Below are 57,671 nucleotides of genomic sequence, written 5' to 3'. Positions count from 1 at the left end.
ACCTATCCGACTCAAGATAGGGCGTTAATTGGGTTTCAATAGCCTCAATTTGAGTTTCGGCGTAGGCAAGTTCGGATTCGGTTAAACATGATTTTGCGGTGTTTTGATGGAGTCGTTGAGCGCTATTCATCCCGTATTTACCAAAATGACGTAGCAATAAACTAGACCAAATAAACATTTGTATAGGTTTATTTAATTGTTCTGCGCCGTAAATATTGACCAGCTCCCGCATAGCAATTTCATGACCTAGCTCTGCCGATTTGACGTACCAAGCTTCTGCCGCTTGTAGAGCCTCTTGAGTGGTTTTTTCACCACTTAAAAATGATTCAGCCTTATAGAAATAAAAATATTGTTGTTGCTCAGCGGGGATTGGATGCTGATGCAAGAAACTGTCACGTAGACGCTCAGCCTCTCTTATCTCTAAGGTACCTAGTTGCTGACTGAATCTGGCTAATTCTTTTAGATGATCGGCTCTATTGCTCATGGCCGCGAGCTGGTAATACATTAACGCTTTAATCGGTTGGCGACTCACGCCTAAACCTTGCTCATAAATCTTGCCTAAGCCTAGCAGTGCGTCTTCATTCCACTTAAGTGCGAATTCTTCAAAGTCAATTTTAGCCTGTTGGTAATCACTCTCATTTTGTGGCGCTTTCAGTAAAAGATGAGCAAATTCAATCTTAGCGAAGTCATTACCTCTAGCGACAGATTGGCTTAACCAATGGCGCGCCTTGTCATAGTCGACAGCAAAATCTTCACCGTAGAGGAAACGTTTACCAAGATAATACTGGCGGAAATCATCGTCTGCGGCGCGCTCGCTAAGTAATGCCTCTGCACGCGCTAAATCTTTAGGTCCACCTTGGCCTGCAGCAAGCATATGCCCTAGATCATCTTTTGCTAATTCATAATCAGCGGCTGCGGATTTCTCAAAGTATTCACGTGCTTTGATATAGTCCGAAGTGACGCGCTCATCATGCCAGTAGAGTGTGGCTAAATGGTAATAGGCTCTTTGGTTTTCTTGTGCGGCGGCTTTTTCGAACCAGTAAATTGCTTGGCTAGCATCGGGATCGAGAAAGGGCTGGCTTAGATACAAGTAAGCAAGCTCATATTGAAACTCGGCTTGCCCCGCTTCGGCATTAGGTTTGAGCTGTTCTGCCTGTGCGATTAACTCATCGAGTGTTTGCGACTCAGAAGAGAGCAAATTAGGTAGTGTGAGCATGGGTAAATATTGAGGCTCTATTTCGGCGGCTTTTTTATACCAATCGTTAGATGCCTTGGGATCGGCGGGAACTTGTGGGAATCGACCGGAATAAAGTTCGGCCATAGCAATGGCGGCAACGGCTAAGCCTTTATCGACTGCCTGCTGAATATAATCTAGGCCAGAGTTGACTTCGCCTTGATTAATCAGTGTTAAGCCATGATTGAGTAGCGCAGTAGGATCACCTGTGGCAAGTGCTTTAGCTTGCACTTGTTTTTTTTGATATTTAGCGAAAAAAATAAACAGTACAATAAAAGCAATAATTATGAGTATCAACAACATAGTAGTCCATCACTATCGATATTTGGGAGTATAGTAAACGTAAATTTTTACAAGAATGCAAGTTTACAATTTGGGCTAGGCTGATCGACTAAGCCGATCAATCCCATGGGCATTAGCGTTATTTATCTTGCAGATGGATCTCCCTAATGGGGCAGGCAATCTCGATTCCCGCCTGCTTAAGGGTGTTATAAAGAGCGAGGTTCACCTTATATTTATGCTGAAAATAGCTTTGTGTGGGCACCCAGTAACGAACCCCCATTTCAATTCCATTAGCATTAAAACCATTGATGCCAATATTAGGTGTGGTCTCTTGATAAACATAGGGATTATTGCTCAATAACTCAGTAATCACACTAATGGCTCGTTCGGGATCTGTGTTGTAACTGAGATTGAACTGGGTTTCGACTAGCTTATTGCTGAAGGAGTTGTGCAAGATTTCGCCGACGATATGCTTATTAGGAATGCTGATTTGCTCACCTTCCTCATTGGTCAGTATGGTCATGCCTAAGTGGATACGTTTAACAACGCCGCTTTCCCCTTTAATTTCAATAGTATTGCCTACCACAAAAGGGCGGGTGACGATAATAGTCACGCCTGCGGCATAGTTCGCTAGCATACCTTGTAAGGCTAAACCTGCGCCGAGGGAGGCGGCACCAATTGCCGCAACCATAGGGGTAATACTGATGCCGATCTTGCCGAGGGCGATAATCCCGACCATGACGATGATCAGAATGCGGATAAGATTGCTGACAAAATTGCTTAGGGTGATATCGATATTGTGTTTGTCGAATTGCTTAGCGACTAAGCGTGATACTTTACTGGCTACCCATAAACCTAACAAAAAGATCAGCAAAGCACCTACGAGTTGAAAGCTGTAGGTGACTAAAAACTCGGTGATGAGTTGATAAACGCCTTGTAGTTGCTGCAATTCTTGATCGAGTCCAGGTGTTATCATTATGATATCCTTGTAATAAAATTAACTGTGCGATTATAGCGTAGAAATTTCACCAAATACTTTTCGCCCTTCATGTGTGAAGCGTATCATGTAATCGTGGTTGGTTTAATGAGTCGATAGGGGGAGTCAGGTATGCTGTTCGCCTATCCAATAATGGAGTCGAGTGTTTATGAAAACGCTGTTGTTATGTTTGTCTTGTCTGTTAACCCCAATCTGGGCGTATGCTGCGAGTTATGTTGCCGGAGATGCGATTAATCCCATTTCACTTCTCGACCAAAATGATAAAACCATTAATGTGACTGATGAGACTCAAGTGCTGCTCTTTAGTCGCAGCATGAAAGGCGGTGATGTGATAAAGGATGCACTTACTCCCTTGAGCGCGACTCAAATGCCAACGGGTTTAGTTTATGTTGCCGATATCAGTGGTATGCCTTCTTTGATCGCTAAATTTGTGGCTGTGCCACAGATGCAAGATTTACCTTTTGCGATTGGGTTAGATAGGGATGGTGAGATCAGTCGTTTATTACCTGATAACAAAGATATGGCCACTATGATATTGCTCAAGCAGCGTAACATTTTGGACATTGCCTATTTTGATTCCAGTGAAGCCTTGAACCAAGCTCTCGCAAAACTCAATCAGCCGCAGTAACGACTCGATTTAACGGACGTATTTTAAGGCATCCATTAGTCTTCTTTTCGCTGTGTGATTGTTACTTCAAGATAACTGTTTTTAGATGGATATTTTGGCCCCAGCCAGTCTATCCATCTCCCTTCCGATAACGTCGTAAAAAATTCACTTTTTATTCTGATAATGAGCACAAATTTACCTTAGGGTTTGTGTGCATAATTATTTGTTTTATAGCGCCTTTTTTTGATGGTTCAGTTCCTTAAAGAGTTGTGGAATAAAAAGTTATTAATTCAGCATAAAAATGCGTTGCGTAAAGCGAAAAAATATCGTTTACTGCGCACGTTTTTAATACATCACACTTACTGTTATCTATCTGACCCAAAGGAGACTCTGGCCCAATGAGCCAATTTCAATCTATTGATGTTGCTGACTATTATGATATGGACACATTCAAGCGTATTGAAGCGTTTGCCAAAGACAAAGCAACCCCGTTCGTCGTGATCGATACCAGTATCATAGCGAAACAATACGATGACATGGTTAATAGTTTTCCTTACGCCAACGTTTATTATGCAGTTAAGGCAAACCCCGCGGCCGAGATCTTATCTTTACTAAAAGATAAAGGGTCAAACTTTGATATTGCCTCGATTTATGAGCTAGATATGGTCATGAATGTCGGTGTGACAACCGATCGAGTCAGCTATGGTAATACCATTAAAAAGCGCCAAGATGTGCGTGCATTTTATGAGCGTGGCGTGCGTATGTATGCATCTGACTCAGAAGCTGATTTGCGAATGATCGCTGAAGAAGCACCGGGTTCACGTATTTATGTGCGCATTCTGACCGAAGGTACAGATACCGCTGATTGGCCGTTATCCCGTAAATTCGGCTGCCAAAACGAAATGGCCTATGAGCTATTAGTATTGGCACAGGAATTAGGCTTAGAGCCTTTTGGTATTTCTTTCCATGTGGGTTCTCAGCAACGTGACATAGGTGCTTGGGATTCCGCTATTGGTAAAGTGAAAAGTATTTTTGACCGTTTGCGTGATGAGCACAATATCACCTTGAAGATGATCAACATGGGTGGCGGTTTCCCTGCTAACTATATTGATAAAACCAATCAATTGGGTGTGTATGCCGAGCAAATCACCCACTTCTTGAAGGAAGATTTTGGTGATGATTTACCACAAATTATTTTGGAACCAGGTCGTTCGTTGATCTCTAACGCGGGGATTTTAGTGTCTGAAGTGGTACTGATCAGCAAAAAATCTTACACAGCGTTAGAGCGTTGGGTGTTTACCGATGTGGGTAAATTCTCTGGCTTGATTGAAACGATGGACGAGGCGATTAAGTTCCCGATTTATACTGAGCGTCAAGGCGAGCTGGATAAATGCGTGATTGCCGGCCCAACCTGTGACAGTGCAGATATCATGTATGAGCACTATAGCTATGGCTTACCAAATGACTTAGCCATTGGCGACCGTATGTATTGGTTAACCGCAGGGGCTTATACGACGACGTATTCAGCAGTATGCTTTAACGGTTTCCCACCGCTGAAGGATTACTATCTGTAAGCGATTGTGGTGACATTAATAAGGGCGCTTAGGCGCCCTTATTTGTCTTTAGAGTAATAGCGGGATTACTCGTGGGATTTGAGGATCTGATAAATTTCCTCTTTTAAGTGTAACTTTCTGCTTTTGAGTTCTTTCACAGTGGGGTTGAAATCACTGGCGACACGTTTTTCCAGTTGTTTGATTTCCTCGTCTAACTGATTATGCTCATTAAACTTACGTTGAAAATGAGCATCTTGGGTTTTCAGGGTGGAAATTAATTCTCTGTACTCTGGAAACATCGGCATTCTCCTTGTCGTCATTTACTACACTTCAGGTTACGCCTTAACCCTAACCTTATACCAAGTCGTTAAACGTGACTTAGATCACTTTTAGCGGTCACTTAGATTAATACTAATGGATGATTTATTTTAATCTATTTTAAATCAGTATCTTAGGTATTTGTTGCCACAGCCTCTGGCATGAGTTCTGGATCTGGTTCACACTTTGTTTGGTATAAATCAGACTGACATTCGAAATATGGGCAAATTTGCTATCTTGTGAGCAGATGCTGGTGTAGTTGGTAATTTCATTACGACTAAACAATTACTTCTTGCCGATAATTCTGTGATCAAGTTAACCTTCACCGCTTCGATACTAGGTTAAAGTCGATTTTATAAGAATTTAATTATCAAAAATGAAAGGGGTTTTCACAATGGCTGATGTATTTCATTTAGGTTTGACCAAAGCGATGCTCGATGGTGCAACCTTAGCAATCGTTCCTGGTGATCCAGAGCGTGTAAAACGTATTGCCGAACTAATGGACAATGCGACGTTTCTTGCTAGCCACCGCGAGTATACAAGCTATTTAGCGTATGCCGATGGCAAGCCAGTAGTAGTGTGTTCAACCGGTATCGGTGGTCCATCTACTTCTATTGCAGTAGAAGAACTTGCACAATTAGGTGTGAATACCTTCCTGCGTGTAGGGACTACAGGCGCAATCCAACCTCATGTAAATGTGGGCGATGTGATTGTGACTCAAGCTTCAGTGCGTTTAGATGGCGCAAGCTTACATTTTGCACCTATGGAATATCCAGCGGTTGCAAACTTTGAATGTACCACTGCTATGGTTGCGGCGTGTCGCGATGCTGGCGTTGAGCCACACATTGGCGTAACAGCTTCTTCTGATACTTTCTACCCAGGCCAAGAGCGTTATGACACTGTCACAGGCCGTGTAACGCGTCGTTTCGCGGGTTCAATGAAAGAATGGCAAGATATGGGCGTACTGAACTATGAGATGGAGTCTTCCACTTTGTTCACTATGTGTGCTACTCAAGGTTGGCGTGCAGCCTGCGTTGCTGGTGTGATTGTAAACCGCACCCAACAAGAAATTCCTAATGAAGCCACAATGAAGAAAACTGAAGTGAGTGCGGTTTCTATCGTGGTTGCAGCAGCGAAAAAATTGTTAGCTTAATTTTTAGTAAGCTAAGCAACACTCCCCTGCAAAGTGAGTGCTCAGAATAGAAAGGTGCCAATGGCACCTTTTTTGTTGCTTTAAAACTATGCCGATACCGATTAGAAATGGTATTGAGCAATCACAGAGTAAGTGTCTTGATCGACGCCTTTCACACCGTATTTATTGGTCCACAGATCGTATTCGATACCCACCAATAATTTATTGGCTTGATGATCACCGAACAGGCTCTTACCGAGATCGTATTTTAGCTGTGGGTTGAAATGGAAGTTTTCCTCGTAGCCGTTATCGTCGGTGGCAAATACCCAGTCGATAAAGCCATCGAGTACTATGTTGGCAGATCCAACAGGGATATCGATACGAAATACAGGAGTGAACTGCCAGCCGTCACTATTGTTACCAGTGCTCATACCATCGCGGCGATAGGTGTTAAAGTTAAGATAAGTGAAGTATGGTACTGCTACGTCAACCCCTAAACCGTAAAGTAAGCTGTGGACTGGGCCTTCACCTTCTTCATAGGTTAACGCCAGAGACAAGTCTGTTACTGGGCCAAAGGCGATTTTCTCACCAAGAATTTTACTGGCACTGAAACGCGGTGAAATTTCACCATAGGTAGTGCTTTGCATGCCCGTGTCGTTACCTTTGAAATAGATAAAATCTTGGAAGGCAAACCAATCACCGTATTTCCAGCCGCCAGCCGTTTCTAGGGTGATAGTGGCTTGTTTATCTGATGGCGCTAAATCGTAGTCTTCGCCATAGAGGGCTGTTGCACTGAAATCCCACCACTGTACTAAGTCACCCGCAAATGCTTGAGGAGAAAGCATTAGTGCTAGGCATAGGCATGTTTTTTTCATTGTTATTTCCTGTTGTATAGGTCGAAGTTAATTCGTGTCTTACTCAATCCGCTCTCTGACCTATGGCATGGTTTGATGGGTAAGTTCAAACCTAGCGCGAGTGTACGTCAAAGGACTTGCTCAAAAGTGGGGGCAATATATGCAAAAATTTACATTTATTCAAAGTTTTTATCGAATGTTGTTGTCAAAATCACATAATCATTAGTGAGGAATTTTATTTTTAGATAATTGATTTTTAATGTTTTTTATTGTCATTGCGCCGCTTGTGGATTGGGGGCTTGCTATCTTTTTGAATTGATTATGCTTAATTTTAAAACAACCTGACGGCTTTCGTGGGCGGATATGGGAGAATGAGGATTAAGTCATAGGTGATTGAGTGTGCGTTTTGATAGGGTAAATTTTGACATATTATGTCGATTATCCGAAACTCTGCTGTTATAGTGCAGTAAAGGACACTCTCATTTCAGGGGGAAATATGGAGTTTTCAAATCCGATTTTAGTGTGGGCAGTGGTTGGTTTAGTGTTAATGCTCGCCGAAATAGTGGTTCCAGGTGGCATAATAGTGTTGCTGGGTGCGGCTTGTTTAGTCGTGGCAGGTGCGTTAGGCATAGGACTGGTCGAAGGTGTCGTGCAGAGCATGACTCTATGGTTTATCTCTGCCATTGTGTTGTTATTGGCTTTCAGACAAGTCACTCAGAGGCTCGTTGGTGGTGATTCCCATGTGGATAACACGGATGAAGCAATCGAACTATACAATCAAATTGTTCGCGTAAAGCAGACCATAGGTCCTGGGCAAACACCTGGGCGGGTGGAGTTTCAAGGTAGTGAATGGCCAGCGCTTGGCGATGGCAGCATTATTGAGGCGGGTACCGAAGTCAGAATTATTTGTCGTGAAAATATCGCTCTAGTCGTTGAGCCTATTTCAATAGAAGCTTCCAAAAACTAAAGGATGGAATCTATGTTTGTATTTACCTTAGTCATTTTATTTATCTTTTTTATTCTTTATAAGTTGATGTTAATTGTGCCGATGCGTGAAGTGCATGTCATTGAGCGTCTTGGCAAATTCCGCGCAGTATTAAGCCCTGGATTTCATTTTTTGATCCCTTTCTTCGACCGCGTCTCCTACCGTCACGATACCCGTGAGCAAGTATTAGATGTACCGCCACAGAGTTGTATCTCCAAAGATAACACTCAGCTTGAAGTGGACGGCTTGGTCTACCTAAAAGTGATGGATGGCAAATTGGCGAGTTATGGCATTGAAAACTACCGTAAAGCAGCGGTGAATTTAGCCCAGACCACTATGCGATCTGAAATCGGTAAGCTGAGTTTGAGTGAGACTTTCTCTGAACGTGATAGCTTAAATGAATCAATCGTGCGGGAAATAGATAAGGCTTCCGAGCCATGGGGAATCAAGGTATTGCGCTATGAAATTCGTAATATCACGCCTTCACGCCATGTGATCCACACTCTTGAGAAGCAGATGGAAGCTGAACGCCGTAAACGTGCCGAAATCACCTTAGCGAATGCCGAAAAAGCGGCGATGATCAATATGTCTGAAGGTGAGCGCCAAGAGGCCATTAACCTGTCAGAAGGTCAAAAACAGAAACGGATTAATGAAGCTAAAGGTACAGGTCAGGAGATCGCTATCATAGCCAAAGCCAAATCCGAAGGTATGGCAATGATCTCGCAAGCATTAGCCGTCAATGGCGGTACAGATGCGATGAATATGCTATTAAAAGAACAGTTTATTGCTCAAGTTGGCAAGATCCTCAATGATGCACAAGTCTCTGTTGTTCCCGCTGAAATGGCAAAACTTGAAGGTTTCTTCGAAGGTATGGAGCAAGTCACTCAGACTATGAGTGGCCAGAATAATCTTGGCAAAGGAGCGCGATAATGAATATTCCAGTAGATACAGATTTGATTGTGATGGCGATTTGGGGACTGATATTTGCCATTTTTGTGATTAAACTATTTCAATCGATCCGCCTAGTACCCACTAAATCGGCTTTTATTGTTGAGCGTTTAGGTAAGTATCACAGTACGTTAGATGCAGGGTTCCATACTTTGATCCCCTTTGTGGATAAAGTGGCTTTTATTCATGATTTGAAAGAAGAAACCATTGACGTACCACCGCAGGAATGTTTCTCGAGCGACGAAGTAAACGTTGAAGTGGATGGGGTGATTTATATCTCTGTGACTGACCCAGTGAAGGCCAGCTATGGTATTACTGATTATCGTTATGCAGCAATTCAGTTGGCGCAAACGACGACGCGCTCTGTCATAGGGACACTTGATCTTGATCGTACGTTTGAAGAGCGTGATGTGATTTCAGCTAAGGTAGTGCAAGTCTTAGATCAAGCGGGTGCCCTGTGGGGAATACGCGTGCATCGTTATGAAATTAAAAATATTACACCACCTGAAACCGTTAAAAATGCCATGGAAATGCAAGTAAATGCCGAGCGTGAGCGCCGTGCATTATTGGCTAAGAGTGAAGGCGACAAACAGAGTAAAATTAACCGTTCTGAAGGGGTTAAAGCTGAAACGGTAAACCGTTCTGAAGGTGAGATGCAGCGCCGGATTAACGAAGCCGAAGGTAAGGCTGAGGAAATTTTAACCATTTCCCGCGCAACGGCAGAATCGATTGAACGTCTCGCTTCTGTTATTGCCGCGCCGGGTGGTCACAATGCCCTGCGGATGCAACTCGGTGAGCAATACTTTAAACAGCTCGATGGCTTAAGCCAGAAGAATAGTCGAGTGGTGTTACCGGGTAATATGGTGGATTTCGATTATTGGATGAATAGCATAGGCTTAACGGAAGAAAAACCGAGCTAAGGCTCTGGTTAAAATCTGAAACTAGCTAGTTCATTAAGGTCAAATACCCAGGTGTTTGGCCTTATTTTTTGGCTCTAATTGGATGATATAACAGTTTGTGTTGCGAATTGCGGGGAGATCATACAGCTTCTGTTGAATGAACCGCCAGAAGCTGCAGTTGGCATAGATAAATTTTTCATTGAATGGAAGGCTAATAAGCTAGGCGTTCATGAATTTGGGAATGGGCGTGGGTTTCAATGAGCTTGGCAATTTGGTTTTGTTCTAATTGCTGAAGCGCAGAAATTTCGTCATAAATCTTGTCTTGAACATCCAGCGGCATGCGCACATGTTCCATAAACATCCTAATTCCCAGCATGTCGCCACTCTTGAACAGTTGGCTGAATTCGGTGGCCTCTATCTCGATTAATGCATTCATAATACTTCACCCTGAGGTTGGATTTGACACAGATACAGCGGTCTTGCTGTTAATTAAGAGATACGCCTAAGTTTGATCTAGGTCAATTAAACTGCATATTAATCTTTCTTAATAAAGGATTTTGTTGTTTACAAATAATGGGTTATAAATTTAGTAGATCAGCAAATTTGAAATGAGTTGTTGTTTAAAACTGACTTTTTATGGGCGGGCAGAGTCAATGAGTGAGTCATGTTATACGGACAAAAAAATAGCGACGAGCGATAAAACGCTGGCCGCTATTTATTCTTAATAGTCTATCAGGAGTAGGCTAAAGCCTTATTTAGGAATCGCTAGAATCTGGCAACCATTAATCCCCGCTTTTTGCAGTGTATGACGTTTACGCTCTGCATCACGTTTACGCTCGAAGGGGCCTAAAGCAACCTTGTACCATACGCCGGTTGTACCTTCGACTTGTCTCACTTGCGCCTCTAAACCTTGGAAAGCGATGACAGCTTTCATCTCGTTCGCCTGTGATTCTTGGCGGAAAGAAGCACACTGCAACTGATATTGCATCGGTGTTCTGCTCGCAACAATATCGGGAATATCGACCTCAACATGCTTATTTTCAAGCTCGTTGAGATAGGTCCATTCTTCCTTTGGTTGTGGTGGCAGAGCATTTGGATCTTTCTTTGGCGGAACAATAAGCTCAGCAGTTTCAGTTGTCTCTACTGGGATAACGACCGCTTGGCGTTCAGGTTCTTTGACCTTAGGAGTAAGCACTGCTGTCTCTTGAGGCTTAACTTGTACTTCCGTTTTCTTGGCTGGAGCGGGTATCGGCTTCACTTCTTGCTTAGCATTATCTTTAATGCTTGACAGGAAATAGACGAAACAACCCACAGCGAGTATGACAAAGCCTATCAAGGTCAGCGGCAGCTTCTTACGCGGCGCCGATTTAGATTGTGAAGGCTTTGCTCGAGTTGGGCGAGTCGCGCGGATTGGGCGCGGTTTAGCGCCCGACTGCGGCCTTCTATTGGCATAATCGCGATTACTCATGGCTTACATCCGCTCTAAGGTTTCAATACCGAGTAGATTTAGGCCTTTTTGTAACGTACGAGCCGTCAGTTGCGCGAGTAATAAACGGCTGTTCTTTTGCGCGTCATTATCGGCGGCAAGCACTGGACAAGCTTCGTAAAAGCTAGAGAAAGCACCCGCTAATTCATATAAATAAGCACACAGTACGTGCGGCTGACCTTTATCGACAACACGATTGAGGATCTCACCGAACTGTGCCAACTTATTACCCAGATCTTTCTCTTTTTCATGCTCAAGCACGATTTTCGCTTGGCTGAGATCCAGATCGGTTACTCGCTTGAATATGCCCGCAACACGGGTGTAAGCGTACAGCAGGTAAGGTGCGGTATTGCCTTCGAAGCTGAGCATTTGTTCAAAGCTGAAAATGTAATCGCTGGTGCGGTTTTTCGACAAGTCAGCATATTTAACGGCGCTGATCCCAACGACACGGGCAATTTCAGTCAGCGTGGCCTCATCCATATCAGGATTTTTGCTACGAACGAGTTCTAGCGCGCGCACATTGGCTTCTTCTAACAGGTCAACTAACTTAACGACACCGCCGCTACGGGTTTTGAATGGACGGCCATCTTCGCCGTTCATAGTGCCAAAACCTAAGTGTTCTAACGACATATCTTCACGGACAAACTTAGCCAGTTTCGCTAGGCTAAAGACTTGTTGGAAATGCAGTGCCTGACGTAGGTCAACAAAATACAGGACGCGATCGGCCTTTAACACGTTCGAGCGGTAGCGCATTGCCGCAAGATCTGAGGTGGCATACAAATAGCCGCCATCGGCTTTTTGGATGATAACAGGCAATGGCTCACCTTCTTTGTTGCGGAAGGCTTCTTGGAATACGACTTTAGCGCCGTTACTTTCGGTTAATAAACCTTGGGCATCTAAATCTTTAACCACTTGCTCGAGATCGGCGTTATAAGCACTTTCACCGTGTACATCGGCGCGGGTCAGGCTCACACCTAAACGGGCGTAGACTTCATGGCAGTGGCTTAACGAAATATCGTTAAATTCGCGCCACAGTTTGTTGCAATACTCGTCACCAGATTGCAGTTCGACCACTAACTGACGAGCGCGGGTTGCGAATTCTGCTGATTCGTCGAAACGCAGTTTAGCGGCACGATAAAAGTTTTCTAAATCAGACAGTTCAAGTTGAGCTTCTTCACCATTTTTGGCGCGCAGCTCTTCCATATAGGCCAGCAACATACCAAATTGTGTGCCCCAGTCGCCCACATGGTTTTGACGAATAACCTTGTGGCCTAAAAATTCTAACGCACGCACAACACTGTCACCAATGATGGTTGAACGTAAATGGCCTACATGCATTTCTTTGGCGAGGTTGGGTGAAGAGTAATCGACAACAACGGTTTGTGGTGTCGGTAACTTAATGCCTAAATGCTCATCGTTGACGGCATTTTGCAGTTGATCTGCTAAGGCGCTGTCGTTGATGAAAAAGTTGATAAAGCCAGGACCTGCGATCTCAACCTTAGCCACAAAAGCCGAAGCCGGTAAAGTATCTATGATCAGTTGGGCTAATTCGCGTGGATTCTTGCCTGCGACCTTGGTCAGCATCATGGCTAAGTTGGTTGCCAAGTCGCCATGACTCTTATCCTTGGTTCGATCTACCTGAATGCGTGCTTCAAAGTCAGCAGGCACAATACCTTGTTGTTTAAAGGATTCTAGAGTTTGTTCAAGTAATGATTGGATATGTGATTTCATGGGTTCTAATCGGCACTAACTTTAAGAGTGAATACAGGGAATAACCGCATATTTTAGCCGTTTGTGGTTAACAATTGCTATCTTCCCGATGATTTTTTATCAAATGGCGCTTAAATACTTATCAAATACTCGACTCAGAGGAGATCCTGCGGATCTCTGTCTAAGCTCCATCGGCAGCGTTTAGCTTCGATAAGTTGTTCTACAAGCGGATGAATACGTTCAAACTCTTGTTGCAAGCGATTGCGGTTTTTAGCTTGGAATAAGAGTTGGCGGCGGAACTTGCCGGCTTTTTTATCTAAGGGCGCTGGCATAGGACCAATCACCTCAAATTCTTTATCTTGGGGCAAAAGCGCGGCGAAGGCGTTGAGAAAGTTATCGGCATCACTGGCTAAATGTGCTTCGGCGCGCACCAACACCATGTGCCATGCTGGCGGCAGCAGTGCTTGTTGACGCTCTTTGAGCTGGCTGCGAGCAAACTCGCCATAACCGCGGTGCAGCAAATCCCGCAAAATGGGATTGTCGCTCTGGTGAGTTTGCAATAATACCGTGCCGGGTTTACTGGCGCGCCCTGCGCGCCCTGCAACTTGGGTATAGAGTTGCCCAAAGCGCTCAGGTGCGCGGAAGTCGGCACTAAATAAGGCGCCATCGACATCGAGTAACCCAACAAGCGTGACATCAGGGAAGTGGTGGCCCTTAGCCAGCATTTGCGTGCCGACGAGGATTTTATATTCTCCCTTATGAATCGCATTTAAGTGGGTTTCTAATGAGCCTTTTAGGCGGGTCGTATCACGGTCGATGCGCACCACGGGATGTTTCGGAAACTCCTGTTGCAGCGCTTCGGCGAGCTGTTCTGTGCCTATGCCTTGGCCCATCAACATAGTGCTGCCACATTTGTGGCACTGCTTAGGGATAGCGTATTGATTGCCACAATGGTGACAGCAAATTTCGCCAAGGGATTGATGTACAGTGAAAAACGCGTCGCAGCGGTCGCATTCGTGTAAGTGCCCACACTCGTGGCAAAGCAGGGCTGGTGCGAAGCCGCGGCGATTGAGAAACAACAAGACTTGGTTGCCTGCGTCTAAATGCAGGCGGATTTCGTTCAGTAGCGGCACTGACATACCGGCTTTCAGCGGCATATTTTTAATGTCGATAATGCCTTGGCGCACTTTTTTAGCCGCACCTGCGCGTTCACCCAATTGTAAATGATGGTAACGGCCGCTTAAGGCATTTTGTAGACTTTCGAGTGAGGGCGTCGCTGTGCCCAAAATCACCGGAATCGCTTCTAAATGGCCACGCATGACTGCCAAGTCGCGGGCATGATAACCAACACCTTCCTGTTGCTTGAAGCTACTGTCGTGTTCTTCATCGAGTATGATGATGCCGGGATACGCCATAGGTGTGAACAAGGCTGAGCGGGTGCCGATAATGATTGCAGCCTGACCACAGCGGGCTTGGCGCCATGCTTCGAGTCTCTGATTGTCGGTTAACCCTGAATGCAAAATGGCAACATTGACTTTGAAGCGGCGCTTAAAGCGATTGATTGTCTGGGGTGTTAAGCCGATTTCAGGCACTAAAATTAACGCTTGTTTGCCTTGCTTGAGGATTTCTTCGAGTACAGCAAGATAGACTTCCGTTTTACCCGAACCGGTAATGCCTTCTAATAAAGTACAGTGATATCCTTGTTGCAGATTTAAAGTGGCAACGGCGACGGCTTGTTCTTTATTGAGTTTATGTGGCGTTTCGTCCATTTCGAGTGTGGTGCGCCAGTCGAGGTTAAGCTCGGCAATTTTTTCATGGCGTGCCACCCAGCCTTTATCTTCTAGGGCTTTAAGCGCCACTTTACTGATGTCTAAGCTGATAACCTCTTCTTGGGTTAAGCTGGCGGTTTTGAGTAACTCGAGTAGTTTTTTCTGTGCGGGTGCGCGTTTAACCGCTTCGGGCGCAATATTTTGGCCTATTTCAGTTAATTGCCAGAATTGGATCTTTTGTGGCGCGGCATCGAGCCCTTTACGCAGGGCCACAGGTAAGGCTTGGGTTAGCATCTGCCCTTGGCTGCAAAAATAGTATCTCGCAGCCCAAAGAGTTAATTTATAAAGTGATTCAGGCAGTAAAGGTTTATCGTCGATAAACTCGAGCACAGACTTAATTTGCTTTGGGGCTAAGCTGCAAGACTCAGTGATACCTGTGACTAACCCGATCAATTGTTGACGACCGAAGGGAACTTTAACGCGCACACCTATTTGCGGTGTACTAGGATAGGATTCGGGTACGCGGTAGCTAAAGGTTTGCCGCATAGGCACAGGTAACGCAACTTCGACAAACAATGACATATGCAGGCAAGTCTTAGACAAGAATGTGGTTTAGTGTACTCAGCGCGGCTGGCTAGGGCTAGCCCTAATGATGGTTTACCAAGGATAGTTGAGAGTAAATAAATGGCTAATATAGTGAAATCATTAGGTCTACTTGCTTTGGTGTGCAGCGCACCTAGCATGGCACAAGTCTCCCATGTGAGCATTAATAGCCGGATGTTTGAATTAGGCGCTTACCCTAAACTCAGGGTGAATGTGATCGCAGACAATCAAGATATGTCGCGCTTAGAGTTTGTCGTGCAGCAAGCTAGCGGCGAAGAAAGGTTAATGGTTGAGGAGATTAATCGCTTTTTAGTTTTACTCACTGGCGTTGAAGATGTGAAGGATAGCAGCGCTAAACTCTTAGTGAGAGAGTATCGCCTTGACCGATGGTATGACGTCAAAAGTATCAATTTATTCGGTGCGGCTAAACCGGCCTCTGCCGCGTTAACGACAAAAGCGGTTTCGGACACTAAAAATACCACCACAGCGGGCGCCCCCAAAAGTGCGGATAAAGTGGGCATTAAGCCTGTAAAAGTGGTGGCAGAATCAAAGCCACTTGAAGAGGTAATGCCCGCAGTGACTGTTGCTACTGCTGCAAATTCCCAATCCAAAGTGCCAACGGTAGAAGTGGTGACTGGCTTTAGATTTCCTGAAGCAGCGGATAAACAAAATACGTCGGCTACTGAGATAAACGCCTTCGCTAAAACCTCTGAGACGATTGCTGTTGAAAAAGGGGCTGTTGAAAACGCTGCAACTGAAACTGTGGTTCCCGAAATAGTGAAAACGGCAAATAATGAGCAAAAACAGAATATTGCTGAAACGGCCTCACAGACGCCCGAACATTGCCATTTAACGTATCTTGCTGGCGAGACGTTGTGGCGTATCGCTAATCGATATGCCAAGGATTGGGATGTGAGTGTATATGGCGCTATGTTGGCGATTTATGAGGCAAATCCTGTGGCTTTCTCGAAGAATAGAATCAATGCACTCAAGAGCAATGCGGTGCTATCTTGTCCTTCGAAAATGATTTTGGATCAGCATTCTGATGCTAAAGAGGCGCGGGCGGTATTTGAGGCTAAAGAAGCGGAAAAATAAGCCGCTTAACTAAAGTCAAAATAGACACGGATTAACCGGCAAACGCTCAGATAATCTACTTGTATCCCTTGTAGGTATGCTGTACCATTCTGCGCCCTAAACATATTGTTATTAACATGCATGTGGTGTCCGACTACGGGTTGGAAGAGCGACATGGCCTTACACTTTTGAGGTAACCCCAATGAAACCAGGTATCCACCCAACATACGCTATCATCACTGCAAACTGTACTTGTGGTAACGTTATCAAAGTAAACTCTACTGCTGGTAAAGATCTGCATTTAGACGTATGTGGTGCTTGTCACCCATTCTACACTGGTACACAAAAAGTTGTTGATACCGGCGGTCGTATCGACAAATTCAACAAGCGCTTCGCAGTGCTTGCAAAGAAATAATTGCGATTGCAATGTTTCTAGAAAAGGCGCCTATGGCGCCTTTTTGCTTTGTGTTATTCGTCGATTTTCTTTATTCCGCTTATTCTACATATCTAGCTGGTACGACTTCACTCAATAAATCGTCAACTTATTCAGTATTGAGAGTTCAAGTGTATAATTCGACTTATTTATAGCAATTAACTATAAGATAAATATGCTAGTCGCCATATATTGTAATTTAACCAACATTTTTGAGATTAAGTCGCTACAACTAGCGCAGTAACTACAAAATATATGTTTGTTTCCTACAAAACATATTAAGAAATGCAGCTTTATTATAGGAGATAAGTTTATAAAACTAAGCTTAGAGGGTCTATTTGGCGGCTAAAGTGAAATTTATGAATCTCTTATTTATAAATTCCCCTTATTGGCGTATCTTACCCCGACCAGCCAGACTATTAACATCACCCTTTGGTGAGACTAGATGTGTGTTGGTAGGTCTTACTCTCATAAATTATAAATGTCGCATTTCAGGATTTTAAAATGTCAGATATTCGTCAACAAGCACTCGATTATCATGAATTTCCCATACCAGGCAAAACCGCAGTTTGCCTTACCAAACCCGCCGAAACGAGTCACGATCTCGCCCTAGCTTATAGCCCTGGTGTGGCTGAGCCAGTACGCGAAATCGCTGCAGATCCTGACAATGCGTATCGTTATACCAATAAAGGTAATACGGTTGCCGTGATTACCAATGGTACGGCTATCTTAGGTTTAGGGAATTTGGGCCCTTTGGCTTCTAAACCTGTAATGGAAGGTAAAGCATTATTGTTCAAGCATTTTGCGAATATCGATTCGACAGATATTGAGATTACGCATAATACGCCTGAGGAATTTATCAATACTGTTGCTGCGATTGCTGACACTTTTGGTGGTATCAATCTTGAAGATATTAAAGCGCCCGAATGCTTTGTTATCGAACGTGAATTGATTGCTCGTTGTAAAGTGCCTGTATTCCATGATGATCAACACGGCACCGCAATCGTGACTGCGGCGGGTATGATCAATGCGCTGGAAATTCAAGGCAAGTTGATAAGCGACGCGACTTTTGTGTGTATGGGCGCGGGTGCTGCTGCCATCGCTTGTATGACTATGCTGGTAAAATGCGGTGCGAATCGCGCCAATATTTACATGCTAGACACTAAAGGTGTTATTCATTCTGGCCGTACAGATCTTAATGAATATAAAGCACTATTTGCGAATGATACTGACAAACGCACGCTTCTTGATGTTATTAAAGGCGCAGACGTATTTTTAGGTCTATCAGGTCCTGACGTCATTGGTGCAGAAGAAGTCGCGCTGATGGCCGATAAGCCAGTGATTTTTGCGTGTTCTAACCCAGATCCTGAAATCAAACCTGCACTTGCTCATGCAACGCGTAGTGATTTGATCATGGGTACGGGTCGTAGCGACTATCCAAACCAAGTGAATAACGTATTGTGTTTCCCATTTATTTTCCGTGGTGCATTGGATGTGCGTGCGTCTTGCATTAATGATGAGATGAAAATTGCGGCAGTTCATGCAATTGCATCACTGGCAAAAGGGTCAGTGCCTGCGAGTGTATTGAAGGCTTACCCTAATGTGACGTCGCTGAGTTTTGGCCCAGAATACGTGCTGCCAAAACCTATGGATCCACGTTTATTGCCAAATGTTGCCCGTGCTGTTGCACAAGCGGCTATCGACTCTGGTGTGGCTGCGATCACCACTTTACCTAAATACGCCGACTAGGCTAAAAGTGGTAAAAACATTAAAAAGAGGCTAATTAGCCTCTTTTTTGTTTTTAAGTGGACATTAAAGTCACAGCGTCTTAGTTGCCTTTTAGGTTATGCTACTGAATAATCAACGGACAACTTTGTTGTACTCCTGTTAAAATCGCACAAATAATTATAATAATCCTGCAGGATAGCGGATAGATGAAATTCACCCGAATGTTAACTACAAAATTAACCAGCTTTTGGTTAATGTCATTAGCCGCTATCGCCTTCGTATTTTTGCTGAGCGCTATGATGAGTTTCGTGCAGCTGACCTATAAATTTCAACAGCAAAAAGTAGCTGAACTCGAAACTATGTTAGTGGATCAGTTCCAACACCAACCTGATTGGGAGCTAGAGGCTTGGCTACCGCCCATGCTGCTTGCTTACAATGCCGTTAATTTTCGGTTGACCTTGAAAGATGAAGTATTATTTGCCTATGAAGGCAACCTTTCTACGCAAAATGCGATGGTGTATGACCATGTGCTAGAGCCGACATCAGGCTTGCGTATGCAGTTAACCTTGACTCAGCCCTTTGAACATTACACTTTCAGTTGGTATGAAATTCTGATTTTGTTGGTCGGTATCTTAGCCGTGGCTGCCTTAGTGCGTTTTGGTTATTTATGGTTTTCACAGCAGCTCGATGGCATTGAAGAATTAGCCTTACGCAGTCGATTGATTCTGCAAGGTAAGCATGAACAAGCACTCGCTACCCCCGGAAATGGTAAACCAAGGCTGATTAACCGTGCTTTGACTAAGTTGTTAGAAGAGTTACAAGACGCTCAAAAGGAGCGGGGGCGTTTCGACAAATTCATCCGTTCTAATACCTTTCTCGATGCGGAAACTCGCATTGGTAACCGACTCTTTTTGAATAATCGTCTCGACGCCCTTAGTCATAATCAGGCTATGCTTGCCCACGGGGTAATCTATTTATTAGAAATGGATGATCTGGATTTATTGCAGCAATCCCAAGGTGAAGCCGTGACGAAAGAGCTATTAAACTCGACAGTTAATGCGATAAGTCAATTGCTGCAAACTCAAGCTAATAGTATTTTTGCCCGTCGCTCCCATAATCAATTTGCCATAGTCGTGCCGCAAATCTCCTTAATTGAAGCGGATCAATTTGCCAGCAAACTACTCAAGATATGTCTAAGCCAGCCTTTGCCTGATGTTGAGAATAGCGATAACTTTTTCCACCTCGGATGCGCTTATTTTACCGCAGGCGATAATGCGGCTCAGTTAATTGAAGAAGCCGATATGGCCTTAAGGGCGGCACAATTACAGGGTAATAGTAATTGGTTTATGTACGACAAAGGCGCGATTGATGAAGAGTTTGCCAAAGGCTCAGTGCGTTGGCGAAGCTTTTTAGAAAACGCGTTAGTGCAAAGGCGATTCTTCCCCTTTAGCCAGCCGATAATTGATTCAGATGGTAATGAACACCATAAAGAGATATTTACGCGGGCTCGGGATAATCAGGGGGCGTTAATCCGTGCCACACTCTTTATTCCTATGGCGAATAAATGTGGCTTAATGCCACAGGTCGAACGGCAAATTATTGAGAGGGTATTGTTATTATTGTCGAATGAATTAGCAGACGGCGTATCGAATGCTCAAACAATTAAGACATCAGCGCCGCAGATATACAGTATTAATCTGAGTTTGGATTCGCTAATGAGCCGAGCCTTCACTCAATGGCTAAAAACGACGCTATTAGAATATCGCCATCTAACCACGAGACTGATTTTCGAAGTGTCTGAAGATATCGTTATTCAACATCAAGAAAAGTTGCAGCCTAAATTAGATATGATCCGTAAAATGGGCGCGAGATTATGTGTCGACCATGTGGGTCAGCAGGTTGTCGGTACTTATTACATTCGCGAATGCCATTTTGATTTAATTAAGTTACACAGATCCATCGTGCGTCATATTCATTTACGACCAGAAAACCAATTATTTATTCGCAGTTTGATTGGTGGTTTATATCGAACGGAAGTACAAGTCTGCGCCGAAGGGGTAGAAGTCTTTGAAGAGTGGCAGACACTGCAAATCCTCGGTGTTGGCGCAGCGCAAGGAATGTATTTCAGTGAACCCATAGAGGCTAAGTAGGGGAAGTTCAGTGTTTGGGTGATTAATGTCGTCTTAGAGACAGATAGATCCTATTATTCACGTATTTATCTATAAAATACGAGCGTTTGCGGCTAAACTAGCCAGTGCCAAAAATATGACGTTTGCGGTTTTTATTCTGTATCGAGCAGGTCATAGGTCAAGGAGCACTGGAGAGTGGAGTGACAGGAAGTTTGTGCGAAAGAGACTACTCAAGCTTTTAAATTCAGTTGGTTATAGGCATCTTTATGGAAAAAAGTCTTATAGGTCGATTAGCCTTTTGGCAGAAGAGAACAGAACCGACTAGCCTTGGTGTCTATGTCTGCGCCGATAAATTATGGGTGTACGCACCTGCCCAAAAAGAGAATGCTGAGCAGTGGTTACCCTTTGAGCTGAAAGATGAGCACTGGTCATTGGCGTTTGCTGCTGTGGCTAAATCCTTTCCCAATGCACAGTTACAGCTGATTTTGGCTTCCGGCCTTTATCAATTACTGCTGACCGATAAACCGAATGTCGATACTGTCGAGTTATCCCAAGCTTTGCTGTGGTCAATTAAAGACATGGTCACGCTACCTGTACCGCAAATCCATTTGGATTACTTTGAGTCACCCATTCCGAGTAATAAAATCAATGTTGTGGTGGTGGATAAAGCTAAGTTAGTGAGCATGGTGCAGGCCATTCATGAACAAGATTTACAACTTTTCGGTATTAGTATCGAAGAGTTAGCTGTGACTAACCTATTTAATGATGACAACCAAGCGCGTCTGGTGGTGAGCCATAATCCCGGTCAAGAATTGCTACTGACTGTGGTTAAGCAAGGTCAGCTGTATATGCAGCGTCGCGTGCGCGGATTTACTCAATTGGATAAGACTCAAGCGGATGAGTTAAGTTATGGCATGGCAGACAATTTAAGCTTAGAAATTCAGCGTTCTATGGATTATTTTGAAAGTCAATTGAGACAGGCTCCGGTATCTTCTATCGAACTCCTCGCCGATGGTGCCGTGGATGCTTTAGCTAAGTTAGTCTCGGCAAACTTCAATCAAGCTGTGAATGTCATTGATAAAAGCTGTGTTGGCGCGCGAATGGCGGGATTAGCCTTTGCTGAATTTTATCGAGGTACTGAGTGATTAAATACCGAGTCAATCTTTACACTCCTTCATTATTGCCCCCGAAGCAAGGATTAACCTTTGCGCGTTTAAGTGCTTACGCCTTGGTTTTTGCGATCTTATTTGCGGTTTTAGGAGGTTATAGCTACTGGCAAGTCAGTGAGTTACAACAGGCCCAGCAGTTGGCTGCCCAACAAAAGCAGCAATTCGATACCCAAAAACAGGCATTAGAAGCACAAATTGCTGCGCGTAAACCCGATGCCGACCTTGTTGCGCGAGTCGATTTAGCGGCACAACAGTTAGAGCTGAAGCAATTACTCATGGGAGAATTGAGTCTTAGGACTTCTTTAACTAGCCGTGGTTTTGCGCCAGTTCTTAAAGATTTAGCCGTCGTGTCGGATGTGAGTGTTTGGCTTAGTCATATCGTCATTAATGAGCAAGATTTTATGTTCGAAGGTTTTGCCGACCATCCTCAAAGCATTCCGCAGTGGATTGGCAAACTTAAAACTACGCAGACTTTAAAGGGGCAAGCTTTCTCGTCGATGAGCATGGATCGCGGTGAAGATAAACCTTTGGCCTTTACCTTGAAAAGCGATAACAAGGAGGAAGCCGCGCAATGAAGCAAAAGTTAGCCCAATTAGGACAACAGTTTGATGCGCTAAGTCGCCGTGAGCGAGTGTTGATCTCAGTCGCCATTCTGGCCGTGGTCGGCATGCTGAGTTATTTACCTTTAGAGTCCCTGTGGAAAACCCATGTGGCTGTTTCACAACAGCTAAAAGCCTTAGAGCAGGAAAACGCGATTTCGGCTCAGCAGATTGACTTGTATCAGCAACGTTTAGCGTTAGATCCCAATCAAGATTACCAACAGCGTTTAGTGCTGTTGCAGCAACAGAATCAAGCCCTAGATGCCCAACTCGATGAGCAGATGGTGGATATGGTGCCGGCAGACTATATGCCGCAGTTGCTGGGTAATTTACTGGGACAAGTGCAAGGGATTAAATTAATTAAGTTTATGTCGATAGCGCCCATCCCTTTATTACCTGTGGGTGAAGAGAAAAAACTCAATCTATATAACCATGGTATTCGCTTGAGTCTAGAGGGCGATTATTTTTCTGTGTTGCGCTTTGTGGAAGCCGTTGAGGCCATGCCAGATAAACTTTATTGGAAGCGTCTCGACTATAAAGTCGCAGAATATCCAAAAGCGACCATTGAGATTGAACTTTATACCTTGAGTATTAATAAGGACTTTATCAGTGTTTCTAAATAAGTCTTATATTATCAGTGTGTTGTTGTTGGTTAGTAGCCCTATGGTGTATGCGGAATCGCTGCGCGACCCGACTTTGCCCGGTAAAGGCTTTGCTGTGCAGGGTCATGCGAGTCAAACGCAGGATCAGGCGCTTGTACTTAACAGCATAGTAAGCTCAGGAAACACGGCTTATGCTGTGATAAATAACAAGATATTGTCAGTTGGTGACAGCGTTCAGGGGCTGAGTATCGTTAAAATTACCCCCACTTATGTATCGCTGTCCGATGGACGGAAATTGACATTGTTTCAAGCAATAACAGAGAGATAGGGAATACACCTCAGATGAAAGCGATTAAATACTTTACACCTCTGCTCTCACTTTGCCTTGTGGCGTGTCAGACCACAAATAGGCCACAGCCGGAGGCGAGTAAGGCGGAATTAGCGGCCTCAATGGCGACGGCAACGGCATCAACGACGCCACCGCCTGCGACTATGCCGGATGCGGTTCAGCGGGAATTGAATTCAGGCGCATTGCTATCAGGTTTGACCCCCACGTTGGAAACTGAGCGTCGTTTCGATGTATCAGCCCACGATGTTGATGCTAAAGTATTTTTTCCAAGCTTAGTCCAAGGTACACCACTGAGTGTCGCCGTACATCCTGACGTGCAAGGTACGATTTCATTATCCCTTAAAGGTGTGACGTTAACTGAAGCAATTCAAGTGGTTGAAGATATCTACGGTTACGAAGTGAGCCGTGAAGGGCGCATTCTAAGAGTGTTCCCAGCTGGAATGCGTACTGAGACGTTTCCGCTGAATTATCTTTATATGGAGCGTGACGGCTTATCTGTGACGTCAGTGAGTTCTGGACGCATTTCCGATAGCAATAATTCCAATAGTAATTCGAACAATAGCAACTCAAATAACAATGGTTCGAGTAATAATAATTCCAACAGCAGTAACGGCAACAACTCCAGCAGTAATGGCAGCAGCGATAGCAGTAACGGAACATTTATTCGCTCGCGCACTAAGACTGATTTTTGGGGCGAGCTGAAAGAAACGCTGACAGCGATTATTGGTGACACAGGAAATGGGCGGCAAGTGGTGGTTACGCCACAGGCGGGTTTAGTGACCATTCGTGCTTTTCCTAGTGAATTACGCCAAGTGCGTACTTTCTTAAATTCCGCAGAAAGTCATTTGCAGCGCCAAGTGATTTTAGAAGCGAAGATCCTCGAAGTCACCTTATCCGATGGTTATCAGCAAGGTATCCAATGGGATAATGTGCTGGGACATGTTGGCAATACGAATGTGAATTTTGGAACATCAGCGGGCCCTGGTTTAAACGATAAAATCACCTCGGCGATTGGTGGTGTGACCTCGCTGAGTATTAAAGGTTCTGACTTTACGACCATGATCAACCTATTAGATACCCAAGGTGATGTGGATGTATTGTCTAGCCCAAGGGTGACTGCATCGAATAACCAAAAAGCGGTGATCAAAGTCGGTACTGATGAGTACTTTGTCACTGATGTTTCATCGACCACAGTAGCGGGTACAACGCCTGTGACCACTCCACAAGTCGAGCTTACGCCATTTTTCTCGGGCATTGCCTTAGACGTTACGCCGCAAATTGATAGTGACGGCAATGTGTTATTGCACGTGCATCCATCCGTTATCGATGTGAAAGAGCAGACTAAAGACATCAAAGTGAGTGACGCTTCGTTGGAGCTACCTTTAGCGCAGAGTGAAATTCGTGAGTCTGATACTGTCATCCGCGCCGCCTCCGGTGACGTAGTCATCATCGGTGGCTTGATGAAGAGTGAAAATATTGAAGTGGTATCGCAAGTGCCTTTGTTGGGTGATATTCCTTTCCTCGGTGAATTGTTTAAAAACCGTAGTAAGCAGAAGAAGAAAACCGAGCTTATTATTCTGTTAAAACCTACGGTAGTTGGCGTTGATACCTGGAAAACTGAGTTACAACGTTCTAAGACCTTATTAGATCGTTGGTATCCGGAGACAAAGTAAGCTTCTATGTATCAGAAGCATTTTGGCCTAAGCCAACCTCCATTTTCACTGACACCCAATACCGGATTTTTTTTCGGCCTGTCGCCACATGTGGAAGCCTTGCAAGTGTTGCAAACCGCGCTGCAAACGGGCGAAGGCTTTATCAAGGTGACAGGGGAGGTGGGGACTGGTAAAACGTTGATTTGCCGCAAGCTTATCAACGAATTGCCGAGTCAGTTTCATTGCGCATATTTGCCTAATCCTTATCTCACTCCTACTGAATTACGTTGGGCGGTAGCGAGTGAGCTGGGCCTTAAATACACCAGCAATATCGACCAGCAGCAACTCACTGGACTTATTCAACAGCAGCTTTTAGCCTTGAGCGCCCACGGGCACGCCATCGTATTGGTACTCGATGAAGCGCAGGCATTGCCTGACGACAGTCTTGAGGCGCTGCGGTTATTCACTAATCTGGAAACCGAGACACGCAAATTATTACAGGTAGTGTTATTTGGGCAACCCGAACTCGATGACAGGCTTAAACGCCAAGAATTTAGGCAATTAAGACAGCGTATTACTTTTAGCTACAACCTTCGCCCACTGACATGGGATGAAACCGACGCTTATATTCGCCACCGATTAGCTATCGCTGGGCGTGCGGGCGAATCACTCTTTACATCACGGGAAACACGTCAGATAGCTTATGCGTCCCGAGGGATCCCCAGATTGATCAATATTCTTGCCCATAAAGCCTTGTTATTGAGTTTCGGCGAAGGCGCTACTCGTGTGCAAACCTTCCACGTTAAAGCCGCAATTCAAGACACCGAAGATGCAAGTGTTCGCCGATTATTATCGTGGAAATGGTTGCCTTTTTTCACTTTGATGACAGTGGCTTTCGGTTTGGGATTACAACACTTTTTCAGGGGTGTTGTATGAGCGTGATCAACAAGATGCTGCAGGATCTCGACAAGCGTCAGCAGGGGCATGAGCTCAGCAACGTGGCTCAGCCACAGGTGCAATATTTAGCTCGCAGGCGGACTCCGTTTAACGGGCTGCTGCTCTGTGGTGTGTCATTGCTATTCGGTGGCGCTCTGGTTTATGGCTGGCAATTATTCACAGCAAAGCCTGCAGAAGCGACTATTTTGGCTCAAACAAATGGGCAAAATGAATCTACTCAGACTCAAATCGAGCCTGTGCAGTCTCCAGTAAGCGTCGTTGTCGTCGAAGAACCGCTTAACGTTGCGACTACGCAGGAGTTTACGACTAAGAGTGAAGAGCTTGAACCCAGTGTCGACGACGTTGTACTTAATCAGCCGCAAGAATTTGAATCAGAACATGATGTTGAACAAGAGTCACAACGGCAACAAGATGAGAGCTCAGCACTCGCAGATGACCTAGTCGATACGTCAAGCGAGCCAAGCCATTCACAGTCAAATCGTGTGACATCGAGTGTGCGAAGCGCCGAGGTCACTGCTGCCGCACCCTCTGCATTAATGATGTCAGAACGTGCCAGTGTTGCCGCCGATAATGAACTTAACGCGAGCAATGAGCTTAAAGTACAGGAAGTTAAAGCAGATGCTGGCACTAATCGACTCACGCCCCAACAGCAAGGGCAAATGGCGATTACTGAGGTGAAGTTGACCCCAAAGCAGCTGGCGCAGAAGCGGTTCACCTTAGCGAATGAGGCTGAAAGGGATGGCAAACTCAAAGATGCCATTAGTTATTATGAGCAAACATTAGGCTTTGATCCCAGTATGCATGAAGCGCGCAAGCAGTTAGCTGCGCTGCATTATGGGCAAGGTCAATTAGCCAAAGCCAGTGAAGTGTTACAGCAAGGCATGCTGTTATTCCAACAGCAGTTAGACTTTGCCTTATTGCTTGCTCGGGTTCAGCAAGCCTCTGGTCAGGCTGATCTCGCATTAGTGACGTTAGCCAACATACCTGACACGCATCCGCTGGCGAGACAAAAGTGGATGGCACAATCGGATTTAGCGCAAAAGTTAGGACAGTTTTCGTTGTCAGAACAAGCCTATAGACAATTATTACAACAAGAACCTCAACAGGCTAAATGGTGGATGGGGCTGGCCTATGCGCTCGATTCGCAGCAGCAATTTCCCCAAGCACGCCAAGCCTATCGGACGGCTTTAGGCCATAGAGGCTTATCGGCGCAGGCGAGTGCCTTTATCGAACAACGTTTGACTCAGCTAGGAGATAGCCAATGAAACCCAGATTAAAAATGCGTTTAGGCGATCTGTTAGTTCAAGAAGCCATTATTACCGAAGCCCAGCTACAACAGGCGTTAGGCGAGCAGCGTAATACGGGCAAAAAACTGGGCCGTACCCTCATTGATCTGCAATCGATTACAGAGCATCAGTTGCTGCAGTTCTTGTCGCAACAATTGAATGTGCCTTTGCTTGATATCAGTAAAATGCCGATCCCAGCGGAAGTCGTGCATCTTATTCCTGAGGTGCAAGCCCGACGTTTCCGCGCTTTAGCGGTTGAAGACAGGGGCGATAGCGTACTGGTAGCTATGAGTGATCCTGCCGATTTGCAGGCGCTCGATCATCTCGAAATGCTTATCGCACCTAAGCGTTTGAAGCTAGCGGTAGCGCCTGAGCAGCAACTGCTGCAAGCGTTTGATAACTTATATCGCCGTACAGACCAAATTGCTCAGATCGCCGGTAAGCTCGAAGAAGAATACGCCGCCGATGAGATGTTCGATTTAGCCAGTCTGACTTCGGGCGATAGTGACAATGAAACCACAGTGGTTAAGTTGCTGCAGTCGATTTTTGAAGATGCGGTGCAAATGCGCGCCTCGGATATTCATATCGAACCCGGTGATAAAGCCTTGCGTATTCGCCAGCGTATCGATGGCCAGCTACACGAAACGATTCTGAATGAAGTTAATATTGCCGCGGCTTTAGTATTGCGACTTAAGTTAATGGCTGGACTCGATATTTCTGAAAAACGTTTGCCGCAGGATGGTCGTTTCCACATGGAGATCAAAGGTCATCATATCGATGTGCGTATGTCGACCATGCCGATTTACCATGGCGAATCTGTAGTAATGCGGTTACTCGATCAATCGGCGGGTTTATTGACTCTAAACGAAACCGGTATGCCACCCGCTATTTTGGCGCGTATTCGTAAACAAATTAAACGCCCTCACGGCATGCTACTGGTCACAGGTCCCACGGGTAGCGGTAAAACCACCACCTTGTACGGTATTTTGAGCGAGCTCAATACCGCCGACCGTAAGATCATTACGGTGGAAGATCCGGTTGAATATCAATTGCCGCGGATCAACCAAGTTCAAGTTAACCATAAGATTGGCTTAGACTTTTCCAACGTATTGCGCACCACCTTGCGTCAAGACCCCGATATCATCATGGTGGGGGAAATGCGTGACCAAGAAACCGTGGAGATTGGTCTTAGGGGGGCATTAACGGGTCACTTTGTGCTATCGACCCTGCATACTAACGATGCGGTCACCAGTGCGCTGCGTTTACTCGATATGGGCGCTGCGAGTTATTTAGTTGCTAGTGCCTTAAGGGTGATTATTGCCCAGCGTTTAGTGCGCCGTGTCTGCCATAACTGTGGGGTAGAGTATCAACCGACACCGCAGGAAAAAGCCTGGCTGAGTAGTGTGAGCCGCAAAGATTTTACCCATGCAAACTTTAGAATCGGTACAGGTTGCCAGAGTTGTAATGGCAGTGGTTATCGCGGTCGGATCGGTATTTTTGAAATCCTCGAGTTGGATGAGAAGATGATCGATGCGATGCGTACCGGTAATCCGCAGGATTTTGCCAGAGCCGCGTTGCAGAGCCCGAATTTTACTCCGCTCGCCGAGTCAGCGTTGCAATATTTGAGCGAAGGCATGACGACCATTGAAGAGGTGGCTAAGCTGGTAGAGGATGTGAGTGAATCACAAATACCTTTGTCGAAGGATATTATTAGCCAACAAGGCGTTGAGGCGTAATTATGCCGATTTATCAATACCGTGGTCGCAGTGGTCAAGGCCAAGCTGTTACGGGGCAGCTCGATGCAGCCTCGGAAAGTGCTGCGGCGGATATGCTCTTAGCCCGCGGGATTATTCCCCTCGAAGTTAAAGTGGCTAAAGTCGTTAAATCCTTTTCTGTGACTCAGTTATTTGGCGGTAAAGTCGGTTTAGACGAGTTACAAATTTTCACTCGCCAAATGTACTCTTTGACTCGTTCAGGCATTCCTATTTTACGGGCGATTGCAGGATTATCTGAAACCGCCCATTCTCAGCGGATGAAAGATGCCCTCAATGATATTTCTGAGCAACTTACCGCTGGGCGACCCTTGTCCTCTGCGATGAATCAACACCCTGAAGTGTTTGATTCTTTGTTTGTTTCTATGGTGCATGTGGGTGAAAACACCGGTAAGTTAGAGGATGCATTTATCCAGCTTTCAGGCTATATCGAGCGCGAGCAAGAGACGCGACGTCGAATAAAAGCGGCTATGCGTTACCCCATATTTGTATTAATCGCCATCACCATTGCCATGGTGATCTTGAATATTATGGTGATCCCCAAATTTGCTGAAATGTTTAGTCGCTTTGGGGCCGATTTACCTTGGGCGACCAAAGTGTTAATTGGTACATCAAACCTTTTTGTTAATTATTGGCCCTTAATGCTAGTGGCACTTATCGGAGCCATTGTTGGGATACGTTATTGGCATCATACGGAAAAAGGTGAAAAGCAGTGGGATAAGTGGAAGCTGCATATTCCAGCCGTTGGCTCTATTATTGAGCGTTCAACCCTTTCACGTTATTGCCGCAGTTTTTCGATGATGCTCAGTGCGGGAGTCCCTATGACTCAAGCATTAAGTCTGGTGGCTGATGCGGTGGATAATGCCTATATGCACGATAGGATTGTGGGCATGCGCCGAGGGATTGAATCCGGTGACTCAGTGCTTAGGGTATCGAATCAGAGCCAGTTATTTACGCCCTTAGTACTACAAATGGTCGCAGTGGGTGAAGAAACAGGGCAAATCGATCAGTTATTGAATGATGCTGCCGATTTTTATGAGGGTGAAGTGGATTACGATCTTAAAAATCTCACGGCAAAATTAGAGCCTATTCTTATTGGCATAGTGGCCGTTATCGTATTAGTGCTTGCGCTCGGTATCTATCTCCCTATGTGGGATATGCTCAATGTGGTTAAGGGGGGGAATTAACAGCATGCGCTGCACACCCGCTTATTGCAAAGGATGTGACTAGATGCGAAGTCAGCAGAAGGCTGAAAGCAATCTATTGAACCTCTATGGTCGGATGATCGCGTTAATTGTGGTGTTAACTATGATGGCTATTATCGGTATCAAATATTTTTCAACGATGCCGCAGTTGGCCGCTAGAGGGCTTGAATTAGAGCATACGCGTTTTTTAAATATAGTGGCTATGGTGCGCTCCCAATGGTTATCCCTTGGTAAACCGTCACAGATGAATTTAGACTGGGAAATATTTGATAATCAAAATCAGCAGCTTAAGCCTAGCGTGGTTAAGATGAATACCCTTGGTTGGCCACAACCTCAGCAACGGAATAACCAAGGTTGCCAAGCGTTATGGCAACAGTTAATGGGAACAGAATTAAAAAAAAGCACTCTAATCGGCGCGTATCTTCCTCGGGATAATAGCTGCCATTATCGCTCGCAAAATGGCGATAGCATTGGCTACCAACTGGATTCTGGCAGGGTCATTTTTTTGACGAATCCTTAAAATATTGTTAAGCAGTAGGCTTTTTAAAATGAATTTAACTGTTAGAATGACATGTCTTAAGTATGAGGGTAAGTAAATGAAGACTAAGCAAAATGGTTTTTCATTGATTGAACTCGTTATCGTTATTGTGATTTTAGGCTTATTAGCGGCAACGGCGATCCCACGGTTTTTAAATGTAACCGACGACGCACAGGATGCGAGTGTCGATGGGGTTGCGGGTGGTTTATCCACTGCCGTGAGCTTTGTACGTTCACAGTGGGAAGTGGATGGACGTCGCAATAATAATGTGCTCCTCGATGGTACCTCGGTTAACCTCGATACTCGTTTTGGTTACCCTACTGGAACCTCAGTCACGGATGCGACCGCAATGACGGATGCCAGTTGCCAAGAAGTCTTTAATACCGTGTTGCAGAGTGCTCCACGCAATGTGCTTTACACTCAAGATACCCGTAATCAACGCTATACCGTCAGAGTGATCGATGGTGCGGGCGGCAGTGCGACCTCAATTGCAGGTGCAACGGTAACTGGCTTAGATTTATGTGTTTATCACCAAGTGGCTTCACTGGTGGTCAACCAAACAACGGGGGTCGCGACGCCTACACCCGATTTATCCACGGCAGGTGCTAAGGGCGTGGTCTATAACCCAGGTACAGGCAGAGTATTAAGCTTTACCCAAACCCCATTTACGCCTTAATACCGTATCTAATGTGTAAATGGTTTAATGTGTTTACCCAGTCGTTTATAACTGACATAAATGTCTAAATTGGCTTAACTAACCCAAACGTAGAAAGGTAGTTTTTATATGAAAAGACAACAAGGTTTTACCTTAATTGAATTAGTAGTAGTGATCATCATCTTAGGTATTCTTGCTGTCACCGCGGCACCTAAGTTTATTAACCTGCAAGGCGATGCGCGTGTCTCTGCTCTACAAGGATTGAAAGGTGCAATTCAAGGAGCTAACAGCTTAGTATTTTCAAAAGCTGCATTATTAGGAAAAGAGACAATTGGTAGTACTGATGCTACCACTACCGCTTCTGTTGAAATCAGTAATGGCGTTACGGTTAATGTGAACTATGGTTATTTGCAATCTTTAGCCGCAGAGTTGAAAAAGGCTATGGATTTGAATATTAGTGCGACTACAACAGATAAAGTTGATTGGTATATTGTTGAGGGTGATGATGGTGCAAAAGCTGCGATTATTTATCAAGCAGGTTCTCCTTACGCTACCGATAATACTAAAGAGTGTTATGTTACATACACTCCCGCAACGTCAACTGAAACGCCTAAGTACGATGTTAAATCTGACGATTGTTAGTTCTATGAATATCAAAAGGCCTGCCTAGCAGGCCTTTTTTTTAGATAAAATACATGTGTTATATCGGTTGCAACAAAATGAATTTACTTAGAATTCGCATCCAAATTTATAGCAATTTATTTGCTTTAATCAAATGGTTGGCAGAAACTGAACCTAGAACCTAGAACCTAGAACCTAGAACCTAGAACCTAGAACCTAGAACCTAGAACCTAGAACCTAGAACCTAGAACCTAGAACCTAGAACCTAGAACCTAGAACCTAGAACCTAATATGGACAATGGCTAAATTTTCAATGGCAAAACAGGCGGGATTTACCTTAGTTGAGTTAGTCACAACGGTCATCTTGATTGGGATCCTTTCTGTGACCGTACTGCCGCGTCTGTTTACACAGTCATCCTATAGTGCTTTTAGCTTGCGTAATGAATTTATGGCAGAGCTGCGTCAAGTGCAACAAAGAGCATTGAACAATACCGATAGATGTTATCGGATCGCTGTCTCCAGTGTGGGTTATCAAGTGAGTCAATTTGCGACCCGTGATAATACAGGTTGCACGGGCGCGCCGCTTTCTCCAGAACCGCTATATACCCAAGCCTTTAAAGGTGGTGCTACGCTTGCGTTATCCAGTAGCAATGCCAGTAGTTTTAATATTGATTTTGATATTAATGGTAGACCCTCATTAGCTTGTAATGGTCACTGTATCAAAGTCATCGCCAACGATATTGTAAGCATCAATATCTCGAGCGAGGGATATATCTATGCCAACTAATCCTCGCTTATTCCTTCATAAAATATCGCCACACAAGGGCTTTACCTTAATTGAATTAGTGGTGGGCATGCTGGTGATTGCTATTGCGATAGTGATGCTTAGCAGTATGTTATTTCCCCAAGCGGATCGTGCAGCAAAAACCTTGCATAGGGTGCGAAGCGCCGAACTTGCCCATTCGGTAATGAATGAGATATGGGGTAAAAGATACGATCAAAATACCAATGCCAATGGCGGTGTGCCCGCCTGTGGGAGCCCTTTAGGGATGAGTTGTACCCATGCCGATAAGTTAGGTAAAGATATCGTTTCTGGAATAGTGGAAAGCCGCAATAATTTTAATGATGTGGATGATTACCACGGTTTAAATGAAACCGCGATTATGCTTAACTCCAGCCAAACTTATACCGAGGCTTATCCTAACTATCGTTTAAGTGTCACTGTTGCTTATGGGGCCGTGCCCAATACCAAGTTAGTGACGATTAATGTGACAACGCCTGATAACGAAGTGATTACTTACAATATGGTGAGGAGTAATTACTGATGGCTTCACACTATGCTGTAAATAAAAAATTCGCGCGGGGATTTACCTTAGTCGAGATGGTTACTGTTATCTTGATTCTGGGTATTCTTGTGGTTGGGGTCAGTAGCTTTATTATTTTTGGCACGCGGATTTTTGTCGAGTCGAGTTCGGTCGATCAAGTGCTCAGTCAGAGCCGTTTTGCTGTTGAGCGAGTGACCCGTGAGTTGCGTAGTGCCTTGCCCAATAGCCTGCGGGTTAATACCGATTCGCTAACCTATCAATGTATTGAATTTGTGCCTATCGAAGCCAGTACGACTTATCTAACCATGCCAATAGTGCCAGATGCCGCCGCGAGCACTGGGATAGTTATTCTAGATAATACGGTGAGTGCGATTCGCGTGAATCAATTCGCTTGGATCTATCCCTTGATTGATGCCGATGTGTATAGCAGCGCGAGACAAAAGCGGGCACAGGTTAAAACGATTGCTACTGCGCCTCCCCCTTTGGAGCATCAAGTTACGCTGACTTTTACTTCGCCAACACGTTTTGCAGAAGCATCACCACGACAAAGGATCTATTTTGGTTCGAGCCCAGTGAGCTATTGCTTCGAAAAGGGGCCGAGCGGCAATGAATTACAATTATTGCGTTATGCTGGTTATAGCTTTAATGCCGTTCAGCCAAATCCTGCCGCTATGCCTGCCACTATGGGCACGGGCGTGCTAATGGCGCAAAGTGTGGCAAATGTTTTAAATAATGGTGCTGATTTACCGCTGATTTTAACGCCATCTAGCCTAGTGAATAATGCTATGGTGCATTTACAACCGCGGTTTAATGTAAATGGTGAGACGTTCCAATATCGACATCAAGTGCAGGTGATCAATGTCCCTTAATTTATATCGTCAATCGACAGGTCATCACTCGGTAATGCGAATCTTACCCAGAACATCACTAGCAAGGTTGCAACGAACTGCTTTACCTGCGCGTCAACGCGGCAGTGCATTGATTATTGGCGTGTTTGTGATCACAGTGATGTTTCTACTGGCGTCAGCCCTGATCAATATTGTGCAGGATGGCGATACTGGATTAACCCAAGAGGTGTGGGGGACTCGTGCCTTTGCCGCCGCGAACAGTGGCGCCGATGCCGCATTGGCAACATTATTCCCATTAAATGGTTCAGTTGGCATTTGCCCAGCAACGAGCACTTGGAATCCTCCTAATGTAACCGGTTTCCATGCCTGCACTGTGACCTTGACGTGCAAAGCCTATGCGGTAGGTACCACCACCCAATATCGAATCAACAGTAAAGCGGTATGTGAAAGCGGCGAGACCCGTGTTAGCCGACAAGTTGAGGTAGAAGCTCGTGGGAATTAATCTTTTTTATCGTGCCATATTGGCAGCACTTATCTTGAGTTTTCCCTCGTCAGTGATGGCATTCGACCCTATTGATCAGAGTGTGATTTTTGCCAAAGTTGCTCAAGGGCATCATGGTGATTACTCAAACGTGTGCCGTCAGATATCATCGCCACAATTAATGATAAATGGTAATGGCATCATTAATGGTACTGGTGGTGCTGCATTAGATTATTGCTCGAGTAACGATGGCAGTGGGCTTTCTAATAACAGTTGTGATAACGGTACAGGCGGAGTGCGGAAATGCACTATCGATGGCAGTGATATTCGAGGTTTAAAATTAACTGGGAGTAATGCTTTTTTATCGAGTAGTGGTGCTGGTGGCGGTTATGGTTCTTGTAATACTGGCGAGCAATTAACGCTTGGTGGTAATGGGCAAAGTCAGTTTAGCAGTGTTTCGCTTTATTCTGCTTGTACTCTGACTCTATCGGCAACTCAAAATGAGTATCGATTTAACACTATCGCTATTGGGGGCGGCGCGACACTCGTTTTACCTGAAGGGGACTATTGGGTAGATAGTTTTACTTTGAATCAAGATGCTAAGGTGATTTTGCAAGGCAATGTCCGCATTTTTATAAAGCAACAGTTTGAATTAAATGGCAGTAAATTCAATGAAAATAATGCTGCTTCTGCTCTTATTATTGGTTATAGCAATATTCAGCTAAATAGTGATGCTGTACTCAATGGGCGAGTTTATAGCGATGCAACATTAAGTCTAAATAATAACTCGATTATCAATGGCCGAGTCACCAGCCGTTATTTGGTTATGAGTAGTGGTCGTATTAATGATTATGTACCGGTATTACAGTGTTTTAATGACACTTTCTCCCAAAGTGCATTAAGCAGTGATTGGGTCGTATCCCGTAGCAGTGGCACTTTTACTCCATCTATTCGAAGTGGTCGATTACGCTTAACCGAAGCTAAATCTGACCAATCTACGGCATCTACCTATCAAAGACTCTTTCCAGGAAAAGCTAACTTAGTGGAGATCCAGTTTGATCACTATGCCTATGGTGGCAATGGCGCCGACGGCATTGCGGTAGTGTTATCGGATGCTTCTATAACGCCGCAGCCTGGCGCCTTTGGCGGTCCATTGGGTTACGGTTATAAACCTGGTATTAATGGGTTCGCGGGTGGTTGGCTTGGGTTTGGTATTGATGAGTTCGGTAACTTCTCTGGTGAAGGCGGTAGTTCTAATGTCGGCCAGCGACGCCAGTCCGTTGCGGTTCGCGGTTCGGGTGTCGGCACGTCAGGGTATAATTATTTACGCGGCGCTTGTAGTAATGGCACTACTAATACGAACGGTAGTTGCTTATCGCCTGCGGTAGACGGCAATAATGTGTCGCCTGCGCACAGGTATAAAATCACAATTGATTCGCAAGCCGCGAATCAATCTATTGTGAAAATTGAGCGTAATACAGGTTCTGGTTTTGTGACTTTAGTTCCCGCATTTAACGCCGCAGCACAAAATGGTCAGGCGGCCATTCCAAGTGATTTTTTATTGTCTTTAACGGGCTCAACGGGGGGCTCAAATAACAACCACGAAATCGATAACGTGCAAATTTGTGCGTTAAAATCGAATCCTATTGGTGCTCAGATCGATCATTTTGAGTTTGATCATACGGGTCAAGGTCTGACCTGTAATGCTGAGACGGTAACGATTAGAGCCTGTGCAAATGCGAGTTGTAGTCAACTCTTTACTGCACCTCTTAGCGCAACCTTATTACCTGATTCTGTGGCAGATGGCCTATGGGTTGGCGGTAATCAAGTGAGTTTTAGCGGTGGCACAGCGCAACTGCAACTGAGGCGAAATACTCCCGGTGTAGTGACTTTAGGGGTGAAGGGCTCTAATCCCACCACCAAACCCTTAAGCAAAACCCTTTGCCGTATTGGTAATGGTGGCTTGAGTGAAAACAATTGTTCACTCACCTTTGCCGACAGTGGTTTTGTATTCGATGTACCCGATAAGCGTGCGAATCGCCCCGAGCAAGTGTTAGTCAAAGCGGTGAAAAAATCCGATGTGACGAAGCAGTGTGTCCCAAGCTTCCAAAGCCAGACCAAAACGCTGAATTTCTGGAGCAGTTACCAAACGCCAAGCGCGCCTATCTCGCCTAAAGCCGTCACCATCAACAATACGGCAATTGGCACCTCGAGTGCCTCGCCTACGGCGGTGAACCTGCTGTTTGATACCAACGGACAAGCAAGCATTTCAGTCAATTACCCTGATGCAGGTAAATTACAACTAGATGCAAAATATACAGGGACAGGTGATGAACAGGGCTTAGTCATGGCAGGTTCAGACCAATTTGTCAGCGTACCAGCGGGATTGTGTGTTAAACCTGTGGACGCCAGTGCCAGTTGCCCAAGTGCGAATATGAGCTGCAATGCTTATCGTAAAGCCGGACAAAGTTTCGGCATGACAGTACAAGCGATGGCATGGGAAAAAGATGGCGATCCGGACTTTTGTTCGGGCAACTTGCCCACGCCTAACTTTAGTGATGCGCAGATGAAGCTTGCCAGTAAAGTCGTTGCGCCAAGCATTGCCAACGGCGGACTTGATGGGGCGTTAGGCGTGGCATCATACAGCCACTCGGCGCAGGCCAATAATCTCAATACCATCAGCAATCAGACCATCAGCGAAGTTGGAGTATTCCAAATTGCAGCGCAGGCGAGCCCAAATTATTTAGGGACGGCAAGCAGCTTAAATATTCCAATTGGATATTCAGCTAATATTGGCCGTTTTGTGCCCGATAGATTTTTAGTCAGTAACGTATCGGTCATACCTGCCTGTGGCGGCTTTAGCTATATGGATCAGCTGTTCCCTATGTCGATGGAGCTCAGTGCTTTAAATATCGCGGGGGATATAACGAAAAACTATTTCCCGCCATTTTCCCTCGCCACTGCCAAATTAGTGGGAGAAAATAACAATAATGGTGTCGATTTACAGAGTCGCTTAAGTGCCTTACCTATAAAGGCTGAAAGTTGGAATCAAGGTGTGGCGACGGTCGATGCTTCTTACCAAGCTAACTTTAGTCGGGTGACCCCAAATGTGGCGACGAATCTGTATCAGGATGGTCCCTTCGAGCTGCTCGATATTGGCGTGCAATTGATGGATAACGATCCTCGGCCGAATGGGCTTTACAGCTATGTGGCCTCACCAGACATGGATGCGGCATCTACAGGCACTTGCACTAACTGTAATGCTAAGAGAATCAGCACTCAAACCCTTCGTCATGGTCGTGTGGTGATGGATAACACCTATGGTCCTGAGACAGAAATACTGCGTATGCCGACTCGAGCCGAATATTGGAATGGCAGCAGCTGGGCCTTAAATACTGCCGATAACTGCACAACGGCAGTGTATGCTTTGGGTTCGCAGGTTGATCATTCCGCTCTTGGTTACAATTTTGATCCCGACTTAGTGGCGGGACAAAGTGTTGTGCGTTCTGGCGGGACTGCAACATTCCAAGCTGGCCAATTTGAGTTACTCTGGCAAGCCGTTACAACAAGTGGGTTGCCATACCGCGGCCAAGTGACGGCGCCCTTGGATGTGCCGACATGGCTAGAATGGTACTGGAATTGGAATGGCGTATCGCCAACAGGGGTCACTGAACCGCGGGCAAGTGCGTATTTTGGTCGTTATCGAGGGCATGACAAAATAATCTATTGGCGTGAGGTAAACTAATCTGAGTTATTTCTCTCATTAAATTGAACTCAGGCTTTCCCTTGAAATGGGCTGCCATTTTACTTATTAGAAGTCGACGAAAACGCTTGTAACAGATTCTAAATGCAATGCCTTAGTTTGATATTTGTTGCTGAATTGTGTGTTTACTCGTTTTTTGTTGCTGATATTTTCGTCAATAAACAGTATTTTCCGCTTAAATACTGTTTTTTACGTGGCGATTTGAAAAAAAATCACTTCATTAGCGATTGTTAACCTCCTCGGTCTTGTGGAATCAGGGTGGCATTGATAAAGTTAGCTGATTTTTCTTTTCTTCTGACTCCACAGAATACAGGCTAGTTACATGTTTAAGAAGCTACGCGGCATTTTTTCTAATGATCTATCGATCGATTTGGGTACAGCTAACACATTAATTTATGTTCGTGGCGAAGGCATAGTCCTCAATGAGCCTTCTGTTGTTGCTATACGTGGTGAGCGTAGTGGCTCCGGTCAGAAATCTGTTGCCGCGGTCGGCACAGAAGCTAAACAAATGCTAGGCAGAACGCCTGGCAATATCCAAGCTATCCGCCCAATGAAGGACGGTGTTATTGCAGATTTTTATGTGACGGAGAAAATGTTGCAGCACTTTATTAAACAAGTGCACAACAATAGCTTTTTTCGTCCAAGTCCACGCGTGCTTGTGTGTGTGCCCGTTGGTGCCACTCAAGTAGAACGCCGTGCTATTCGTGAATCAGCCATGGGCGCTGGTGCTCGCGAAGTGTATTTAATTGAAGAACCAATGGCAGCTGCGATTGGTGCGGGTTTACCCGTATCTGAAGCGACCGGCTCTATGGTGGTGGATATCGGTGGTGGTACCACTGAAGTCGCGATTATTTCACTTAATGGTGTAGTGTATTCGTCTTCGGTACGTATCGGCGGTGATAAGTTTGATGATGCGATTATCAACTATGTCCGCCGTAATTACGGGAGCTTGATTGGTGAAGCCACGGCTGAGCGTATCAAGCACACTATCGGCACTGCTTATCCTGGCGATGAAGTGCTAGAGATCGAAGTCCGCGGCCGTAATTTGGCAGAAGGTGTACCTCGTAGCTTTACACTGAACAGCAATGAAATTTTAGAAGCCTTACAAGAGCCATTATCTGGCATCGTAAGTGCTGTGATGGTGGCGTTAGAACAATCTCCACCAGAATTAGCTTCAGATATTTCTGAGCGCGGTATGGTGTTAACTGGCGGCGGCGCTTTATTGCGTGATTTAGACCGTTTATTAATGCAAGAAACCGGAATTCCTGTAATGGTGGCGGACGATCCATTGACCTGCGTAGCACGTGGCGGTGGTAAAGCCCTCGAAATGATTGATATGCACGGCGGCGATCTGTTCTCCGAAGAAACCTAATTTAACTTCGGTATGGGGCGGTTAATCACCGCCTTAGCTTTCCTATGAAGCCAATTTTTGTTCGTGGTATTTCAAACCAATTCCGTCTGACACTGGCAATTATTTTGTCGGTGGCTTTGCTCGTGGCTAATCATCGCCTCGATCCTGTACGGCAATCGTTATCCTCTTTTTTTAGTCCATTGCAGTACTTAGCGAGCGTGCCCGGTGTTGCGCTTGACTGGTCGTCTGAAAGTTTTGCCACCCGCAATATGTTAGCGTTGCAGAATAAAGAGCTGCTCAGGCAGCAATTGCTGATGAGTGAACGCTTACAGCGTTTCGAACACTTACGCCAAGAAAATGAACGTTTACGCGCACTGTTGGGCTCACCAGCCTACCTTGATTCGCGCAAAATGGTGGCTGAAGTATTGGAGGTTGCTAGCGATCCTTTCCATCACTATGCGGTGTTAAACCATGGTTCACGCAGTGGTGTATTTGTTGGGCAGCCTGTGGTCGACGCCCAAGGGGTTGTTGGCCAAGTGGTACAAGTCAGTGAAATGACCAGTAGGGTGCTATTGCTCTCCGATGTATCACACGGATTACCTGTGCGTATCACCCGTAATGATGTGCGCCTTGTTGCCAATGGTACGGGTGAGTTAGATGAAATAGAGCTGCGCCATGTGGCCAAGAGTACCGACATTCGTGTCGGCGATTTGCTGGTCACCTCAGGTTTAGGGAATCGTTTCCCGGAAGGTTATCCGGTCGCGCGGGTAATGGAAGTGTTGACTGAAGATGGTCAAAGTTACGCTCGAGTTACCGCCCAGCCTTTAGCGGCTTTAGATCGTATTCGTTATTTATTGTTGATTTGGCCATCCCCCGATTCTGGTGTGACTTTACCGAGTCAGCCTACCGTGCCTGCTGCGGATCATTCATCGAGCGATAATGTACCAAAAGCAGATAGCGCTGTTCCTGCTGGCGGAAGTGTCACGCCAGCAGAGGCTTCTAAACCTGTGACCGCGCCTGCGACCAAACCGTCAACGGAAACCACTCCTCCTGTGGCTGAGGTGCATTAATGAGTTTTCAGGCCGCCAATGGGCGCTTTATTGTTTGGGTGACATTATTTATTGGCGTGATCAGCCAGATCATGCCTTTGCCAAGTGCTATTGATGCTTGGCGTCCAGACTGGCTATTAATGATTGTTCTCTATTGGTCTATCGCATTACCCCACAGATACAACATCTTAACCGCATGGGTTTTAGGCCTAGTATTAGATATTTTATTGGGAGCCACCTTAGGTGTGCGCTCTTTAGCCATGTCTTTGGTTATTTATATCGCTATCTTGCATTGCCAGCGTTTGCGAAACTTCCCTCAATGGCAGCAGTCGTTAGTGATCATGCTACTGATTTGTATTTATCACTTAGTGATTTACTGGGTTGAATTTGTGATGCAAGAGGCTGTTTTCAAAACGGATCTATTTTTACCTGCGATTTCAGGATTAGTGATCTGGCCTTGGATATTTTGGATTTTACGTCGGGTTCGACGTCATTATAAGGTTCGTTAACTGTGGATTTAGTTTTAGCTTCAACTTCGCCACGTCGCAAAGAATTATTGGCACAGATTGGATTCGGTCGTCCTGAGTTTAGTTTCACGCAAGTGGCACCGGATATTGATGAAACTGTGCAACAGGGCGAAGCGCCAAGGGATTATGTACGACGTTTAGCTGCTGAAAAAGCCCAAGCTGGACTGGCATTATGCGCAGATATGTCACAGCCTGCTGTATTAGGTTCTGATACTATCGTAGTGCTTGAAAATCAAATATTAGGTAAACCGCTGGATGTGGCCGATGCTAAGCAAACGCTCAGTAAACTGTCTGGCCGAACGCATACTGTGATGACGGCTGTGGCACTGACCTACAAAGCAGGCGAGTCTGACTCAACCTTAAAAACTTCAGTGCGCTTAGTCGAAACACAAGTGCGTTTTTGCGCTTTATCGGCAGCTGACATTGAGGCTTATGTGGCTTCAAAAGAGCCCATGGATAAGGCGGGCAGTTATGGCATTCAAGGGCTCGGCGGGTGTTTTGTGGCTGCAATTGAAGGCAGTTATTCTGGCGTTGTAGGTTTACCTCTGGTTGAAACGCGTGAGTTGTTAGCCGAAGTTGGCTTTATTTAACTGCTGCTGGTTGCTTATATTGCGATTTTGGCTTGAGGTTAGAATGAACCTTATTGGCGTTTAGGGCTCTGAATCGAGTACTCCAATGACGTTGACCTTGTTCCTTTATTCGGTTTTCATGCTTAGAGAGTTTGTAACTTCGATTAATTAATCTAGTTTCCCGAATGGGGTGAGTCGTGAATACCAGTCGCTTAAATCCAAATAAAATACAGCGCAAGATGGGTTCAGAATTACTGATCAACGTAACTCCATCTGAGGCGCGCGTTGCTTTAGTTGAGCATGGTGTGCTGCAAGAAGTCCATATTGAACGCCGGATGAAACGGGGTTTAGTGGGGAATATTTACAAAGGTAAAATCAGCCGTGTGTTACCCGGTATGCAAGCCGCCTTTGTCGATATTGGCTTAGATAAAGCGGCTTTTTTACATGCGTCCGACATAGTACCGCACACTGAGTGTGTCGCCGATGTTGAGAAAGGCCATTTCGTTGTTCGTGATATCGCCGAGTTAGTCCGTCAAGGGCAAGACATTATGGTGCAAGTGGTTAAAGATCCGCTGGGCACCAAGGGCGCACGCCTAACGACCGATATCACGCTGCCTTCCCGTTATTTAGTCTTTATGCCAGGTTCTAGCCATGTTGGTGTTTCCCAGCGTATTGAACTAGAAGAAGAACGCAGTCGCCTCAAACAAATTACTTTGCCCTATGTTGATGATGACGGTGGTTTTATTATCCGCACCGCCGCCGAAGGCGTAGGGGAAGATGAGTTATCCCAAGATGCGGCATTTTTACGCCGAGTTTGGTCAAAGGTGAGTGAGCGACGTAAACGCAGTGGTGTGTCGCTCCTGTATCAAGATTTAGCCTTACCTGTGCGCATTGTGCGTGATTTTGTCGGTACTGAGCTGGACCGTATTCAAGTGGATTCTCGCCGCACTTTTGCCGAGTTGCAGTCTTTTGCGCAGGAGTTTATGCCAGAGATTGCCGATAAGATTGAGCATTATTCAGGACCTGCGCCTATTTTTGATCTCTACGATGTGGAGAACGAAATTCAACGTGCACTCGGCCGTAAAGTCGAGCTCAAGTCTGGTGGCTATTTGATCATAGATCAAACCGAAGCCATGACGACTGTGGATATCAATACCGGCGCCTTTGTGGGGCACAGGAATCTTGAAGAAACCATTTTTAATACCAACCTCGAAGCGACCCAAGCGATAGCGAGGCAGTTACGTCTGCGTAATCTCGGCGGCATCATTATTATCGATTTTATCGACATGATGACGGCGGATCATAAGGCTCGTGTTCTTAGTAGCTTAACCAGCGCTTTGTCTAAGGATAGGGTGAAAACCAATGTGAGTGGTTTTTCGGGGTTAGGTCTAGTCGAAATGACCCGTAAGCGTACCCGAGAAAGTTTAGAGCATGTCGTCTGCGGCGAATGTCCGGCCTGCCATGGCACGGGGAGCATGAAGACAGTCGAGACGGTTTCCTATGAGGTCTTTCGCGAAATAATCCGTTTAAACCGTGCCTACGATGCTGATGAGTTCCTGTTGTATTGTTCGCCTGCCGTGTATCAAAGTCTGCATACCGATGATAATCATCTTATTGCTGAACTTGAGGTTTACATAGGTAAGCGCATCCGTTTGCAAAATGAGCCTATGTACTCACAGCACAAATACGATGTGGTGATGATGTAGTGGCTACGCTTTTTACTGCAAAAAAATTTAGCCGTTTTTGTTGGCAATTTCTGGCGCTTATTTTGGTCTTGTTTGCGCTTGCCGTCAGTTTGATCCGTGGTTTATTACCGCAGGTTGATGAAGTTCGCCAGCAACTGGTGAATTACGTAAAAAGCGAATATAAAGTCGATGTGCAAGTGGGGGAGTTATCCGCCCATTGGCAGGCATTTGGTCCTGCACTTAACATCGATGACTTAGTGATCCCGCCACAGGAACAACTGCCTGTGACCTTGATGATCAAGAACGTACAAGTGAAGTTAGATTTTTGGCAATCGCTGCTCACGCTCACCCCGCGAATCGAAGATGTCAATTTTGAGGGTGTCCATGTCGCTTTAGACATGGATAAGCTTACCGAGAACGATCCCGCTACAATTAATAAAGCCCCGCAACTCGATTGGCTTTATGCCCTGTTACTCAAACAACTCGATAGATTCTCCTTAACCAATGCCACAGTGCAATTGCTGAGCATGCACCAAGAGTTTCGCCCGATCCATATCCGTCATTTGAACTGGCGCAATCAGGGGGAACGTCACCGCGGTGCGGGAGAGTTGTATCTTGATAGTCATGCCTCTGAGCATGAATCTCTCGGATTACAGTTAGATATCAAGGGCGATGGTGCAAATCCCGACAGTTTGACTGGGCAGATTTATTTGGCGGCTAACTCTTTAGACTTAGGTGAATGGGCTTCACGTCAACCTAATCCCTATGATTCCACTCAAAAGTTACCCTTAGAAGGGGTTGTCAATCTTAAGGCTTGGCTTACGTTTGCCGACCGCAGCATCAGTTCTGCTATGGTTCATTTTGAGCCAAGCTGGCTGCAATGGACATTAAAGCAAGAGCCGCAGAGATTTGAAATTCAAGCGGGCGACATTGTTTGGCAGCCAAAGGCGACGGGTTGGGAAGTGCAAAGTTCAGGACTGGATTTTGTCACCAATGGTGAGCATTGGCCGGCATTAACGCTGGCCGCGAAGCGTCAAAACGATGAATTATTTGCCTATGTGAATCAAGTTAATACTCAGAGTCTATTGCCGCTGCTGCCGCTATTTCCTGGAGTCGATAGAGCCGTATTACGTCAATGGCATGCGTTAGCTCCTGAGGCTAATATTGGACCAATCCGCCTGTATCAAAAAGCCGACCAGCCTTTGCTCGCCAGTACCGAAGTGAAGCAGTTGCATTGGCAGAAGGTCGAGGGTATTCCCAATACTCATCCTGTAGATGTGAACCTTCGCTGGCAAGATAAGACGCTGTATTTCTCTCTACCTGAACAAGTGTACACCCTCGATTTTGGTGATGAATTTTCGGCGCCATTAGTGTTCAATGGGGCGCCAATTGATGGTCAGTTCAATACTGAACATCTGAGTTTAAATGTGCCTCAGTTGCAGCTTGAAAACGAAGATATCGGTGTTGATGCGGCATTGAATTTGGACTTTAGCGGTGCTGCGCACATGGCGCTGGCGGCCAATGTTCGTATCAACAATGTGGCTAATGCCGACAAGTATTTCCCCAATAAGGCGATGGGTGAATCACTGGCAGAGTATTTGGATACTGGGCTTAAAGCGGGTCAGACCCAAGATGCGCAAGTTGTTTGGCGTGGTCCGTTAAGTGGGTTTCCCTTCGATGATAATAGCGGCGTGTTTCAGGCAGCATTTACCTTAACAGATGCTAAATTTCAGTTTCAACCCGACTGGCCTGCGGTCACAGATCTGTCCCTTAACGCTTTGTTTGAAAATACCCGTATGGATCTTTGGTTAAACCAAGGCAAGCTGATGAATGTGGATGCCACAGGTGCCCATGTATTTATTCCCGCTATTGGTGAACAGACGCTGCTAAGGATTGAAGCCGAACTGGCTACTCAAGGCAGTGCGGCGACTAAGGTGTTACAAGCCTCACCTTTGGCGAACTCAGTAGGCAAAACCTTAGATGTTGTGCAAGTACAAGGTGCTGTCACTGGCACTTTAGACATCAGCATTCCACTGTATGAAGGTGAAGCTGAAGATATTCGTGGTCAAATCCGTTTTGATAATACGCCTGTATATATTGCTCAGCCAGGGCTTCAACTTCATGGCGTGACTGGTGTAGTCGACTTTGCGAATGAGGTTGTGACAGGAAAAGGCATTAAAGCGCGCTTGTTCGAACAACCGCTCAGTTTAACTTTCGACACTCAGCCTAAAGGTAAAGATTTTGGCCTTAATCTTTCGCTGAAAAGTCGTTGGGAGCTCAGCCGTCTCCCCGATGAATTGCACAATCCCTTGAGTGATTTTTATCAGGGAAAAATCAGTTGGGACGGTGCTATGACTATGCTATTTACTGAGCAAGGTTATCAAATCCAAGCCAAAGTAACTTCGGATATGCTGGGGACGCAACTGTTACTCCCAGGATACTTTGCTAAACCCGAAAATGAACCACGACCTTTAGTCGCTGAGTTTGTTGGCGATCAAGATGATGCGACGCTCGATGTCAAACTTGCCAGTCATGCCGAGTTTATCGGTGGTTTCGATGCCGATAAAGGCGCAAATTTTAGTTATTTTGACTTGTTATTGGGGCGTTTATTTGGTGAGGATGAAGCCAGAAATACGAAACAAGGTCATATTCAAATCGATCTCGGTAAGGCCAAATTAGCCGAATGGTTACCTGTGATTAATGCCTTTGTTGGTCAAGAGAAAATACCGAAAACGGGCATTTTAGTTGATGATATTCCACATAAAAGTTTATTTCCCGCGGTGGCGAGTATCGATTCTCATATCGGTCGGCTCGATCTTTTAGGGCAAGAACTGACGGAGCTTAGGCTTAATGCTAAGCCTAACGAGACGGGATGGCGTTTTAATACCGTTGCCAACGAATTTGACGGTTGGATCGATTTCTATCCAAATTGGAAAACTCAAGGTCTCAAAGTTGTGGCGAATAAATTCTATTTTTCACCTGAGTTAAAGCCGAACACGGATGCCGATTTTGCCAGTGATCAAGTGCTCACTAACTTGCCGCCAGTTGCAGTGAATGTGGAAGATTTTCGTTTCTTCGATAAATCCTTTGGAAAGCTCGTTTTGCAGGCGAGCCCACAAGCGGCAGGATATAAAATTCAAACATTGTCTTTGACTACGCCCAATGTCAATTTGCAGGGCAGTGGCATTTGGCAGCAACAGGCTGGACAGAATAAAACTGATCTCAGTGTTGAGTTAAATGCCACTCAGTTTAGTTATCTGTCTGCTCAATTGGGTATAGAGCCTGGCGTTAATGAAGCCCCCTTGAAGGTTAATGCGGACTTATCTTGGCAAGGTGCTCCCTATGCCTTCTCCCTCGAAACCTTAAATGGCAAGGTGAAATTCAACTTAGGCAAAGGCCACTTATCTCAGGTGAGTGACAAGGGCGCGCGGATTTTCTCCCTGTTCAGTTTAGATTCTCTGGTGCGTAAACTGTCGCTGGATTTCACCGATGTCTTCGGTCAGGGCATGTATTTCAACTCTTTCAATGGCAATCTGCAGATTGATAATGGCGTGGTGAAAACCACAGACACTGAAATGGATGCCATCGCGGGTAATATGAAGGTGCGTGGCTATACGGATCTCACCACTGAAAGTTTGAATTACGATATCCGCTTTGTGCCGCAATTGGCCTCAAGTGTGCCGACTGTCGTATTGCTAAGTACCAGCGCTTGGACACTGGGTCTGGGGGCCTTTGCCCTGACAAAAGTGCTTGAGCCTGTGATTGAAGTGATTTCAGAAATTCGTTTTCGGGTGACAGGGACTATGGCAGAGCCTGTGGTCGAAGAGTTAGAGCGTAAGAGTAAAGAGATTGAAATTCCAGAATCTATTTTACCTGTGGTTGGAGTTGAGCGCCCAGCGGTGTCGACCGAAGCCGCGAGTCATAACGCCGATATCACTCAGCCGGTAGAGACTAAATCGACCGAGGCTCAATTAACAGAAGCTAAGCCAACTGAAACTAAATTAACTGAAGCTCAGTCAACTGAAGTCAAACCAAGCAACACTAAATCTGAGCCACAGTTTCAAGCAACACAACCAGAAGCGCTCGAGCCACAAGACGTTAAGCCTGAAGAGGCCAGATCTGAAGAATCAAAGTCAGAAGAGCTAAAGCCAGCAACAGATCAAATTAAAGCGCTCGATTTAAAGCGGGAGCAACCTCAAGCGACGCCTTCGCCTGAAGTGCCGAACACGCCTGCCACACCAGAGAATCAGCCAGCAGTAGAATCGATTAAGCAAATTCAGGGAGATCAGAATGCACATCAGCCTGTTGCAATGTCAGAGCAGTCGCGACGTCAGCGCCAATCTACAGTTTATCGAATCGCAGCTTAACGAACTCAAACGGGATGTCGATGCGCCCCATTTAGTCGTGTTACCCGAATGCAGTTTACTGTTTGGTGGCCATGAAAGTCAGCAACTTGCCTATGCGGGCGATGTTCATCAGAGTCCGCTCAAATCGGCGTTAAGTGCACTGGCCGCCAAGTATCGGGTGTTTATGGTCGCGGGGACTATTCCGGCGTTGGCTGAGGATGATCGTGTCTATAGTCGCAGTTATCTGTTTGATGATAAAGGTGATACTTTAGGGCATTACGATAAACTGCACCTTTTTGATGTGGATGTTGCCGATGGTACAAAACAATATCGCGAGAGCGAAACCTTCTGCCCCGGTGATCACATTAGTGTTATCGATACACCTTTTGGCAAAATTGGCTTAACCATCTGTTATGATTTACGCTTTCCTGACTTGTTTAGGGCGATGCGCCTTGCGGGTGCCGAGATTATTGCTGTTCCTTCTGCCTTCACCAAGGTGACGGGGAAAGCCCATTGGCAGGTATTGTTACAGGCAAGAGCGATTGAAACCCAATGCGTTATTCTTGCTGCAGCTCAGTGGGGACAGCATAACGAAGGCAGCCGTGAAACTTGGGGGCAGAGCATGATAGTCGGTCCTTGGGGGAATATTTTGGCTGAACTTAAAACCGGTACGGGTTGGGTACAGGCTGAGGTCGACTTAACCGAACTGCACAGTATTCGCAGTAAAATGCCCGTCATGCAGCATAATCGTTTCCTTGAACCAAGCTTGAAATAATGCGCCAATAGCCAGCAGATGAGTTGAAATGCTGAATTTGCGTTTGAGTCGATATGCAGCATTAACACATAGAATTAGTACACCGAATTTACACTCAGAATATCAAGATCCCTTTGGGTCAAAGAGAGCATAGATGCCATTTTTAGCACAAGTAGAGCAAAGTTTATTGAAGAATGGGTTAGCGTTAGAGGGCCTGCAAACCTATCTAAACACCATACATCAGCACAAAATCGATTATTCCGATCTCTATTTTCAAGGTAGTCGCCACGAATCTTGGGTGCTGGAAGACGGCATCATCAAAGACGGTAGTTTCCATATTGAACGCGGTGTAGGCGTGCGGGCCATCAGCGGTGAGAAAACGGGTTTTGCCTATGCCGACGACATCACTCCTGCCGCCTTAAGCGCTGCAGTACAGGCTGCCCGTGGCATTGCTAGTGCGGGTGAGCAGACTCAGGTACAAGCCTTTAAACGTCAAAAAGCATTGGCGTTATACGACAGCTTAGATCCGATTGCGGCGATGGAAGAAGTCAAAAAAATCAACCTGCTGAAAGAAGCCGATGCTTTTATTCGCAGTCTAGATAGCCGGATTATTCAAGTGGTGGTTAGCCTTGCTGGTGTGCACGAAGAAATCCTCGTTGCTGCGAGTGATGGCACTCTTGCGGCCGATATCCGTCCTCTGGTTCGTTTTAATTGCAGCGTGATTTTGGAAGAAAACGGTAAACGTGAACGTGGTGGCGCCGGTGGTGGTGGTCGTCATGACTACGGCGTGTTAATGGCAAGCGATGACACAGGTTTACCTATGTGTTTCGCCTTTGCCCGCGAAGCCGTGCGTCAAGCGCAAGTTAACCTTAACGCCATCGATGCACCAGCGGGTGAAATGCCTGTGGTGTTAGGTAATGGCTGGCCCGGTGTATTGCTCCACGAAGCGGTTGGACATGGTTTGGAAGGTGACTTTAACCGTAAGGGCAGCAGTGCCTTTAGCGGCAAGGTTGGTCAGCAAGTTGCGTCTAAGTTAGTGACTGTGGTCGACGATGGCACCTTGCCCAATCGTCGTGGTTCACTGAGTATCGACGATGAAGGTGTACAAACCCAAAGAACGGTATTGATTGAAGACGGTATTTTAAAGGGTTATATCCAAGACAAACTCAATGCTCGCTTAATGGGTGTTGCGCCAACGGGTAATGGTCGCCGCGAATCCTACGCGCATTTGCCTATGCCACGTATGACCAATACTTATATGACGGCCGGAGAGTCTGATCCCAGTGAGATTATCAAATCGGTGAAGAAAGGCATTTATGCCCCTAATTTTGGTGGTGGCCAAGTCGATATTACTTCGGGTAAGTTTGTGTTCTCAGCATCTGAAGCTTATTTGATTGAAAATGGTGAAGTTACTCAAGCCATTAAGGGGGCCACTTTAATCGGTAATGGCCCTGAGGCTATGAGCCAGATTTCTATGGTCGGTAACGATATGGCTTTAGATCAAGGTGTGGGCGTTTGCGGTAAAGACGGTCAAAGTGTGCCTGTGGGTGTGGGTCAACCGACCCTAAAACTCGATAAGCTCACAGTGGGCGGAACAGCATAAAACCTAGAACCTTACGTCTATGGGTTCTAGTCGCTACCCATCATGAATGTTATCATTCGCAAAGGAAATTAGAGTAACTACTCTAGAGGTGTTAATGAAACTATCACGTGTGGTATGGCTGTGCCTATTATCATTGCCTTCGGCTGGCTATGCTCAGCCGATTAGCTTTACTGATGCTTGGCAGCAAGTGCTGAAGATGAGCGACAAGTTGCAAGCGCAATCGCAGGAAGTTAACCGCGCTAAGGGTGAACAAGAGGCGGGCGAGAGCTTAAATTTGCCCTCATTAGACATTCGCGGTAACTATATTCATTTGGATAAACCGATAGAGTTTGATCTGAAAGAATTAAATTCTGTGATTTCTATCCCGCCATCGCTTGGCGGCATTATTGCGGGTATTCCGCCGCTGCCCTTAAGTGAACAAGATATTTTTAGCGCCAGCTTACAGGCAATGTGGCCGATTTATACGGGCGGACAAATCACTGCGGCTCAAGGTATACACGCGGCTATGGTGGCCGAGAAGCAACAAGAATTACAATTGGCTACTCGTGATTTATTTACCCTGCTGGTGGATAGATATTACGCTGTCGATGTGACGTTGGCATTGGTGAATACTCAGACCGATCTGGTTGGCTCGTTAGCTAAGCATGTTGATCATGCTTTAGCACTAGAGCGCGAAGGGCAAATTGCGAAGGTTGAGCGCCTCAATGCGCAGGTCGCCCTAGACAATGCTAAAGTCAATTTAGGCAGTGCTCGTCGGCAACACGAAATGGCAGTGATCGCGCTGGCTCGTATGCTACAGCAAAGTCAGGTGAGCACAAATTCTCCCTTATTTGTATTGCCTCAGGCTCCTTCATTCGCTCAACTCAGCCAAATTACCCTGAGCCAACATCCGGCGCTCAAATTGCTCGAAGCGAAAGAAACGCAAGCAAACGGTTTAATAGCGTTGGAAAAAGGTAAATACCATCCAACGGTTTTCCTCTTCGGTAACTACACCTTGTATGAAGAAGACACACTCTTGACGAGCATCACACCTGACTGGATGGTTGGGGTTGGGGTCAATGTGCCACTGATCAGTCGCGATGGTCGTAGCGGTAAGGTCGAAGCGGCGAAAAGTGCACTCTTACAAGCTCGTTATACCAAGGCACAAACTAAACAAGACTTGAGCCTGCTGGTGGATCAAAGCTATCGCCAATTATTACAGGCCGAGGAAGAAGTGACGGCGCTCGATACTTCGCTCGAACTTGCTATTGAAAACCTGCGCCTACGTGACATCGCCTTTAATCAAGGGCTTTCAACCTCTATCGACAGAGTCGATGCGGAACTGAAACTGAGCGCAGTGAAAACTCAGCAATTGGCTGCCCGTTATCGTTACGTGCAAGCCTATGCCAGATTAATGGCCATTAGTGGTCAACTAGATGAATTTATCGGTCGTACCACAGCCCCTACCCAAGTGCAGGAGACAAACAATGCGCGCTAACAGAATACTTGCCCTTGTGGCGTTGGTCGCATTAGGCCTTATCTTAGCCTATGGACTTAAGCTCGCTTATAGCCCGCAGCCGAGTTTGTTGCAGGGCCAGATTGAAGCCCGTGAGTACAATGTTTCGTCCAAGGTGCCAGGCAGAGTCGAGCAAGTGCTCGTGCGCCGCGGTGATAGTGTGGCCCAAGGGGATTTATTATTCGCGATTCGCAGTCCTGAGCTAGATGCAAAGTTAATGCAGGCCGAAGGTGGCCGTGATGCCGCTAAGGCGATGCAGCTTGAAGCCAACAACGGTGCTCGCAGTCAAGAAGTGATGGCAGCCAAGGAGCAATGGCTCAAGGCGCAGGCGGCGGCAACGCTCGCTAAAACCACCTATACCCGAGTCGAAAACTTATTTAACGAAGGTGTGGCGGCAAGACAAAAACGCGATGAAGCCTTTACTCAATGGCAAGCGGCAAAATACACAGAACAAGCGGCCTTAGCCATGTACCAAATGGCCGAGGAAGGTGCGCGGACGGAAACCAAAGTGGCTGCTGCAGGTAATGCCCGTAAGGCTGAAGGTGCAGTGAAAGAAGTTAGCGCCATTATGGAAGATAGCCAAATGCGCGCACCTAAATCGGGTGAGATCAGCGACGTGCTGTTACAGGCGGGTGAATTGGCACCCAGTGGTTTTCCGATTGTTAGTTTGATTGATATGCAGGATGCTTGGGCCGTGTTCCAAGTGCGAGAAGACCAACTTAAACGTTTCAAAAAAGGTCAAACAATTCAATTAACGATTCCGGCACTCGGGCAGGATGTGGATTTTACTGTGTCCCATATCAGTGTGATGGGTGAGTTTGCCACTTGGCGTTCGACCGAAAGTGGCCATGATTTTGATATGCGAACCTTTGAAGTGGAATTGCGTCCAAACCAGCCGATTACCGATCTGCGTGTCGGCATGTCTGTGCTGCTGCGTAGTGAGTAAAAGTCGTGACTGAACGTACGCCTCACGCCAACGCGGCGGACAAGATTAAGGGCGAATCACAGCCATCAAGCATAAGCTTTATGGCGTTGCTCACAGCGTTAGTTCGCCGTGAGCTGCGTGCCCTATGGCATGACCCTTGGCAGTTAGCGCTGATAAGTTATATTCCACTACTGGGGATTTTATGCTTATGGTGGTTGTTCAGTGCAGGTCTGCCAAGGCAACTGCCCGTGGCGATTGTTGACCAAGATCATAGTCAATTGAGCCGCATGTTGACCCGTCAGCTTAAGGCAAATCCGGTTACCGATCCGCAAAGTTTTACCGACTTATCCTCGGCGATAAGCGCGATGCAACAGGCGAAAGTCTACGCTATTGTGGTTTTTCCCTATGATATGAAAAAGGATTTACTTACAGGCCATAAGCCTACAATTGATGTGCGCTACAACAGTCAATTTTTGCTGGTGGGTAAGTTACTCTCAAGCCAAATTCAGTTGAGTTTAGGCGACGGATTACAGCAAGTGGCGGGTTTAAAGCAGCTCGCAAATGGTACACCGAAATCCCAAGTTGCAGTGAATTTAAGCCCTGTCAAAAGCCAAACAACAGCCCTGTTTAACCGAAATAACAACTACATAGGTTTCTTAGTACCGCCAGTGCTGATTGCGCTGTGGCAGTTGTTATCTATGTTAGTGATGGCAAACAGTTTAAATCGAGAGCTGCATTTAGCGCCTACCACTCAGGCCGATGGCATGTCGAATATCTTAACTGAACGTTTTTGGCCTAAGGTGTGGGCGAAAATGGTGCTGTTTACGCCGATATTGATGCTGCAGGGCGGCTTTATTTTAGCTTGGCTGTATTTGTATCTTGCTCTGCCGATGGCGGGGAGTTTAGCCCTATTATTGCTCGCGCAATTAGTCATGTTATTGGCAGTCTGGAGCTTAGTGTTATTAATATTTGTAGTGATGCGTGACAGTGCGCGGGTCATCAGCTTTTGTACCGCTTTATTTGCGCCAGCGTTTGCCTTTATGGGCATTACTTTTCCGACTCACGAAATGCCGCAATTAGCCCAGTGGTGGCGACTTATCATGCCATCGAGCCATTATATTGAGTCCCATGTTAGTATCGTGAGTTATGGCGCTACTTGGCCAAGTGTGGCGAGCCAAATCACCAGTTATTGGGGCTTTATCTGTCTGATACCTTTGATATATTTTCTGTCGCGTAAATTACTGCCTACCACAGTTAACACCAATGCTTCAGTGACGGTTTATGACTCGGACGCAGCTATATCTGCGAAGGGGCAATAGGATGAATTTATCCAATAGCGAACACGCAAACACATCACGTCAGCTCAGTCTGTGGCGACTGATCCTCACTGAATTTAAGGCCATTATTAGCGATAAAGCGATCGCAGTGACCTTATTTGGCGGTGTACTGTTTTATTCGGTTTTGTATCCTTTGCCCTATTTGAATCAAGTGCCGACCGAGCAACAACTGATCGTGGTGGACTTAGATCATTCTTCCCTAAGCCGTCAATTGATCCGTCATGCCGATGCCAGCGCAAAAATTCAAGTCATAGGCCAAGTCGGTTCGATTACTGAGGCGAAGCGTTTTATTGAGACGCGTAAGGCCCACGGCTTACTCGTGATCCCAGAAGGATTCCGCCGCGATTTATTGCTTGGTAAAGGTGTGACGCTAAGCTATGGCGGTGATGCTAGTTACTTTTTGATTTATTCCGCGGTTGTTGAAGGCTTAGTTAGCGCTGGAATGGATGCGGGTAAACAAGTGCAATTGATTGGCATGCTTGCTCAAGGACAAAATCCTAAGCAGGCCCAAGAGAGTTTAAACTCGCTTCATCTTAATAGTGTTCCTGCTTTTAACCAGAGCCTAGGTTATACGCCTTATGTGGTACCTGGATTGTTCTTGCTGATTTTGCACCAAACCTTACTCATAGGTACTGGCATTTTAGGGGCAGGGCAATGGCGGCATAAAGGGTATTGGCAGCAGGTGTCACCGGTGCAATTAGTCTGTGGTCGTATTCTTGCTTTCATGTTGATTTATATATTCTTTACCAGCTTTTATGTGGGCTATTGTTATCACTGGTATAACGTGAGTATTCAAGCGAGCCTTGGTTTAGTTGCGCTGTGGTTATTGCCGTTTTTACTGGCTACCGCCGCCGCAGGTGTTGCCATGAGCACCTTGTTCACCCGCCGCGATTTACCCACCCAAGTGCTACTGCTGATCTCTATGCCCATCCTATTCGTGTCCGGCTTTGTCTGGCCGATAGCCCTCATTCCCGAGCCTTTAGTGCTAGGTTCGCAGTTTATTCCCGCCGTGCCCGCGATCATGGGTATGTTAGAACTCAATCAAATGGGCGCAAGCTGGGCGAGTGTGATGCCCAAATGGCTACAACTCTGGGGCTTATTTGCGGTCTTTTTCGGCCTAGCGATGTTGGGGATTAAGCGTCGTGCTAGGTTATTGTTGGCTGTCGCGAACTAGGTTTTAGATGCAGGTTGCGATTTACACATGCTGATTTTTAAATAAAAAATCAAAGTTGTGGGGTTAAGCCCACAATCTAAATCCAAACTAAATTTGGGTTTAGGTTCTTTTCGGCCGTTAGGCTGCACAGTTAATCCAAACGGAATTGAGGTCAGCAAAACCCACTATCATCTGCAAGATATCAAAAGAAAACTTCATTTTTACTTCTTTATATCCATTTAAATCACTCTCACCGTACTTTTGGGCAGCAAAGTCCCCTTATTGGGTTGTCTTCTTGTTGGTTTTGGGGGAGAATGCGCGCCGAAAAAATAACCGAGCTACTCAGTGGCTCGGTTATTTTTCATTTATGAATATGCGTTTAACACCAATTGAGGCCGGTAAACATCCGGAAATGATATGAGGTTCGGCTGAACCTATTTTACTGAGGACAAACCAATGAGGTTGTTGTGTACCGAATTTTCGGTCGTTGCTGTAAATCAAGTAGTTGCGTTAGCTATTCAACCTAAGGTGTTGATGGTGACTCACAAGCAAAAACCAATTGCAGATGTATGGTTAAGTGTTCATCCCTATAGAATGGGGGTGTGCTGATGAGTCAACAAAATCCGGGTTTGAAGCAGACCCTCAACTTATGGCAAGTGGTGGTAATGGGGCTTGCCTATCTCACGCCAATGGCCGTTTTTGACACCTTTGGTATTGTTTCCGAGATAACCTCTGGTCATGTTGCTACATCCTATCTTTTTGCACTCGCTGGGATCTTATTTACCGCGTTCAGTTATGGTCACTTAGTGCGTAAATATCCATATGCGGGTTCAGCCTACACTTATGCTCAAAAAACCTTTAGTCCGAACGTCGGTTTTATGGTGGGCTGGTCATCGCTGCTGGATTATATGTTTATGCCGATGATCAATATGTTACTGGCAAAAATCTATTTAACCGCTATGTTCCCCAATGTTGAACCTTGGATCTTTATTTTCGCTCTTGTGACTATAATGACCTTACTTAATCTTAAGGGGATAGATCTGGTCGCTAACTTTAATGGGGTGATAGTGTTTGCACAGCTGGCCATTATTGTGGTGTTTATTGGTCTAATGGCCTATAGCATTTCCCTCGGTGAAGGCGAGGGTGTGATTGCGAGCGTACGACCATTTTATGCAGATAATATGGCGATGGCGCCATTATTCACGGGGGCGACGATTCTGTGTTTCTCCTTCCTCGGCTTTGATGGATTAAGTTCGCTGACCGAAGAAACTAAGGATGCTCAACGTGTTATTCCTCGCGCGATTGTGTTGACAGCCTTGATCGGTGGCGTGATTTTTGTTGGTGTATCCTATTTCTTGCAGCTTTATTTCCCAGATATCTCACGCTTTCAACAGCTTGATGCGGTATTGCCTGAAATTGCACTCTACGTTGGCGGTAATCTATTCCAGTCCATCGTTTTAGTGGCAACCACGGTTGCGGTATTAGCCTCGGGTATGGCAGCCCATGCAGGCGTTGCACGGATTTTATATGTGATGGGGCGGGATAATATGCTGCCACGTAAAGGGTTTGCTTATATCCACCCTAAGTGGCGCACCCCAGCATTTAATGTTCTGTTGGTGGGCGCGCTTGCGCTATCTGCCGTCTCATTTGACTTAGAAATGGCGCTAGCCTTAGTTAATTTTGGTGCTTTAGTCGCTTTTACCTTCGTGAATTTATCTGTCATTGTGCAGTTTTATGTGAGGGATCAGCGTAATCAATCACTTAGAGAACATTTGCAATACTTAGTCTTGCCATTGTGTGGCGCGGGTACTATTGGTGTACTTTGGGTGAACTTAGAACCACAATCATTAGAGTTAGGGCTCATTTGGGCGGCAGTGGGAGCATTGTATTTGGCTTTACGGAGTTTCCGTTTACGCCGCGCAGTAGAGCTATAAAATTAAGAGTTATAAAATTAGTGAGAGTCATGGCTCATAGATGCACAGCTATAACTAAAGATGTGTAGTAGATCTAAGGACTGTGGGTTGTCATCCTCTAATAAAATATTCCAATAAAAAGACCCGCATTAGCGTAATGCCGATCAGTTAAGACAGATCGCTTGACGATCTCGCTGAAAAGATCAAAATCCGATGACCTCATGTCATCGGATTTTTTTATGCAACTCTCAGAAGCACTCGCCCGTACTCATATTACCCGCCTAACCGAATTCACCTGCTTAGCAGATGTGTTAGAACCTGAGTTAATTCAATCTTGCCTAGACTCTCAGGGCGTTGCGACGTTAAGACGGCGTAAATTGCCGATGGACGCGATGATTTGG

At 45.7% G+C, this 57,671-nt stretch carries 49 protein-coding genes (1 of these 49 running past the window's edge); 41 read left to right on the top strand and 8 right to left on the bottom strand.

All coding sequences use genetic code 11. The features are described from left to right. On the bottom strand, positions 1-1,537 hold the 5' portion of the coding sequence (locus L5L98_RS17350; RefSeq protein WP_263142565.1) for a tetratricopeptide repeat protein. Its footprint begins 2 nt before the window's first position; 1,537 of the gene's 1,539 nt are visible here — the first part of the coding sequence; it begins with the start codon at positions 1,535-1,537; the stop codon is cut by the window's left edge — 1 of its three bases falls inside, at position 1. A gap of 118 nt (positions 1,538-1,655) precedes the next feature. Further along, a complete protein-coding gene (locus tag L5L98_RS17345; RefSeq protein WP_105251254.1) occupies positions 1,656-2,492 on the bottom strand; it encodes a mechanosensitive ion channel family protein in 837 nt (278 codons plus the stop codon). A gap of 169 nt (positions 2,493-2,661) precedes the next feature. Between L5L98_RS17345 and L5L98_RS17340 the strand changes: the two genes are divergently transcribed. Both L5L98_RS17340 and L5L98_RS17335 read left to right on the top strand, forming a co-directional pair. Continuing rightward, a complete protein-coding gene (locus tag L5L98_RS17340) occupies positions 2,662-3,141 on the top strand; it encodes a hypothetical protein (protein ID WP_105251255.1) in 480 nt (159 codons plus the stop codon). 377 nt (positions 3,142-3,518) lie between these two features. Further along, complete coding sequence (locus L5L98_RS17335) at positions 3,519-4,694, top strand: type III PLP-dependent enzyme (protein WP_105251256.1); 1,176 nt, start codon at positions 3,519-3,521, stop codon at positions 4,692-4,694. A gap of 65 nt (positions 4,695-4,759) precedes the next feature. On the opposite strand, the gene L5L98_RS17330 is transcribed toward L5L98_RS17335, so the two are convergent. Beyond that, entirely contained in the window at positions 4,760-4,972 is a 213-nt protein-coding gene (locus tag L5L98_RS17330; protein WP_006083288.1) for a YdcH family protein, read from the bottom strand. A 413-nt stretch (positions 4,973-5,385) separates the two neighbouring features. Between L5L98_RS17330 and udp the strand changes: the two genes are divergently transcribed. Next, positions 5,386-6,144, top strand: coding sequence for a uridine phosphorylase (gene udp / locus L5L98_RS17325; RefSeq protein WP_105251257.1), 759 nt, complete (start codon positions 5,386-5,388; stop codon positions 6,142-6,144). Positions 6,145-6,245: 101 nt separating this feature from the next. On the opposite strand, the gene L5L98_RS17320 is transcribed toward udp, so the two are convergent. Beyond that, positions 6,246-6,998 (bottom strand): outer membrane protein OmpK, encoded by a 753-nt coding sequence (locus L5L98_RS17320; RefSeq protein WP_219253753.1) that lies wholly within the window; start codon positions 6,996-6,998, stop codon positions 6,246-6,248. A 475-nt stretch (positions 6,999-7,473) separates the two neighbouring features. On the opposite strand from L5L98_RS17320, the gene L5L98_RS17315 reads away from it, so the two are divergent. The 3 genes from L5L98_RS17315 to L5L98_RS17305 are packed head-to-tail and all read left to right on the top strand — an operon-like array spanning position 7,474 to position 9,830. After that, the gene (locus L5L98_RS17315) at positions 7,474-7,944 is read left to right on the top strand and encodes an NfeD family protein (protein WP_263142564.1); all 471 of its coding nucleotides are present in this window, start codon (positions 7,474-7,476) and stop codon (positions 7,942-7,944) included. A 12-nt stretch (positions 7,945-7,956) separates the two neighbouring features. Beyond that, on the top strand, positions 7,957-8,892 hold the full coding sequence (locus tag L5L98_RS17310) for an SPFH domain-containing protein (RefSeq protein ID WP_105251260.1): 936 nt from the start codon (positions 7,957-7,959) through the stop codon (positions 8,890-8,892). Continuing rightward, the gene (locus tag L5L98_RS17305; RefSeq protein WP_168825701.1) at positions 8,892-9,830 is read left to right on the top strand and encodes an SPFH domain-containing protein; all 939 of its coding nucleotides are present in this window, start codon (positions 8,892-8,894) and stop codon (positions 9,828-9,830) included. The genes L5L98_RS17310 and L5L98_RS17305 overlap by 1 nt, the downstream gene beginning before the upstream one ends. A gap of 190 nt (positions 9,831-10,020) precedes the next feature. Here the strand turns inward: L5L98_RS17305 and L5L98_RS17300 are convergent, their stop codons facing one another. The 4 genes from L5L98_RS17300 to priA form a co-directional block, all read right to left on the bottom strand. After that, positions 10,021-10,245: a hypothetical protein gene (locus L5L98_RS17300; RefSeq protein WP_006083282.1), complete on the bottom strand. Its 225-nt coding sequence runs from the start codon at positions 10,243-10,245 to the stop codon at positions 10,021-10,023. Positions 10,246-10,560: 315 nt separating this feature from the next. Beyond that, positions 10,561-11,277, bottom strand: coding sequence for an SPOR domain-containing protein (locus L5L98_RS17295; RefSeq protein ID WP_168825699.1), 717 nt, complete (start codon positions 11,275-11,277; stop codon positions 10,561-10,563). Positions 11,278-11,280: 3 nt separating this feature from the next. After that, positions 11,281-13,026, bottom strand: coding sequence for an arginine--tRNA ligase (gene argS / locus L5L98_RS17290; protein ID WP_105251263.1), 1,746 nt, complete (start codon positions 13,024-13,026; stop codon positions 11,281-11,283). 134 nt (positions 13,027-13,160) lie between these two features. Further along, complete coding sequence (gene priA, locus L5L98_RS17285) at positions 13,161-15,356, bottom strand: primosomal protein N' (protein ID WP_263142560.1); 2,196 nt, start codon at positions 15,354-15,356, stop codon at positions 13,161-13,163. A gap of 102 nt (positions 15,357-15,458) precedes the next feature. Here priA and L5L98_RS17280 point away from each other — a divergent pair, with 102 nt between their 5' ends. The 35 genes from L5L98_RS17280 to L5L98_RS17110 all read left to right on the top strand — a co-directional run. Next, entirely contained in the window at positions 15,459-16,472 is a 1,014-nt protein-coding gene (locus L5L98_RS17280) for a FimV/HubP family polar landmark protein (RefSeq protein ID WP_263142558.1), read from the top strand. A 181-nt stretch (positions 16,473-16,653) separates the two neighbouring features. Then, positions 16,654-16,866 carry a 50S ribosomal protein L31 gene (gene rpmE, locus L5L98_RS17275; protein ID WP_063883331.1) on the top strand — a complete coding sequence of 71 codons (213 nt, stop codon included), beginning with the start codon at positions 16,654-16,656 and terminating at the stop codon, positions 16,864-16,866. 522 nt (positions 16,867-17,388) lie between these two features. Further along, a complete protein-coding gene (locus tag L5L98_RS17270) occupies positions 17,389-18,633 on the top strand; it encodes a malic enzyme-like NAD(P)-binding protein (RefSeq protein WP_263142555.1) in 1,245 nt (414 codons plus the stop codon). Positions 18,634-18,818: 185 nt separating this feature from the next. Then, positions 18,819-20,762 carry an RNase E specificity factor CsrD gene (gene csrD, locus L5L98_RS17265; RefSeq protein WP_263142553.1) on the top strand — a complete coding sequence of 648 codons (1,944 nt, stop codon included), beginning with the start codon at positions 18,819-18,821 and terminating at the stop codon, positions 20,760-20,762. Between the two features lie 245 nt (positions 20,763-21,007). Further along, entirely contained in the window at positions 21,008-21,886 is an 879-nt protein-coding gene (locus tag L5L98_RS17260) for an MSHA biogenesis protein MshI (protein ID WP_263142551.1), read from the top strand. Further along, positions 21,883-22,485, top strand: coding sequence for a fimbrial assembly protein (locus tag L5L98_RS17255; RefSeq protein WP_263142549.1), 603 nt, complete (start codon positions 21,883-21,885; stop codon positions 22,483-22,485). Before L5L98_RS17260 ends, L5L98_RS17255 begins: the two co-directional genes overlap by 4 nt. After that, on the top strand, positions 22,482-23,132 hold the full coding sequence (locus tag L5L98_RS17250) for an MSHA biogenesis protein MshJ (RefSeq protein WP_263142548.1): 651 nt from the start codon (positions 22,482-22,484) through the stop codon (positions 23,130-23,132). Before L5L98_RS17255 ends, L5L98_RS17250 begins: the two co-directional genes overlap by 4 nt. Beyond that, on the top strand, positions 23,119-23,439 hold the full coding sequence (locus tag L5L98_RS17245) for an MSHA biogenesis protein MshK (RefSeq protein WP_263142547.1): 321 nt from the start codon (positions 23,119-23,121) through the stop codon (positions 23,437-23,439). Before L5L98_RS17250 ends, L5L98_RS17245 begins: the two co-directional genes overlap by 14 nt. 14 nt (positions 23,440-23,453) lie before the next feature. Next, on the top strand, positions 23,454-25,133 hold the full coding sequence (mshL, locus tag L5L98_RS17240) for a pilus (MSHA type) biogenesis protein MshL (RefSeq protein ID WP_263142546.1): 1,680 nt from the start codon (positions 23,454-23,456) through the stop codon (positions 25,131-25,133). 6 nt (positions 25,134-25,139) lie between these two features. Continuing rightward, on the top strand, positions 25,140-26,048 hold the full coding sequence (locus tag L5L98_RS17235; protein WP_263142544.1) for an ExeA family protein: 909 nt from the start codon (positions 25,140-25,142) through the stop codon (positions 26,046-26,048). Then, positions 26,045-27,334 carry a tetratricopeptide repeat protein gene (locus L5L98_RS17230; protein ID WP_263142542.1) on the top strand — a complete coding sequence of 430 codons (1,290 nt, stop codon included), beginning with the start codon at positions 26,045-26,047 and terminating at the stop codon, positions 27,332-27,334. The genes L5L98_RS17235 and L5L98_RS17230 overlap by 4 nt, the downstream gene beginning before the upstream one ends. After that, positions 27,331-29,091: a GspE/PulE family protein gene (locus L5L98_RS17225; protein WP_263142541.1), complete on the top strand. Its 1,761-nt coding sequence runs from the start codon at positions 27,331-27,333 to the stop codon at positions 29,089-29,091. The genes L5L98_RS17230 and L5L98_RS17225 overlap by 4 nt, the downstream gene beginning before the upstream one ends. Before the next feature lie 2 nt (positions 29,092-29,093). Continuing rightward, complete coding sequence (locus L5L98_RS17220) at positions 29,094-30,314, top strand: type II secretion system F family protein (RefSeq protein WP_263142540.1); 1,221 nt, start codon at positions 29,094-29,096, stop codon at positions 30,312-30,314. 43 nt (positions 30,315-30,357) lie between these two features. Then, complete coding sequence (locus L5L98_RS17215; protein ID WP_011918575.1) at positions 30,358-30,852, top strand: hypothetical protein; 495 nt, start codon at positions 30,358-30,360, stop codon at positions 30,850-30,852. A 76-nt stretch (positions 30,853-30,928) separates the two neighbouring features. Continuing rightward, positions 30,929-31,546 carry a prepilin-type N-terminal cleavage/methylation domain-containing protein gene (locus tag L5L98_RS17210; protein ID WP_014609755.1) on the top strand — a complete coding sequence of 206 codons (618 nt, stop codon included), beginning with the start codon at positions 30,929-30,931 and terminating at the stop codon, positions 31,544-31,546. A gap of 108 nt (positions 31,547-31,654) precedes the next feature. Then, positions 31,655-32,167, top strand: coding sequence for a type II secretion system protein (locus L5L98_RS22405; RefSeq protein WP_317633965.1), 513 nt, complete (start codon positions 31,655-31,657; stop codon positions 32,165-32,167). A gap of 277 nt (positions 32,168-32,444) precedes the next feature. Further along, entirely contained in the window at positions 32,445-32,933 is a 489-nt protein-coding gene (locus L5L98_RS17200; protein WP_011918577.1) for a type II secretion system protein, read from the top strand. Then, on the top strand, positions 32,923-33,471 hold the full coding sequence (locus tag L5L98_RS17195; RefSeq protein WP_011918578.1) for a type II secretion system protein: 549 nt from the start codon (positions 32,923-32,925) through the stop codon (positions 33,469-33,471). The genes L5L98_RS17200 and L5L98_RS17195 overlap by 11 nt, the downstream gene beginning before the upstream one ends. Continuing rightward, positions 33,471-34,340, top strand: coding sequence for a PilW family protein (locus L5L98_RS17190; RefSeq protein WP_263142537.1), 870 nt, complete (start codon positions 33,471-33,473; stop codon positions 34,338-34,340). The genes L5L98_RS17195 and L5L98_RS17190 overlap by 1 nt, the downstream gene beginning before the upstream one ends. Next, positions 34,330-34,821 (top strand): MSHA biogenesis protein MshP, encoded by a 492-nt coding sequence (locus L5L98_RS17185; RefSeq protein ID WP_263142535.1) that lies wholly within the window; start codon positions 34,330-34,332, stop codon positions 34,819-34,821. The genes L5L98_RS17190 and L5L98_RS17185 overlap by 11 nt, the downstream gene beginning before the upstream one ends. Continuing rightward, entirely contained in the window at positions 34,811-38,545 is a 3,735-nt protein-coding gene (locus L5L98_RS17180; protein ID WP_263142533.1) for a DUF6701 domain-containing protein, read from the top strand. Before L5L98_RS17185 ends, L5L98_RS17180 begins: the two co-directional genes overlap by 11 nt. A 340-nt stretch (positions 38,546-38,885) precedes the next feature. After that, positions 38,886-39,935, top strand: a complete 1,050-nt coding sequence (locus L5L98_RS17175; RefSeq protein WP_105251284.1) for a rod shape-determining protein — start codon at positions 38,886-38,888, stop codon at positions 39,933-39,935. A 44-nt stretch (positions 39,936-39,979) separates the two neighbouring features. Then, on the top strand, positions 39,980-40,984 hold the full coding sequence (gene mreC / locus L5L98_RS17170) for a rod shape-determining protein MreC (protein ID WP_173247163.1): 1,005 nt from the start codon (positions 39,980-39,982) through the stop codon (positions 40,982-40,984). After that, a complete protein-coding gene (gene mreD, locus L5L98_RS17165; RefSeq protein ID WP_173247160.1) occupies positions 40,984-41,472 on the top strand; it encodes a rod shape-determining protein MreD in 489 nt (162 codons plus the stop codon). The genes mreC and mreD overlap by 1 nt, the downstream gene beginning before the upstream one ends. A 2-nt stretch (positions 41,473-41,474) precedes the next feature. Next, on the top strand, positions 41,475-42,080 hold the full coding sequence (locus L5L98_RS17160; RefSeq protein WP_173247158.1) for a Maf family protein: 606 nt from the start codon (positions 41,475-41,477) through the stop codon (positions 42,078-42,080). 218 nt (positions 42,081-42,298) lie between these two features. Then, positions 42,299-43,765: a ribonuclease G gene (rng, locus tag L5L98_RS17155; protein ID WP_168825804.1), complete on the top strand. Its 1,467-nt coding sequence runs from the start codon at positions 42,299-42,301 to the stop codon at positions 43,763-43,765. After that, positions 43,765-48,111: a YhdP family protein gene (locus L5L98_RS17150; protein WP_263142529.1), complete on the top strand. Its 4,347-nt coding sequence runs from the start codon at positions 43,765-43,767 to the stop codon at positions 48,109-48,111. The genes rng and L5L98_RS17150 overlap by 1 nt, the downstream gene beginning before the upstream one ends. Then, positions 48,035-48,865, top strand: coding sequence for a carbon-nitrogen hydrolase family protein (locus L5L98_RS17145; protein WP_173496454.1), 831 nt, complete (start codon positions 48,035-48,037; stop codon positions 48,863-48,865). Before L5L98_RS17150 ends, L5L98_RS17145 begins: the two co-directional genes overlap by 77 nt. Positions 48,866-48,998: 133 nt before the next feature. After that, entirely contained in the window at positions 48,999-50,447 is a 1,449-nt protein-coding gene (tldD, locus tag L5L98_RS17140; protein WP_105251291.1) for a metalloprotease TldD, read from the top strand. A gap of 94 nt (positions 50,448-50,541) precedes the next feature. Continuing rightward, positions 50,542-51,924, top strand: coding sequence for a TolC family protein (locus L5L98_RS17135; RefSeq protein WP_263142526.1), 1,383 nt, complete (start codon positions 50,542-50,544; stop codon positions 51,922-51,924). Beyond that, on the top strand, positions 51,914-52,888 hold the full coding sequence (locus L5L98_RS17130) for an HlyD family secretion protein (RefSeq protein WP_107402716.1): 975 nt from the start codon (positions 51,914-51,916) through the stop codon (positions 52,886-52,888). The genes L5L98_RS17135 and L5L98_RS17130 overlap by 11 nt, the downstream gene beginning before the upstream one ends. Positions 52,889-52,968: 80 nt before the next feature. After that, entirely contained in the window at positions 52,969-54,186 is a 1,218-nt protein-coding gene (locus L5L98_RS17125; protein WP_263142616.1) for an ABC transporter permease, read from the top strand. A 1-nt stretch (position 54,187) separates the two neighbouring features. Then, a complete protein-coding gene (locus tag L5L98_RS17120; RefSeq protein ID WP_263142525.1) occupies positions 54,188-55,378 on the top strand; it encodes an ABC transporter permease in 1,191 nt (396 codons plus the stop codon). A 587-nt stretch (positions 55,379-55,965) separates the two neighbouring features. Further along, a complete protein-coding gene (locus L5L98_RS17115) occupies positions 55,966-57,291 on the top strand; it encodes an APC family permease (protein ID WP_263142524.1) in 1,326 nt (441 codons plus the stop codon). 200 nt (positions 57,292-57,491) lie between these two features. After that, a partial coding sequence (locus tag L5L98_RS17110) for a transposase domain-containing protein (protein ID WP_263142523.1) occupies positions 57,492-57,671 on the top strand: 180 nt, incomplete at its 3' end.

It is taken from the genome of Shewanella sp. SM23 (genome assembly GCF_025654295.1).
Classification (GTDB): Bacteria; Pseudomonadota; Gammaproteobacteria; order Enterobacterales; family Shewanellaceae; genus Shewanella; species Shewanella oncorhynchi.
This window is presented reverse-complemented; position numbering and strand designations above follow the sequence as displayed.

What these genes read in the sequence shown, in the direction of transcription:
- L5L98_RS17295 (WP_168825699.1), bottom strand. Translation starts at nt 11,277, where the DNA reads ATGAGTAATCGCGATTATGCCAATAGAAGGCCGCAGTCGGGCGCTAAA.
- L5L98_RS17230 (WP_263142542.1), top strand. Translation starts at nt 26,045, where the DNA reads ATGAGCGTGATCAACAAGATGCTGCAGGATCTCGACAAGCGTCAGCAG.
- L5L98_RS17280 (WP_263142558.1), top strand. Translation starts at nt 15,459, where the DNA reads ATGGCTAATATAGTGAAATCATTAGGTCTACTTGCTTTGGTGTGCAGC.
- L5L98_RS17195 (WP_011918578.1), top strand. Translation starts at nt 32,923, where the DNA reads ATGCCAACTAATCCTCGCTTATTCCTTCATAAAATATCGCCACACAAG.
- L5L98_RS17340 (WP_105251255.1), top strand. Translation starts at nt 2,662, where the DNA reads ATGAAAACGCTGTTGTTATGTTTGTCTTGTCTGTTAACCCCAATCTGG.
- L5L98_RS17215 (WP_011918575.1), top strand. Translation starts at nt 30,358, where the DNA reads ATGCGAAGTCAGCAGAAGGCTGAAAGCAATCTATTGAACCTCTATGGT.
- tldD (WP_105251291.1), top strand. Translation starts at nt 48,999, where the DNA reads ATGCCATTTTTAGCACAAGTAGAGCAAAGTTTATTGAAGAATGGGTTA.
- L5L98_RS17225 (WP_263142541.1), top strand. Translation starts at nt 27,331, where the DNA reads ATGAAACCCAGATTAAAAATGCGTTTAGGCGATCTGTTAGTTCAAGAA.
- L5L98_RS17175 (WP_105251284.1), top strand. Translation starts at nt 38,886, where the DNA reads ATGTTTAAGAAGCTACGCGGCATTTTTTCTAATGATCTATCGATCGAT.
- csrD (WP_263142553.1), top strand. Translation starts at nt 18,819, where the DNA reads ATGAAATTCACCCGAATGTTAACTACAAAATTAACCAGCTTTTGGTTA.
- L5L98_RS17115 (WP_263142524.1), top strand. Translation starts at nt 55,966, where the DNA reads ATGAGTCAACAAAATCCGGGTTTGAAGCAGACCCTCAACTTATGGCAA.
- L5L98_RS17260 (WP_263142551.1), top strand. Translation starts at nt 21,008, where the DNA reads ATGGAAAAAAGTCTTATAGGTCGATTAGCCTTTTGGCAGAAGAGAACA.
- L5L98_RS17210 (WP_014609755.1), top strand. Translation starts at nt 30,929, where the DNA reads ATGAAGACTAAGCAAAATGGTTTTTCATTGATTGAACTCGTTATCGTT.
- mreD (WP_173247160.1), top strand. Translation starts at nt 40,984, where the DNA reads ATGAGTTTTCAGGCCGCCAATGGGCGCTTTATTGTTTGGGTGACATTA.
- mreC (WP_173247163.1), top strand. Translation starts at nt 39,980, where the DNA reads ATGAAGCCAATTTTTGTTCGTGGTATTTCAAACCAATTCCGTCTGACA.
- L5L98_RS17335 (WP_105251256.1), top strand. Translation starts at nt 3,519, where the DNA reads ATGAGCCAATTTCAATCTATTGATGTTGCTGACTATTATGATATGGAC.
- L5L98_RS17310 (WP_105251260.1), top strand. Translation starts at nt 7,957, where the DNA reads ATGTTTGTATTTACCTTAGTCATTTTATTTATCTTTTTTATTCTTTAT.
- L5L98_RS17235 (WP_263142544.1), top strand. Translation starts at nt 25,140, where the DNA reads ATGTATCAGAAGCATTTTGGCCTAAGCCAACCTCCATTTTCACTGACA.
- L5L98_RS17250 (WP_263142548.1), top strand. Translation starts at nt 22,482, where the DNA reads ATGAAGCAAAAGTTAGCCCAATTAGGACAACAGTTTGATGCGCTAAGT.
- L5L98_RS17130 (WP_107402716.1), top strand. Translation starts at nt 51,914, where the DNA reads ATGCGCGCTAACAGAATACTTGCCCTTGTGGCGTTGGTCGCATTAGGC.
- udp (WP_105251257.1), top strand. Translation starts at nt 5,386, where the DNA reads ATGGCTGATGTATTTCATTTAGGTTTGACCAAAGCGATGCTCGATGGT.
- L5L98_RS17320 (WP_219253753.1), bottom strand. Translation starts at nt 6,998, where the DNA reads ATGAAAAAAACATGCCTATGCCTAGCACTAATGCTTTCTCCTCAAGCA.
- L5L98_RS17135 (WP_263142526.1), top strand. Translation starts at nt 50,542, where the DNA reads ATGAAACTATCACGTGTGGTATGGCTGTGCCTATTATCATTGCCTTCG.
- L5L98_RS17220 (WP_263142540.1), top strand. Translation starts at nt 29,094, where the DNA reads ATGCCGATTTATCAATACCGTGGTCGCAGTGGTCAAGGCCAAGCTGTT.
- L5L98_RS22405 (WP_317633965.1), top strand. Translation starts at nt 31,655, where the DNA reads ATGAAAAGACAACAAGGTTTTACCTTAATTGAATTAGTAGTAGTGATC.
- mshL (WP_263142546.1), top strand. Translation starts at nt 23,454, where the DNA reads ATGAAAGCGATTAAATACTTTACACCTCTGCTCTCACTTTGCCTTGTG.
- L5L98_RS17200 (WP_011918577.1), top strand. Translation starts at nt 32,445, where the DNA reads ATGGCTAAATTTTCAATGGCAAAACAGGCGGGATTTACCTTAGTTGAG.
- L5L98_RS17330 (WP_006083288.1), bottom strand. Translation starts at nt 4,972, where the DNA reads ATGTTTCCAGAGTACAGAGAATTAATTTCCACCCTGAAAACCCAAGAT.
- L5L98_RS17185 (WP_263142535.1), top strand. Translation starts at nt 34,330, where the DNA reads ATGTCCCTTAATTTATATCGTCAATCGACAGGTCATCACTCGGTAATG.
- L5L98_RS17300 (WP_006083282.1), bottom strand. Translation starts at nt 10,245, where the DNA reads ATGAATGCATTAATCGAGATAGAGGCCACCGAATTCAGCCAACTGTTC.
- rng (WP_168825804.1), top strand. Translation starts at nt 42,299, where the DNA reads ATGGGTTCAGAATTACTGATCAACGTAACTCCATCTGAGGCGCGCGTT.
- L5L98_RS17120 (WP_263142525.1), top strand. Translation starts at nt 54,188, where the DNA reads ATGAATTTATCCAATAGCGAACACGCAAACACATCACGTCAGCTCAGT.
- L5L98_RS17190 (WP_263142537.1), top strand. Translation starts at nt 33,471, where the DNA reads ATGGCTTCACACTATGCTGTAAATAAAAAATTCGCGCGGGGATTTACC.
- argS (WP_105251263.1), bottom strand. Translation starts at nt 13,026, where the DNA reads ATGAAATCACATATCCAATCATTACTTGAACAAACTCTAGAATCCTTT.
- L5L98_RS17145 (WP_173496454.1), top strand. Translation starts at nt 48,035, where the DNA reads ATGCACATCAGCCTGTTGCAATGTCAGAGCAGTCGCGACGTCAGCGCC.
- L5L98_RS17125 (WP_263142616.1), top strand. Translation starts at nt 52,969, where the DNA reads ATGGCGTTGCTCACAGCGTTAGTTCGCCGTGAGCTGCGTGCCCTATGG.
- priA (WP_263142560.1), bottom strand. Translation starts at nt 15,356, where the DNA reads ATGTCATTGTTTGTCGAAGTTGCGTTACCTGTGCCTATGCGGCAAACC.
- L5L98_RS17315 (WP_263142564.1), top strand. Translation starts at nt 7,474, where the DNA reads ATGGAGTTTTCAAATCCGATTTTAGTGTGGGCAGTGGTTGGTTTAGTG.
- L5L98_RS17270 (WP_263142555.1), top strand. Translation starts at nt 17,389, where the DNA reads ATGTCAGATATTCGTCAACAAGCACTCGATTATCATGAATTTCCCATA.
- L5L98_RS17305 (WP_168825701.1), top strand. Translation starts at nt 8,892, where the DNA reads ATGAATATTCCAGTAGATACAGATTTGATTGTGATGGCGATTTGGGGA.
- L5L98_RS17345 (WP_105251254.1), bottom strand. Translation starts at nt 2,492, where the DNA reads ATGATAACACCTGGACTCGATCAAGAATTGCAGCAACTACAAGGCGTT.
- rpmE (WP_063883331.1), top strand. Translation starts at nt 16,654, where the DNA reads ATGAAACCAGGTATCCACCCAACATACGCTATCATCACTGCAAACTGT.